50 protein-coding genes, 1 pseudogene and 1 riboswitch (2 of these 52 cut by a window edge) are annotated in these 57,671 nt (G+C 71.6%); of the genes and pseudogenes, 21 read left to right on the top strand and 30 right to left on the bottom strand.

Annotated elements, in window-relative coordinates:
- The 4 genes in view from ligA to ACFYP4_RS20605 are tightly spaced (at most 31 nt apart) and all read right to left on the bottom strand, a layout consistent with a single transcriptional unit that may run on beyond the window.
- Positions 1-541: the 5' end (the start) of an NAD-dependent DNA ligase LigA gene (gene ligA, locus ACFYP4_RS20620; RefSeq protein ID WP_358853639.1), read on the bottom strand. 1,667 nt of this gene lie to the left of the window's left edge; 541 of the gene's 2,208 nt are visible here — the first part of the coding sequence; it begins with the start codon at positions 539-541; its stop codon lies beyond the left edge, outside the window.
- A gap of 15 nt (positions 542-556) precedes the next feature.
- Positions 557-1,564, bottom strand: a complete 1,008-nt coding sequence (locus ACFYP4_RS20615; RefSeq protein ID WP_388786843.1) for a methionine synthase — start codon at positions 1,562-1,564, stop codon at positions 557-559.
- Between the two features lie 31 nt (positions 1,565-1,595).
- Positions 1,596-2,285, bottom strand: coding sequence for an SDR family oxidoreductase (locus ACFYP4_RS20610; RefSeq protein WP_358853637.1), 690 nt, complete (start codon positions 2,283-2,285; stop codon positions 1,596-1,598).
- 16 nt (positions 2,286-2,301) lie between these two features.
- Complete coding sequence (locus ACFYP4_RS20605; RefSeq protein ID WP_358853636.1) at positions 2,302-2,841, bottom strand: TIGR00730 family Rossman fold protein; 540 nt, start codon at positions 2,839-2,841, stop codon at positions 2,302-2,304.
- A gap of 52 nt (positions 2,842-2,893) precedes the next feature.
- Here ACFYP4_RS20605 and ACFYP4_RS20600 point away from each other — a divergent pair, with 52 nt between their 5' ends.
- Positions 2,894-3,217, top strand: coding sequence for a DUF427 domain-containing protein (locus ACFYP4_RS20600; RefSeq protein WP_388786839.1), 324 nt, complete (start codon positions 2,894-2,896; stop codon positions 3,215-3,217).
- A gap of 72 nt (positions 3,218-3,289) precedes the next feature.
- On the opposite strand, the gene mnmA is transcribed toward ACFYP4_RS20600, so the two are convergent.
- A complete protein-coding gene (mnmA, locus tag ACFYP4_RS20595) occupies positions 3,290-4,417 on the bottom strand; it encodes a tRNA 2-thiouridine(34) synthase MnmA (RefSeq protein WP_358853634.1) in 1,128 nt (375 codons plus the stop codon).
- A gap of 60 nt (positions 4,418-4,477) precedes the next feature.
- Between mnmA and ACFYP4_RS20590 the strand changes: the two genes are divergently transcribed.
- The gene (locus tag ACFYP4_RS20590) at positions 4,478-5,158 is read left to right on the top strand and encodes an N-acetylmuramoyl-L-alanine amidase (RefSeq protein WP_388786836.1); all 681 of its coding nucleotides are present in this window, start codon (positions 4,478-4,480) and stop codon (positions 5,156-5,158) included.
- Positions 5,159-5,185: 27 nt separating this feature from the next.
- Here the strand turns inward: ACFYP4_RS20590 and ACFYP4_RS20585 are convergent, their stop codons facing one another.
- The 3 genes from ACFYP4_RS20585 to ACFYP4_RS20575 form a co-directional block, all read right to left on the bottom strand.
- Complete coding sequence (locus ACFYP4_RS20585; RefSeq protein WP_388786833.1) at positions 5,186-6,355, bottom strand: cysteine desulfurase family protein; 1,170 nt, start codon at positions 6,353-6,355, stop codon at positions 5,186-5,188.
- 72 nt (positions 6,356-6,427) lie between these two features.
- Positions 6,428-6,694, bottom strand: a complete 267-nt coding sequence (locus ACFYP4_RS20580; RefSeq protein ID WP_358853631.1) for a DUF4190 domain-containing protein — start codon at positions 6,692-6,694, stop codon at positions 6,428-6,430.
- Between the two features lie 67 nt (positions 6,695-6,761).
- Positions 6,762-6,935: a hypothetical protein gene (locus ACFYP4_RS20575; RefSeq protein WP_358853630.1), complete on the bottom strand. Its 174-nt coding sequence runs from the start codon at positions 6,933-6,935 to the stop codon at positions 6,762-6,764.
- A gap of 151 nt (positions 6,936-7,086) precedes the next feature.
- On the opposite strand from ACFYP4_RS20575, the gene ACFYP4_RS20570 reads away from it, so the two are divergent.
- On the top strand, positions 7,087-7,713 hold the full coding sequence (locus tag ACFYP4_RS20570; RefSeq protein WP_358853629.1) for a TetR family transcriptional regulator: 627 nt from the start codon (positions 7,087-7,089) through the stop codon (positions 7,711-7,713).
- A gap of 136 nt (positions 7,714-7,849) precedes the next feature.
- Here the strand turns inward: ACFYP4_RS20570 and ACFYP4_RS20565 are convergent, their stop codons facing one another.
- On the bottom strand, positions 7,850-8,197 hold the full coding sequence (locus ACFYP4_RS20565; RefSeq protein WP_388786828.1) for a hypothetical protein: 348 nt from the start codon (positions 8,195-8,197) through the stop codon (positions 7,850-7,852).
- Between the two features lie 139 nt (positions 8,198-8,336).
- Complete coding sequence (locus tag ACFYP4_RS20560; RefSeq protein WP_388786825.1) at positions 8,337-9,314, bottom strand: helix-turn-helix transcriptional regulator; 978 nt, start codon at positions 9,312-9,314, stop codon at positions 8,337-8,339.
- A 223-nt stretch (positions 9,315-9,537) separates the two neighbouring features.
- Here ACFYP4_RS20560 and ACFYP4_RS20555 point away from each other — a divergent pair.
- Positions 9,538-10,066, top strand: a pseudogene (locus ACFYP4_RS20555) (TIGR03086 family metal-binding protein).
- Positions 10,067-10,072: 6 nt separating this feature from the next.
- On the opposite strand, the gene ACFYP4_RS20550 reads toward ACFYP4_RS20555, so the two are convergent.
- The 10 genes from ACFYP4_RS20550 to ACFYP4_RS20505 form a co-directional block, all read right to left on the bottom strand.
- Entirely contained in the window at positions 10,073-10,933 is an 861-nt protein-coding gene (locus tag ACFYP4_RS20550) for a thioesterase family protein (protein ID WP_388786822.1), read from the bottom strand.
- 67 nt (positions 10,934-11,000) lie between these two features.
- A complete protein-coding gene (locus ACFYP4_RS20545) occupies positions 11,001-11,663 on the bottom strand; it encodes a trimeric intracellular cation channel family protein (RefSeq protein ID WP_358853624.1) in 663 nt (220 codons plus the stop codon).
- A 73-nt stretch (positions 11,664-11,736) separates the two neighbouring features.
- Entirely contained in the window at positions 11,737-13,416 is a 1,680-nt protein-coding gene (locus tag ACFYP4_RS20540) for a dipeptide ABC transporter ATP-binding protein (protein WP_358853623.1), read from the bottom strand.
- Positions 13,417-13,439: 23 nt separating this feature from the next.
- Entirely contained in the window at positions 13,440-14,537 is a 1,098-nt protein-coding gene (locus ACFYP4_RS20535) for an ABC transporter ATP-binding protein (RefSeq protein WP_358853622.1), read from the bottom strand.
- Entirely contained in the window at positions 14,534-15,532 is a 999-nt protein-coding gene (locus ACFYP4_RS20530) for an ABC transporter permease (RefSeq protein WP_358853621.1), read from the bottom strand. The genes ACFYP4_RS20535 and ACFYP4_RS20530 overlap by 4 nt, the downstream gene beginning before the upstream one ends.
- Before the next feature lie 117 nt (positions 15,533-15,649).
- On the bottom strand, positions 15,650-17,434 hold the full coding sequence (locus ACFYP4_RS20525) for an ABC transporter substrate-binding protein (RefSeq protein WP_358853620.1): 1,785 nt from the start codon (positions 17,432-17,434) through the stop codon (positions 15,650-15,652).
- A gap of 68 nt (positions 17,435-17,502) precedes the next feature.
- The gene (locus ACFYP4_RS20520; RefSeq protein WP_358853619.1) at positions 17,503-18,510 is read right to left on the bottom strand and encodes an ABC transporter permease; all 1,008 of its coding nucleotides are present in this window, start codon (positions 18,508-18,510) and stop codon (positions 17,503-17,505) included.
- A gap of 372 nt (positions 18,511-18,882) precedes the next feature.
- Positions 18,883-19,680: an enhanced serine sensitivity protein SseB C-terminal domain-containing protein gene (locus ACFYP4_RS20515; protein WP_358853618.1), complete on the bottom strand. Its 798-nt coding sequence runs from the start codon at positions 19,678-19,680 to the stop codon at positions 18,883-18,885.
- Between the two features lie 203 nt (positions 19,681-19,883).
- Complete coding sequence (locus ACFYP4_RS20510; RefSeq protein ID WP_358853617.1) at positions 19,884-20,657, bottom strand: enhanced serine sensitivity protein SseB; 774 nt, start codon at positions 20,655-20,657, stop codon at positions 19,884-19,886.
- A 65-nt stretch (positions 20,658-20,722) separates the two neighbouring features.
- Entirely contained in the window at positions 20,723-21,397 is a 675-nt protein-coding gene (locus tag ACFYP4_RS20505) for an AAA family ATPase (RefSeq protein ID WP_358853643.1), read from the bottom strand.
- Positions 21,398-21,589: 192 nt separating this feature from the next.
- Positions 21,590-21,687, top strand: a riboswitch (glycine riboswitch).
- A gap of 147 nt (positions 21,688-21,834) precedes the next feature.
- Between ACFYP4_RS20505 and gcvT the strand changes: the two genes are divergently transcribed.
- The 6 genes from gcvT to ACFYP4_RS20475 all read left to right on the top strand — a co-directional run bounded on the left by gcvT (position 21,835) and on the right by ACFYP4_RS20475 (position 27,589).
- The gene (gene gcvT, locus ACFYP4_RS20500) at positions 21,835-22,953 is read left to right on the top strand and encodes a glycine cleavage system aminomethyltransferase GcvT (RefSeq protein WP_358853616.1); all 1,119 of its coding nucleotides are present in this window, start codon (positions 21,835-21,837) and stop codon (positions 22,951-22,953) included.
- A 221-nt stretch (positions 22,954-23,174) separates the two neighbouring features.
- Positions 23,175-23,552, top strand: a complete 378-nt coding sequence (gene gcvH, locus ACFYP4_RS20495; protein WP_358853615.1) for a glycine cleavage system protein GcvH — start codon at positions 23,175-23,177, stop codon at positions 23,550-23,552.
- A 13-nt stretch (positions 23,553-23,565) separates the two neighbouring features.
- On the top strand, positions 23,566-24,828 hold the full coding sequence (gene glyA, locus ACFYP4_RS20490) for a serine hydroxymethyltransferase (RefSeq protein WP_358853614.1): 1,263 nt from the start codon (positions 23,566-23,568) through the stop codon (positions 24,826-24,828).
- Positions 24,829-24,993: 165 nt separating this feature from the next.
- Positions 24,994-26,361 (top strand): L-serine ammonia-lyase, encoded by a 1,368-nt coding sequence (locus ACFYP4_RS20485; RefSeq protein ID WP_388786815.1) that lies wholly within the window; start codon positions 24,994-24,996, stop codon positions 26,359-26,361.
- A gap of 120 nt (positions 26,362-26,481) precedes the next feature.
- On the top strand, positions 26,482-27,036 hold the full coding sequence (locus ACFYP4_RS20480; protein WP_388786812.1) for a glycoside hydrolase family 25 protein: 555 nt from the start codon (positions 26,482-26,484) through the stop codon (positions 27,034-27,036).
- 10 nt (positions 27,037-27,046) lie between these two features.
- A complete protein-coding gene (locus tag ACFYP4_RS20475; RefSeq protein ID WP_388786809.1) occupies positions 27,047-27,589 on the top strand; it encodes an MOSC domain-containing protein in 543 nt (180 codons plus the stop codon).
- 16 nt (positions 27,590-27,605) lie between these two features.
- Here ACFYP4_RS20475 and ACFYP4_RS20470 read toward each other — a convergent pair whose 3' ends face one another.
- Positions 27,606-28,292: an NADPH-dependent F420 reductase gene (locus tag ACFYP4_RS20470; protein ID WP_388786896.1), complete on the bottom strand. Its 687-nt coding sequence runs from the start codon at positions 28,290-28,292 to the stop codon at positions 27,606-27,608.
- A gap of 127 nt (positions 28,293-28,419) precedes the next feature.
- A complete protein-coding gene (locus ACFYP4_RS20465; RefSeq protein WP_358853641.1) occupies positions 28,420-28,632 on the bottom strand; it encodes an EF-hand domain-containing protein in 213 nt (70 codons plus the stop codon).
- 195 nt (positions 28,633-28,827) lie between these two features.
- On the opposite strand from ACFYP4_RS20465, the gene ACFYP4_RS20460 reads away from it, so the two are divergent.
- Positions 28,828-29,466 (top strand): GNAT family N-acetyltransferase, encoded by a 639-nt coding sequence (locus ACFYP4_RS20460; protein ID WP_358853610.1) that lies wholly within the window; start codon positions 28,828-28,830, stop codon positions 29,464-29,466.
- 28 nt (positions 29,467-29,494) lie between these two features.
- Here the strand turns inward: ACFYP4_RS20460 and ACFYP4_RS20455 are convergent, their stop codons facing one another.
- The 7 genes from ACFYP4_RS20455 to ACFYP4_RS20425 all read right to left on the bottom strand — a co-directional run bounded on the left by ACFYP4_RS20455 (position 29,495) and on the right by ACFYP4_RS20425 (position 36,857).
- Positions 29,495-30,103, bottom strand: a complete 609-nt coding sequence (locus ACFYP4_RS20455) for an ADP-ribosyltransferase (RefSeq protein ID WP_358853609.1) — start codon at positions 30,101-30,103, stop codon at positions 29,495-29,497.
- Between the two features lie 108 nt (positions 30,104-30,211).
- Positions 30,212-31,393 carry a YncE family protein gene (locus ACFYP4_RS20450; protein ID WP_358853608.1) on the bottom strand — a complete coding sequence of 394 codons (1,182 nt, stop codon included), beginning with the start codon at positions 31,391-31,393 and terminating at the stop codon, positions 30,212-30,214.
- The gene (locus ACFYP4_RS20445) at positions 31,393-32,169 is read right to left on the bottom strand and encodes a polysaccharide deacetylase family protein (protein ID WP_388786804.1); all 777 of its coding nucleotides are present in this window, start codon (positions 32,167-32,169) and stop codon (positions 31,393-31,395) included. Before ACFYP4_RS20445 ends, ACFYP4_RS20450 begins: the two co-directional genes overlap by 1 nt.
- A gap of 415 nt (positions 32,170-32,584) precedes the next feature.
- Positions 32,585-33,187, bottom strand: coding sequence for an ATP-binding protein (locus ACFYP4_RS20440; protein WP_358853606.1), 603 nt, complete (start codon positions 33,185-33,187; stop codon positions 32,585-32,587).
- 181 nt (positions 33,188-33,368) lie between these two features.
- On the bottom strand, positions 33,369-34,136 hold the full coding sequence (locus ACFYP4_RS20435; RefSeq protein WP_358853605.1) for an enoyl-CoA hydratase-related protein: 768 nt from the start codon (positions 34,134-34,136) through the stop codon (positions 33,369-33,371).
- Between the two features lie 85 nt (positions 34,137-34,221).
- On the bottom strand, positions 34,222-35,460 hold the full coding sequence (locus ACFYP4_RS20430) for an Ig-like domain-containing protein (protein WP_388786800.1): 1,239 nt from the start codon (positions 35,458-35,460) through the stop codon (positions 34,222-34,224).
- A gap of 179 nt (positions 35,461-35,639) precedes the next feature.
- Positions 35,640-36,857, bottom strand: a complete 1,218-nt coding sequence (locus ACFYP4_RS20425; RefSeq protein ID WP_358853603.1) for an Ig-like domain-containing protein — start codon at positions 36,855-36,857, stop codon at positions 35,640-35,642.
- Positions 36,858-37,011: 154 nt separating this feature from the next.
- Here ACFYP4_RS20425 and glgX point away from each other — a divergent pair, with 154 nt between their 5' ends.
- From glgX to ACFYP4_RS20395, 6 genes are all read left to right on the top strand, one after another.
- Complete coding sequence (gene glgX / locus ACFYP4_RS20420) at positions 37,012-39,276, top strand: glycogen debranching protein GlgX (protein ID WP_388786797.1); 2,265 nt, start codon at positions 37,012-37,014, stop codon at positions 39,274-39,276.
- A 108-nt stretch (positions 39,277-39,384) separates the two neighbouring features.
- Positions 39,385-41,487, top strand: coding sequence for an ABC transporter ATP-binding protein (locus tag ACFYP4_RS20415; RefSeq protein ID WP_388786794.1), 2,103 nt, complete (start codon positions 39,385-39,387; stop codon positions 41,485-41,487).
- Positions 41,484-43,367, top strand: a complete 1,884-nt coding sequence (locus ACFYP4_RS20410; protein ID WP_358853600.1) for an ABC transporter ATP-binding protein — start codon at positions 41,484-41,486, stop codon at positions 43,365-43,367. Before ACFYP4_RS20415 ends, ACFYP4_RS20410 begins: the two co-directional genes overlap by 4 nt.
- 266 nt (positions 43,368-43,633) lie before the next feature.
- Complete coding sequence (locus ACFYP4_RS20405) at positions 43,634-45,676, top strand: M4 family metallopeptidase (RefSeq protein WP_358853599.1); 2,043 nt, start codon at positions 43,634-43,636, stop codon at positions 45,674-45,676.
- Positions 45,677-45,973: 297 nt separating this feature from the next.
- On the top strand, positions 45,974-47,632 hold the full coding sequence (locus tag ACFYP4_RS20400) for a M4 family metallopeptidase (protein WP_388786790.1): 1,659 nt from the start codon (positions 45,974-45,976) through the stop codon (positions 47,630-47,632).
- Positions 47,633-47,710: 78 nt separating this feature from the next.
- Entirely contained in the window at positions 47,711-48,211 is a 501-nt protein-coding gene (locus ACFYP4_RS20395) for a DUF1990 domain-containing protein (RefSeq protein WP_358853597.1), read from the top strand.
- Between the two features lie 122 nt (positions 48,212-48,333).
- Here ACFYP4_RS20395 and glgP read toward each other — a convergent pair whose 3' ends face one another.
- Complete coding sequence (gene glgP / locus ACFYP4_RS20390) at positions 48,334-50,952, bottom strand: alpha-glucan family phosphorylase (protein ID WP_388786785.1); 2,619 nt, start codon at positions 50,950-50,952, stop codon at positions 48,334-48,336.
- 709 nt (positions 50,953-51,661) lie between these two features.
- Between glgP and ACFYP4_RS20385 the strand changes: the two genes are divergently transcribed.
- The 4 genes from ACFYP4_RS20385 to glgB all read left to right on the top strand — a co-directional run.
- Positions 51,662-53,773, top strand: a complete 2,112-nt coding sequence (locus ACFYP4_RS20385; RefSeq protein ID WP_388786782.1) for an alpha-1,4-glucan--maltose-1-phosphate maltosyltransferase — start codon at positions 51,662-51,664, stop codon at positions 53,771-53,773.
- On the top strand, positions 53,770-55,470 hold the full coding sequence (treS, locus tag ACFYP4_RS20380; RefSeq protein WP_388786779.1) for a maltose alpha-D-glucosyltransferase: 1,701 nt from the start codon (positions 53,770-53,772) through the stop codon (positions 55,468-55,470). The genes ACFYP4_RS20385 and treS overlap by 4 nt, the downstream gene beginning before the upstream one ends.
- A gap of 105 nt (positions 55,471-55,575) precedes the next feature.
- On the top strand, positions 55,576-56,982 hold the full coding sequence (locus ACFYP4_RS20375) for a maltokinase (protein WP_358852257.1): 1,407 nt from the start codon (positions 55,576-55,578) through the stop codon (positions 56,980-56,982).
- Between the two features lie 49 nt (positions 56,983-57,031).
- Positions 57,032-57,671, top strand: partial view of a 1,4-alpha-glucan branching enzyme gene (gene glgB / locus ACFYP4_RS20370; protein ID WP_388786775.1) — the 5' portion only. Its footprint extends 2,516 nt past the window's final position; 640 of the gene's 3,156 nt are visible here — the first part of the coding sequence; its start codon is at positions 57,032-57,034; its stop codon lies off the right edge, out of view.

Raw genomic sequence — 57,671 nt, 5'->3', positions numbered from 1 at the left:
GTGGGACGCGGTCGCCCTTCAGCCGGTGCGGGATCTCCGAGATCGTCATCACGTTGGGTGTGATGTCCTCGCCGGTCCGGCCGGTGCCCCGGGTGGCCGCGCGGGTGAGCCGGCCGTCCTCATAGGTGAGGTTCACCGCGAGGCCGTCGACCTTGAGTTCGCACAGCAGGTGGTAGTCGGGCGTACCGACGTCCTTGGCCACCCGCTCGGCCCAGGCCGCGAGCCCCGCGTCGTCGAAGACGTTGTCGAGGGAGAGCATGCGTTCGCGGTGCTCCACCTCGGCCAGTTCGGTCTCGTACTCGACGGCGACCTTCTGGGTCGGGGAGTCCGGGGTCCGCAGCTCCGGATACTCCTCCTCCAGCGCCTCCAGGGACCGCAGCAGCTCGTCGAACTCCGCGTCGCTGACGACGGGAGCGTCCTTCACGTAGTACCGGAAGCGGTGCTCCTCGATCTGCTCGGCGAGCTGCGCGTGCTTCTCCCGTGCCTCGGTGGGCAGGGCTTGCGCGGTCGAGGCGGTCTGTGCGTCCTGGTCGCCGGCCACCGTGTCGTCCTCCCGTTACTCAGGGTTGTCCGCGAGGGATCTCGCCGCCCGGGCGCAGTGGGCGAGCGCCGCGCGCGCGTACTCGGGGGAAGCTCCCGCGAGCCCGCACGACGGAGTGATCGTGACCGTCTCCGTGAGAAGCCCCGGATTCAGTCCCAGCCTGCGCCACAGCGTCCTGACACCCATGACGCTACCGGCAGGGTCCGACAATGGAGCGTCCGTGCCCGGCACGACACCGGCGAAGAGCCGGGTGCCGCCTTCCACCGCTTCCCCGATCGCGTCGTCGTCACGCTCGGTGAGGAGCGAGAGGTCGAAGGAGATCGCCGCGGCGCCCGCCCGCCGCAGGAGCGCGAACGGCACGTCGGGTGCGCACGTGTGGACGACGACCGGGCCCCCGTCGTGCACGCCGATGACGTCACGCAGGGTGGACTCGATGACCTGGCGGTCGACGGCGCGGTGCGTGCGGTACCCGCTGGCGCTCCTGACCCGGCCGCGCAGGACGGCGATGAGGGAGGGCTCGTCGAGCTGGAGGACGACGTCGGCGCCCGGTACGCGCCGCCGGACCTCGGCGAGGTGTGTCCGCAGCCCCTCGGCGAGCGATCCGGCGAGGTCCCGGCAGGCTCCCGGGTCGGAGAGCGCCACCTCGCCGTTGCGCAGTTCCAGCGCGGCGGCCAGGGTCCAGGGCCCGACCGCCTGCACCTTCAGCGGCCCCGTGTAGCCCTGGGTGAACTCCTCGAACGCGTCCAGGTCCTCGCCGAGCCAGGACCTCGCCCGCCTGGTGTCCCGTCCGGGCCGGTCGCCGATGCGCCAGCCGCTGGGCTCCACGCGCGCGTACAGCTCCACGAGCATCCCGGCGGTCCGTCCGATCATGTCGGCGCCGGGGCCCCGCGCGGGCAGTTCGGGCAGGAACGGGAAGTCCTCGAACGACCCGACGACGGTCTTGGCGGCCTCCCGGGAGTCGCCGCCCGGCATGGATCCGACACCGGTCGCCGGCCCGGACCTGAACACGCTGTTTTCGCTCACCCCGGCAGCCTACGGAATCCCTCTGCCGAGGTCAGCGGCCCGGTCGTACCGTCAGGTCGTTGACCTCGGCGTCGCGCGGAAGGTCGAGGGCCATGACGATCGCCGTGGCGACCGACTCCGGGTCGATCCAGCGGGCGGCCTCGTACTCCTTGCCCTCCTGCCGGTGCACCTTGGCCTGCATGGGGCTGGCCGTGCGGCCGGGGTAGACCGAGGTGACGCGGACGCCGTTCGCGTGCTCCTCGTGCCGCAGGGAGTCGGCCAGCGCCTTCAGACCGTGCTTGGAGGCCGCGTACGCGGACCAGTCGGCGTGCGCGCTCAGTCCGGCACCGGAGTTGACGAACACCACGTGCCCCTGGGCGAGCCGCAGCTGGGGCAGGAAGTGGCGGGTCAGCTCGGCGGGGGCGATCAGGTTGACGTTGAGCTGGTGGCGCCAGGACTTGGGGGTCAACTCGCCGACGGGGCCGAGGTCGACCACTCCGGCGATGTGCAGGAGCGAGTCGATCCGGTCGGGGAGCGACTGGTGCGAGAAGGCCCAGGAGAGCTTGTCCGGGTCCGCGAGGTCGCCGACCAGGGTGCGCGACCCCGGGTACTCCCCCGCGAGTTCCTTCGCCCGGCCGGCGTCGCGCGCGTGCAGCACGAGTTCGTCCCCGCGCGCGTGGAGGCGGCGCGCGACGGCCGCGCCGATGCCGGAGCCCGCCCCGGTGATCAGATGTGTAGGCATGTCCGCCATGCTCGCATCACCGCGTGCCGAGGCTCTCCTCGAGGTAGGCGAGCGCGCCCACCGGCTCCTCGGCGAAGAAGACCAGGTCGGTGAGGGGCCGGGGCAGGAAGCCCTCGTCCTCCATGCGCCGGAACTGCTCCTTGAGGCCGTCGTAGAAGCCCGCGGTGTTGAGCAGCACCACCGGCATCTCCGTCATGCCGTGCTTCTTCATCTCCAGGATCTCGGTCGCCTCGTCGAGCGTCCCCGTGCCGCCGACCATGATCACGACGGCGTCCGCCTTCTTCAGGAGCAGCGCCTTGCGTTCGGCGAGGTCACGCGCGACGACCATCTCGTCGGCGCCCTCGCGTGCCTTCGCCGACAGGAAGCCGACGGAGACGCCCAGCAGCCGCCCTCCCGCCTCCTGCACGCCGTCGGCGACCACCTTCATCAGGCCGACGTCGGAGCCGCCCCACACCAGGGTGTGGCCGCCCTTGCCGAGCAGTTCCGCGAACTCGCGCGCGGGGCGGGTGTAGCGGTCGTCGAGGTCGGCGGCGGAGAGGAAGACGCAGATGTTCATGGGTCCACCGTACGAGGGGGAAGAACTCCGGTCCCGCGGGTGCTGTCCAGATATGGCTGAAGGACACACGATCACGATCGAGCAAGGCACGGAACGCGTACGCGTCGTGCACGGCGGCCGGGTCCTGGCGGAGAGCGAACGGCCGCTGCTGCTGCGCGAGACCGGCTGTCCCGTGCGCTACTACCTCCCCCCGGAGGACGTCCGCCTCGACCTGCTGACGCCCTCGCGGAATCACACGCACTGCCCGTTCAAGGGGACGGCGTCGTACTGGTCGCTGCCGGACGCGCCCGATCTGGTGTGGGCGTACCCCGATCCGAAACCGGAGGTGGCGCGGATCAAGGACCACCTCTGCTTCTACGAGGTGGAGGCCGGCTGAGCCGGGAGGGAACGTGACCGGCCGCCCGCGGGTCGGTCCGCGGGCGGCCGGCGATCATGGGAGGGGCGGCCGTCAGACGGCGGCCCTCGTCGCGCGCGTGGTGGTGGCGATCGTCGCCGAGCCGACTACGCGTGTGCCGTCGTACAGGACGATGGCCTGGCCGGGCGCGACGCCCCGGACGGGCTCCGTGAAGCTGACCTCCAGCGTCCCGTCGACCAGTTCGGCCGCCACCTCGGTCTCCCCGCCGTGCGCGCGGAGCTGGGCGGTGTACGTGCCGGGGCCGGCCGGCGCGGCGCCGCACCAGCGGGGCTTTATGGCCGTCAGGGCGGTGACGTCCAGGGCGTCCGCGGGGCCGACCGTCACCGTGTTGTCCACCGGCGAGATGTCCAGGACGTAGCGGGGCTTGCCGTCGGGGGCCGGGGTGCCGATGCGCAGGCCCTTGCGCTGGCCGATGGTGAAGCCGTACGCGCCCTCGTGCGTGCCGAGCCTGGCGCCTGACTCGTCGACGATGTCGCCCTCCGCCCTGCCGAGGCGGGCGGCCAGGAAGCCCTGGGTGTCGCCGTCGGCGATGAAGCAGATGTCGTGCGAGTCCGGCTTCTTGGCCACCGCCAGGCCCCGGCGCTCGGCCTCGGCGCGGATCTCGTCCTTCGTCGTGACGGTGTCGCCGAGCGGGAAGAGCGCGTGCGCCAGCTGGCGGTCGTCGAGCACACCGAGGACGTACGACTGGTCCTTGGCCATGTCGGAGGCGCGGTGCAGCTCGCGGGTGCCGTCCTCGCGGACGATCACCTGGGCGTAGTGGCCGGTGCAGACGGCGTCGAAGCCGAGGGCGAGGGCCTTGTCGAGGAGCGCCGCGAACTTGATCTTCTCGTTGCAGCGCAGGCAGGGGTTCGGGGTGCGCCCGGCCTCGTACTCGGCGACGAAGTCCTCGACGACGTCCTCGCGGAAGCGGTCGGCGAGGTCCCACACGTAGAACGGGATGCCGATGACGTCCGCGGCGCGGCGGGCGTCGCGGGAGTCCTCGATGGTGCAGCAGCCGCGCGCGCCCGTCCGGAAGGACTGGGGGTTCGCCGAGAGGGCGAGGTGCACTCCGGTGACGTCGTGCCCGGCCTCGGCGGCGCGGGCGGCGGCGACGGCGGAGTCCACGCCGCCGGACATGGCGGCGAGTACGCGGAGGGGGCGGGTGCGCGGGGTCTCAGTCATAGCCCCTCCAGGGTACGGGGCGCCGGGAACCGGAGCTCCCGCATATCCGTTGGGCATCGCATGGGGGAGACGAAGGGCGCGCCCGGCGGGGGCCGCGCGGACGGAGACCGGCGCCTCGGGCGCCGGGCGCTGCTCGTCGGCGGCACGGCGGCCGCGGTGGGCAGCCTCGCGCTGGCCCGCGACGAGCTGGCGCATCTGTGGTGGCGGCTGCCCGGAGTGGAGAAGCCGCGCGAAGCGGGCGCGGTCGACTTCGCGGGCGCCCGCTGGGTGGCGGCGTCACCGGCGAACTGGCGGCGCGCCGACCGGCCCGACGACTACGGCATCGACCGGGTGGTCGTGCATGTCACGCAGGGCAGTTTCCGGGACGCGGTGAAGGTCTTCCAGGATCCGGGGCACGGCGCGGCCGCGCACTACGTGGTGCGCGGGGACGGGCATGTCACGCAGATGATCCGCGAACTGGACGTGGCCTTCCACGCGGGCAACCGCGACTACAACGAACGCAGCGTCGGCATCGAGCACGAGGGATTCGTCGACCGCGCGGCGTCCTTCACGGACGCGATGTACGCCGCCTCGGCGCGGCTGGCGGCCGGGATCTGCGAGCGGTACGGGATACCCGTGGACCGGGAGCACCTCGTCGGGCACGTCGAGGTCCCGGGCACGGATCACACGGACCCGGGGCCGCACTGGGACTGGGACCGGTACCTGCGGCTGGTGCGGCGCGCGCGGCCGACGACGGCCTGACGCGCGGCCCTCGCTGCGGGCCGGGGTCTAGCTGAGTCCCGCCGTACGGGCGCGTTCCACCGCCGGGCCGATCGCGCGGGCCACGGCTTGGACGTCCGCCTCCGTCGAGGTGTGGCCGAGGGAGAAGCGCAGGGTGCCGCGGGCCAGGTCGGGATCGGTGCCGGTGGCCAGCAGGACGTGGCTGGGCTGGGCGACGCCCGCGGTGCACGCCGAACCGGTGGAGCACTCGATGCCCTGGGCGTCGAGCAGGAGCAGCAGGGAGTCGCCCTCGCAGCCCGGGAAGGTGAAGTGCGCGTTGGCCGGCAGCCGGCCGGCGGCCGCGGGGTCGCCGCCGAGCAGGGCGTCCGGCACGGCCTTGCGGACGGCGTCCACGAGGTCGTCGCGCAGGGCCCTGATCTCCCGCGCGAACCACTCGCGCCGCTCGGCGGCCAGCCGCCCGGCGACGGCGAAGGAGGCGATCGCGGGCACGTCGAGGGTCCCGGAGCGCACGTGCCGTTCCTGGCCGCCGCCGTGCAGGACGGGTACGGGGGTGTACTCACGGCCCAGCAGCAGCGCGCCGATGCCGTAGGGCCCGCCGATCTTGTGGCCCGACACCGTCATCGCGGCAAGCCCGGAGGCGCCGAAGTCGACGGGGACCTGACCGAAGGCCTGGACGGCGTCCGCGTGCAGCGGGACGTCGAACTCGGCGGCGACGTCGGCCAGTTCACGGACCGGCATGACCGTGCCGATCTCGTTGTTGGCCCACATGACGGTGGCGAGCGCGACGTCGTCGGGATTGCGGGCGACGGCCTCGCGCAGCGCGTCGGGGTGGACGCGGCCGTACGCGTCGACCGGGAGGTACTCCACGGTGGCGCCCTCGTGCTCGCCGAGCCAGTGGACGGCGTCGAGGACGGCGTGGTGCTCGACCGGGCTCGCGAGGACGCGGGTGCGGGCGGGGTCGGCGTCGCGGCGGGCCCAGTACAGGCCCTTGACGGCGAGGTTGTCGGCCTCGGTGCCGCCGGCGGTGAGGACCACCTCGCTGGGGCGTGCGCCTAGGGCGTCCGCCAGGGTCTCGCGGGATTCCTCGACCGTCCGCCGGGCGCGGCGGCCGGCGGCGTGCAGGGAGGAGGCGTTGCCCGTGATGCCGAGCTGGGCGGTCAGGGCCTCTGCCGCCTCGGGAAGCATCGGGGTGGTCGCGGCGTGGTCGAGGTAAGCCATGGTGGGCCCGATTCTACGGGCCCGCCGTCCGGCGCCTCGGCCCGGCGGTGTGCGGCCCTCCCCGGTGGGTGCTCAGAAGCTCCAGGACACCGTGTTGTCGGCGTGCATGAACGCCAGCAGGACGATCAGGTCGGCGGCGCCGAGTCCCAGGCCGAGCAGGGCGCGGCCCTTGCGGGCGGTGCCGCGCCACAGGGCGACGGAGGCGAGGATGATCGCGATCGGGCCGAGGAAGAGGTTCAGGACCAGCAGGCCGACGAGGCCGAGGATGAACGAGGCGACGGCCATGCCGTCGGTGTCCCGGGCTCCGGTGCGGTGGGTGGGTCCGGCGGTGAGTTCCATGAGGTGGGTCAGCTCCCAGCGGTCGGTGGGCGGGGACGGGGCGCGGCCGGTCGTAAGGGCGCGCCCCTCAGTGGGCGGAGGCGGACGTGCCGCGCCGGCGGGAGTGCCGCTCGCGGGCCGCGAAGACGGCGAGCCAGAGGGCGATGACGGCGGCGGCGACGAGGGTCACGGTCAGCGGGGCGTGGGCCACGGTGCCCATGACGACGCCGAACAGCAGCAGAGCGGCGACGAGGATCAGCATGACGTTCCTCTCGTTGAGCGGGGCAACACCGCGGATGTTTCGCGGACTTGGCGGTCCAGTGAACAGTTGTTGTTACAGTTGTTCACTGACTTATGAGTCTAGCGCGTCCGGCGGCTTTCCAATTCCAGAGAACAGTTGTTAACTGCATGGCATGAGTCACACCCTCGGCATCCGGCAGGCGCAGAAGCAGAAGACCCGGCAGGCGCTCCTGGACGCGGCGCTCGGCCTGCTGGAGGAGCAGAGCCTGAGCAGCCTCGGACTGCGCGAGGTCACGCGCGCGGTGGGCGTCGCCCCGACCGCGTTCTACCGGCACTTCCGCTCGACCGCGGATCTCGGGGTGGCACTGGTCGAGGAGGCGCTGGGCAGCCTGCACCCGATGATCGGGCACACGGTGTCCGCGGCCGACGACAGCGACGAACGCATAGCGCGCGCGGTCGGCCTGATCGCCCGTCACGTGGAGACGTTCCCGGCGCACGTCCGCTTCATCGCGCGGGAGCGGCACGGCGGCGTGCAGCCCGTGCGCGAGGCCATCAGCAGTCAACTGGCCCGCTTCTCGGAGGAAGTGCGGACAGAGCTGGCCAAACACGCCGAGTCCGCGGGGTGGAGCGACGACGACCTGCTGATGCTCGCGGCGCTGTACGTGGACCAGATGCTGATGACGGCCTCGCTCTTCCTGGAGGCGCTGGAGGCGTCCGAGGAGGAGCGGGACCGGGTGGCGCGCGTCGCGAGCCGTCAGATGCGGCTGATCAGCATCGGCCGCCGGCACTGGCTGGGCTGACCGCCACGGGCGGCGCACCCCGGCACGCCGCCCGCTGCTCGCCGCCACCGCCGGTCCCGCGTCCGGTCCCGCGTCCGGGCCGGGCACGGCTACGGCTACGGCTACGGCTACGGCTACGGCTACGGCTACGGGAGGGTCAGCCCTGTCCCGCCTGGCCGTTCCGCCCCTGCTGCCCGCCGCCGCCCGGGCCCCCGCAGCCGCCGCCGGGGCCGCCGCTCGGGGCACCGGACGGCACGCCCGACGGGGCACCGGAGGGGGCCTTGCCGGTGGGGGTGCCGGTGGGCGCCCCGGACGAGGCACCCGAGGGCGCCCTGCCGGTCGGCGCCCCGGACGGTCCCCCGCCCGGCATGCCGGAAGGCCGACCGCAGCTCTGCTGACCGGAGTCGTCCTTCGTGGAGGACGACGAGTCGTCCGAGCCGCAGGCCGCCGGCAGGGGCGACAGCACGAGCAGGGTGACGGCGGGGACGAGGCGCAGGCGCTTCATGTGGAGCAACTCCCGGAAGACGAGGGGTTTCTGCGAGGCGTATGCAAGCAACCGCCCATGGGCCCGGGATGGGTTCGCGCTGTGCCGGGCCTGCGGTTCGGGCAAAGCCGGTCCCAACAAGCCCGGTCGGCCCGCCCCTTCACGACCCCGTCCCGCCCTCCGTCCGGTACAGCTCCGTGACGGCGGCCGCCGCGCCCGCCAGCTCCGCACGTACCTCGGGCGGTGACAGCACCTCGACCCGGTCGGCGAAGGCGAGCAGGGAACGGGCCTCCTGGACGACGCCGTACGACAGCCCGGCGGTCACCCACTCGCTCTCGCCGTCGTCCTCGGGCAGCTCCCTGAGGGCCGCCGCGTTGAGCCGCAGGAACATGTCGAGGCGGGACCGCAGCACCCGGACCGTGACGTCGACGCCGCCCGGCCGCTCCTCCACCTGGCGGCGCACCACGTCCCAGGCGTCGGCGAGTTCCACGCCGGGCCGGCGCCTGACCGGATCGGCCAGGAGCGTGGCCGAGCGCACCCGGTCCGCGCGGAACAGCTGCGGCTCTCCGCGCCGGTCGGCGACGAGGTACCAGACGCCCGCCTTGGACACGAGCCCGTAGGGATCGACGGTGTACCGGCTCGGCTCGGTCCGCCCGCTGTGCCGGTAGCGCAGCCGCAGCCGGCGGTCGGCGAACACCGCGTCCTGCAGCACGTCCAGGTCGACGGCCGGCTGCGGTCCGCCCTTCCAGCGGGTCGCGTCCACCAGCACGCGCCGGCTGGTGGCCTCGGCGGCCGGCCGGTGCGGGGCGGGCAGCGCGGCCATCACCTTGCGCAGGGCCGAGCCGAGCGCGGCGTCCAGCCCGAGCGCCGCGTGCGCTCCCTGGGCGGCCAGGATGAACAGCGCGCGGGACTCGTCGGCCGTCAGCCCGGTGACGTCCGTACGGAATCCGGCGAGCAGTTCGATGCCCCCGTGCCGGCCCCGCTCGGCGTACACCGGGACGCCGGAGGCCGACAGCGCCTCGATGTCCCGGTAGATCGTGCGTACCGACACCTCCAGCCGGCCGGCGAGTTCGCGCGCGGGGACCCGGCCGCGGGTCTGCAGCAGCAGAAGGATGGAGAGCAGGCGCTCGGACTTCACCGGCCCAGGATTCCGCGCCGGTCCGGTCCACCGCAAATGCTGACGGAAACTGTCAGGTTGGGCGAGGAGAGTCGGCGCATCGGCTCCCGGAGCCGGTACTTCGGGCCCGGTGATGTCCGGACGATCCCGGCGGCAGCCGCGGCACGCCGAACGGCGCCCGCGGAGCCCGGCGGGACCAGACCGGCCCGATGTCATCCGAACGCGACACGACGAGAGGTGCGCCATGAACGACGCGGCCGACCCCCGCCCCCTGTACGCCCGCGCCGCGGAGCAGATCGCCGCGCTGATCGGGACGGTCGGCGCGGACCGGCTGACCGGACCGACGCCGTGCGCCGAGTACGACGTGCGGCGGCTGCTGTCGCACATGGTCGGCGGCACCCGCCGGATCGCCCTGATCGGTGAGGGCGGCGACGGACTCGCGCTGAGCCCGACGGCGGGCCTGGGCCGAGGACGCCCGTCTGGACGCCGTGGTGCGGGTGCCCTGGGGCGAGGCCCCGGGGCGTGCCGCCCTGTCGGGTTACGTGATGGAGGCCGTCACCCACGCCTGGGATCTCTCGGAGTCCCTCGGCCGTCCGCTCGAACTCGACCCGGGACTTGCCGAGTTCGCCCTCGCCGTGGCCCGCCGGGTGCTGTCCGAGGGGCAGCGTGCGGACCGCGAGCACTTCGGGCCGGCCGTACCGGTCCCCGAAGAAGCCGATGCTTACGGGCAGTTGGCGGCCTGGCTGGGCCGCCGTCCCCTGGTCACCGCGTGAACGTGCTCAGCCGAGCCTGACGCGTGCGAGCTGACGGGACTGCGCGACCAGCCGGTCCGCGCTGTCCCACACCTCGGCGTCCTCCTCCAGGTAACCGCCGGCGAGGTTGCGGGTGGTGATGGAGACCCGCAGGGGCCCCGGCGCCGGAAGGCACCGCACGTGCGCCGTCAGCTCGACCGTCGGCACCCATCCGGACAGGCCCAGCTCGAAGGCGGTCGGCGGCAGCGCGTCGACCGCGAGGAGCAGCGAGAAGGGGTCGGCGTCGCGGCCGTCGGCGAGACCGAACCAGGCCCGCATCTCGCCCTTGCCGGACGGCGATCCGAGGGCCCAGCCCAGCGTCGAGGGGTCGAGCTTGAGCATCAGGCGGTCGGTGATGGCGGAGCTGCCGGGCACGGGCGCGGGACCGTCCTCGGGCCCGAAGCACTGCTCCATGGGCGGGATGGCGGGCGGTCGCGCCGTCGTGCGGACGTCCTCGGGCAGCGCGCCCAGGTCCCCGTACGAGGCGAGCACGCGGATCCGCTCGACCTCGCGCCCCTCGTCGTCGCGCTGGAAGAGGGAGGCCTGGCCGGTCGACAGGGTGCGGCCGGTCCGTACGACGTCCGTGCGGACGACCGCCGGGCCCGGCTGGGACGCGGTCAGGTAGTGCGCGGAGATCGTGAACGGGTGGGGGTGCGGCAGGGCGTCCCCGAGCGCGCGGCCGAGGACTGCCAGCAGATAACCGCCGTTGACGGCGTTGATGATCGTCCACCCGGCGGACAGGTCGACGTCGTAGACGCCGGGTTCGCGCAGGGTCACCGCGGTGTCGCGGTCGAACTCGCTGTCGCCGACCGTGGCTCGCGTGGCCTGTACGGAAGCTGCATCTGACATACCCGAACCGTACAACAGGTGATTACTAAGCAGTAGCTTTTTTCTTGAGATCCCCTGGAACGCGCACTCAGTCGTCCGTCTCCTGCACGGTCGAGCGCCGGTTCCAGGCGCGCGGCGCCCGCCAGTGGAACCGCATCGCGAGCAGCCGCAGCACGAACGCGGTCACCACGGCCAGCCCGCTGGTGAACGGCGACAGCGCGTCGTAGCGGATGCACAGGGCCACCATCGTGGCGCCCACGATGGCCGGCACCGCGTACAGGTCGCGGTCCCAGCGGAGCAGCGAGGGCACCTCGTTGGCCAGGACGTCGCGCAGCACGCCGCCGCCGACTGCCGTGGCCAGCCCCAGCGCCGCGGACGGCGTGAGACCGAGGCCGTAGGTGTACGCCTTCGTCGTGCCGGCGACGCAGAAGAGGCCGAGTCCGGCCGCGTCGAAGACGTTCACCCCGGCCTGGATCCGCTCCACCTGCGGATGGAGGAAGAAGACGAGCAGGGCGGCGAGCAGCGGGGTGATGAAGTACCCCAGGTCCGTGAAGGCGGCCGGTGGCACGGCCCCGATGATCAGGTCGCGGAACAGGCCGCCGCCCAGCGCGGTGACCTCGGCGAGTACGGCTATGCCGAAGACGTCGAAGTTCTTGCGGACGGCCAGCAGGGCGCCGGAGATGGCGAAGACGAAGATGCCGACCAGGTCGAGCGTGTGCTGGACGGAGGGGCTGAACAGTTGCTGAAGCACCCGACATTCTTACGCACGGAGAAAGGGGCGGGAGAGCGCGCCCGCGCTCTCCCGCCCCTGCGCACGCGCGGGACTACTCCTTGACGGGAGCGTCCTTGCCGTCGTCCGCGCCCGTGGCGGCCGCGGGCTTCGCACCGTCCGGCTTCGTGCTCGCGGGCTTCGCCGTTCCCGGCTCCGTGGCGTCCGGCTCGGCGGCGGGCACCGTGGCGGCGGGCTCCGGCTCCGTGCCGGGCACCGTCACGGCGGGCTTCGCCGTTCCCGGCTCAGCGACGTCCGGCTCTACCGCGGGCACCGTGGGGGCGGCCTCCGACTCCGTGGCGGGCACCGTGACCGCCGGCTCCGGCTTCACGGCAGCGTCCGGCTCCACCGCGGGCGGCGTGGCGGCGGGCGTCACGGCCGGCTCCGCGGTCGCGGGCTCCACCGTCTCCGCGTCCGACGCCGTGACCGCGGGCTCCGCGTCCGCCGCGGCCTTCGCCGTCACGGGCTCCGCCGTGGCGGACGGCGCCTCGGAGGCCACCGGGCCCTCGGCCACCGGGTCGCCGGCGGCCGGGGTGGCCTCGGACGGCTTCGCGGCCTCGCCGGTCGCCGACGCGGAGTCGGCGCCCTTGAGGGAGGCCTGCACCGCGACCGACGACGTCTCCGCCAGCACCGCGTCCGGCACCAGCTCGACCGCCTCCCGCGCCACCGACAGCAGCACCGTGTCCTGCGGCGCCTGGTCCTCGGCGTTCTCCGGGTGGTGGCAGGCGACCTGCTGGCCGACCTTGAGCTCCAGGAGCGGCGGCTCGGTCGTCTTGCAGATCTCCGTCGCCTTCCAGCACCGCGTGTGGAAGCGGCAGCCGCTCGGCGGCGAGATCGGCGAGGGCACGTCGCCCTTGAGCAGGATGCGCTCGCTCTTGGCGTTGCGCCGCGCCGGGTCGGGGATCGGCACGGCCGACATCAGCGCCTTGGTGTACGGGTGCATCGGCGCCTTGTAGAGCGACTCGCGGTCCGCCAGCTCGACGATCTTGCCGAGGTACATCACCGCGATCCGGTCCGAGACGTGCCGCACCACCGAGAGGTCGTGCGCGATGATCACGTACGTCAGGCCCAGCTCCTGCTGGAGGTCGTCCAGGAGGTTGACGACCTGCGCCTGGATCGACACGTCGAGCGCCGAGACCGGCTCGTCCGCCACGACCAGCTTCGGGTTGAGCGCGAGCGCGCGGGCGATGCCGATGCGCTGGCGCTGGCCGCCGGAGAACTCGTGCGGATAGCGGTTGTAGTGCTCGGGGTTGAGACCCACGACCGACAGCAGCCGCTGGACTTCCTTCTTGATGCCGCCCTCGGGCGTGACGCCCTGGAGCTTGAAGGGAGCGCCGACGATCGTGCCGATGGTGTGGCGCGGGTTCAGCGACGAGTACGGGTCCTGGAAGATCATCTGGACGTCACGGCGCATCGGGCGCATGCCGGCCACACCCAGGTGCGTGATGTCCTTGCCCTGGAACTCGACCTTGCCCGCGGTCGGTTCGAGCAGCCGCGTGATCAGCCGGCCCATCGTCGACTTGCCGCAGCCCGACTCGCCCACCACGCCCAGGGTCTCCCCCGCGCGCACCTCGAAGTCGATGCCGTCGACGGCCCGCACCGCACCGACCTGGCGCTGCAGAAGGCCCTTCCGGATGGGGAAGTGCTTCTTGAGGCCGGTCACCTTGAGCAGGGTCTCGCCGGGCGCGGCACCCTTCGTGAGGGTCGCGCCGCCGCTCTGTGCAGGGATGCTCACTGCCTTGTCCTCTGCGTTCTCACTCACAGCTTGGGCGCAATCTCTTCGGTCCAGATCCGCTCCCGCTGCTCCTGCGTCATGTGGCAGGCGGCCCAGTGCCTGCTGCCCACCTCGGACAGCTCGGGGCGGACCGTGCGGGTGACGTTGTCCTTGGGGACGTCCGCGTACGGGCAGCGCGGGTTGAAGGCGCAGCCGGACGGGATGTTGATGAGCGAGGGCGGGGAGCCCTTGACCGGGATGAGGCGCTCCGTCTGTTCGCGGTCCAGCCGCGGCATCGAGCCGAGCAGCCCCCAGGTGTAGGGGTGCCGGGGCTCGTAGAACACCTTCTCCGCCGGACCGCGCTCGACGCAGCGGCCGCCGTACATCACCAGGAGGTCGTCGGACAGCTCGGCGACGACGCCCAGGTCGTGGGTGATCACGATGACCGCGGAGCCGAACTCCTTCTGCAGATCCCGGATGAGGTCGAGGATCTGCGCCTGGACGGTGACGTCCAGAGCGGTCGTCGGCTCGTCCGCGATGAGCAGTTCGGGGTTGTTGACCAGCGACATCGCGATCATCGCGCGCTGGCGCATACCGCCGGAGAACTCGTGCGGGTAGCTGTCGACGCGCTTGTCCGGCTGCGGGATGCCGACGCGGTCGAGCATCTCGACGGCGCGGCGCTTCGCGGTCTTCTTGTCGACGTCGTGGTGGATGCGGTACGCCTCCACGATCTGCTGGCCGATCGTGTAGTACGGGTGCAGCGCCGACAGCGGGTCCTGGAAGATCATCGCCATCTCGCGGCCACGCAGCTTGCGCACGTAGTCCGGGTCGGCCGACAGCAGTTCCGTGCCGTTCAGCCAGATCTCGCCGGAGATCTGGGCCTTGCGCTTGCCGTACTGGCCGGCGGTGTGCAGGCCCATGATGCCGAGCGAGGTCACCGACTTGCCGGAGCCGGACTCACCCACGATGCCGAGGGTCTTGCCCTTCTCCAGCGTGAAGCTGAGTCCGTCGACGGACTTGACCAGGCCGTCGTCGGTCGGGAAGTGGACCTTCAGGTCGCGGACTTCGAGGAAGGCGGACGGTGCGGGCGAGTTCGTGACGGGCTCGCCGACCGCTGCTCCGCTCTTGCTGAGTTCGGTCATGCGAGCCTCACTCGGGGGTCGATCACGGCGTACAGGATGTCCACGACGAGGTTGGCGACGATCACCGCGAGAGAGGTGATCAGGGTGACCCCGAGGATGACGGGCAGGTCCTTGTCGCTGATCGCCTTCAGCACCGCCTGCCCGAGGCCGGGGAGGCTGAACGTGGTCTCGGTGAGGATCGCGCCGCCGATGAGGGCGCCGAGGTCCATGCCGAGCATGGTCAGGATGGGCGTCATCGTGGAGCGCATGGCGTGCTTGCCGATGACGGTCGGCTCGGCCAGCCCCTTGGCACGGGCGGTGCGGATGTAGTCCTCGCCCATGACCTCGAGCATCGTGGCCCGGGTGATCCGGGCGTACATCGCCGCGTAGAGGAAGGCCAGCGTGATCCAGGGCAGGAGCATGCCGCCGAACCAGCCGCCGAAGCCGTCCGCGATCGGGACGTACTGGGCGTCGAGCCAGCCGAGCCCGTAGCTGAAGATCGCCAGGGACAGCAGACCGGTGAAGTAGATGGGGAGCGAGACGCCGGCGAGGGCGACGATCATCGCGCCGCGGTCCCAGAAGGAGCCGCGCTTGAGCGCGGAGAGCACACCCGCCGCGACACCGAAGATCAGCCACAGAACGGCGGCACCGAGCGCGAGAGCCAGGGTCACTGGGAAGCGGTCGGTGATCTGCGGCCAGATGGCCTGCTCGCTGCGGAAGGAGTAGCCGAAGCACGGCGCGGCACAGTTCGTGACGTCACCGCCGGACGCGTACGTGCGTCCCGCGAAGATGCCCTTGAAGAACTCCCACACCTGGACGAAGATCGGGTCGCCCAGACCGAGCTTCTCCCGGACGCCTTCGATGGCCGCGGGGTCGGCCTGCTTGCCCACGAACATCGTGGCCGGGTCGACGCCCGCCCACCGTGGGACGAGGAAGAAGATGCCGAAGACCACCAGAATGATGACCACCAGCATCACTGCGGCGGCGAAGAGCCGCCTGATGAGGTAAGCGAGCACTGCTCTCGGCCCGACGGCGGGGCCGTGGGCCACCGGAGGTCTTCCGGTGGCCCACGGTTCACGCCGCTCCGGCCTTCACCTGCCTTTCGTGCCTTATGGCGGGTGCGCCGGTCGGGATTACTTCACGCCGAGGTTGACGAAGTCGAACTGACCGCTGTAGTTGTCCGTCGTGTAGACGTTGGTCAGCCGGTTCGAGCGCCAGTTGATGAACTTCTCGAAGACGAAGGGCAGGTAGTAACCGCCCTCCATGACCTTGTGGTTGATCTCCGTGGCCAGCTCGGTCTTCTTGCCCTCGTCGAGCTCGTTCACGTAGTCGTCGAAGAGACCGTTGATGGTCTTGTCGTCGATCATCGCGAAGTTGTTGTTGCCGCTCTCCAGGATGTACTTGCCGGACCACAGCGGGAGACCGAAGCCCTGGACGGTCGGGAAGTCCGGACCCCAGCCCATGATGATGATGCCGAAGCCCTTCTTCTTCACGTTGGAGGGGCTTCCGATGATGCCGGTGGTCTGCGCGCCGTCGAACTGCTCGATGTCGACGGTGATGCCGATCTTCTTCAGCGACGCCTGGAGGGACTCGGCGGTCGCGACCTCGACGGGCTTGTTGTTGCGGACCGCGATCGTGGTCTTGAAGCCGTTCGGCTTGCCGCAGGCCTTGAGCTCTTCCTTGGCCTTGGTGATGTCCGCGGCGCCGTCGTTCTTGGTGGCGCCGTACGGGTCGTACTTCTGGCCCTCGGAGCCCGGGACGGACGGCGGGAGCATGTTGGTGCCGATGTCACCGCCGGCGACCGGGCCACCGCGCGCGGTCTGCAGCGACTTGTGGTCGGCGCCGTAGATCACGGCCTTGCGGCAGTGCTCGTTGTCGAACGGCTTGACCGTCTGCGGGAAGACCGCGTAGCGGATGTAGCCGGAGACCGGGTTGTCCAGGTTGCCCTTGTGCTGCTTCAGGGCGGTGGTGCGGCCCTGCGGCGACAGTCCGGTCTGGGCGAGGTCCAGGTCGTAGTCGCCGGCGATCAGGCGCTGGTCCAGGTCGTTGGCGTTGGTGAAGAACTTGATCGAGATCTTGTCCGGCAGCGCCTTGCGGACCGGGTCCGAGGACTGCTTCCACTCGGTGTTGCGGACCAGCGTCAGGTTCTTGTTCGGGGTGTAGCCCTGGAACTTGTAGGGGCCCGACGAGAACGGGTGCAGGCCGTACTTGGACTTGGTGTCCTTGTCCTGGCGCACCGGCGCGGCCGAGGCCAGCGCGAGCATGTCCTCGAAGTCCGAGTTCGCCTTCGGCAGCTTGAAGATGATCGTCTTGGCGTCGGGCGTCTCGATCGCCTTCAGGCCGAGCTTGTCCTTGGACTTGTCCTTGTAGGGGCCCTTGTACGCGCCCTTCGGGTCCAGGACGTCCTTCAGGTAGACCGGACCGCCGGACAGCACGTCCTGCGCCCACTGGCGCTCGATGCCGTACTTGATGTCCTGGGCGGTGACGGGCTTGCCGTCCTCCCAGGTCGCACCGTCGCGGAGGGTGTACGTGTAGGTCTTGCCGCCGTCCGTGACCTTGGCGAGACCCGTGGCGAGGTCCGGGGTGAGCTCGGCACCCGCGGCGCCGGGCTCGGCCTTGCCCGTGACGAGCGTGCGGCTGTAGTAGCGCATGAAGTTCCACGCCATGCCGTAGTAGCCACGCGTGGTGTCCCACGAGTCGGCGTCCTGGGCGCTGGCGAACTTCAGCTCGCCGCCCTTCTTCGACGAGGCGTTGGCGACCTTGTTGTTACCGGCGTTGAAGCCGGCCGCGCCGCCGCTCTTGCCGTCGCCCTTGCTGTCGTCGCCGCCGCCGCACGCGGCCGTGCTCAGCAGTGCTGCGACCACGGCAGCTGCGGCCACGGCCTGCTTGCGCCGCCCTGAAGTGCGTTGGGTAGTCACGATCTCGGATCCTCCGAAATGATGTAGGCGGCCTGTGAATGAGTCACAGGCCCCGGGGGTACGGCTGTTCAGCGGGAAGCCTTCGGGTCCAGCGCGTCACGCACGCCGTCGCCGAAGAGATTGAAGGCGAGCACGGTGATGAAGATCGCCACACCGGGGATCACCATGTACATGGGATCCGAGTCGTAGTAGTCGATCGCCGAGGAGAGCATCTGTCCCCACGAGGCGGTCGGCGGCTTGACGCCGACGCCCAGGAAGCTGAGCGCCGCCTCGGTGAGGATGTTGGTCGGGATCATCATCGTCGTGTACACGATGATGGGCGCGATGAGGTTGGGCAGCAGCTCCTTGAACAGGATGTAGAACCGCCCGGCGCCCAGGCTCCGCGCCGCCTCCACGTACTCGCGCTCGCGCAGCGAGAGCGTCTGGCCGCGCACGACACGTCCGACGTAGGGCCAGCCGAAGAAGCCGATCACCAGGATCATGACGAACAGGCGCACGCCGGTACCCGTCAGGCCCAGCATCTCGTTCGGCATGACCGAGACGAGGGCGATGATGAACAGCAGCTGCGGGAAGGCCAGGAGACCGTCCATCACGCGGCTGATGGCCGCGTCCACCCAGCCTCCGAAGAAGCCCGCCAGGATGCCGAGGACGGTCCCGAGGACCACGGCGACCAGGGCGGACAGGAAGCCGACGAGGAGCGAGATGCGGGCTCCGTAGATGATGCGGGCGAAGATGTCGCGGCCGCTCACCGGTTCGACGCCGAAGAGGTGGTCGCCGCTGATGCCGCCCAGCGAGCCGGTCGGCGTGGAGAACAGCGGGTCGATCAGGTCCTCGTGGTGGGACTCGGGATCCTGGCCGATCAGGTTGGCGATCACGGGGGCGAGGATCGCGACCGCGATGAGCAGAAGGACGACGACACCGCCCGTGAGTGCGAGCTTGTCCCGCTTGAGGCGCTCCCAGGCGATCCGGCCGAGGGAGCGTCCTTGAACCGCCTTCGGATCGGCGCTGACCACCGCCGCTTCCTCGGCCGCGCTCGGGGCCGCTTCAGCGGTCGGCTCGTGCAATGGTGCCGTCATCTGGCAGGGACCCCTCTCAACCGGCGGTAGCCGGCCCACACGTGCCGCTGTAGCGGCATGATCAGTCCGTCGTACAAAGGGGCGAACACCCCTGGACCGGGAGTCTTTAACGCCTCGGCGATCTGTTGCCAGACTTGACGGCGAATGGATGCCTAAACGTGATGCGGGCTGGGGGGTTCCGTTATCCGGACGGCGGGTAACGGGGGCCGGACACGGGGCAATCGGGCCGCAAGGGTCCACGGGAGCCGTAATCCCAACACCTCGTCCGCAACACGGACATCACGCCCTTTCACCTTCGGGCACGCTGGTCAGCGCCCGGCGGCACGTCGAAGGGACGCGGCCGGGCGCCGTTCTCGCGACGGCTCTTCGGGGTCAGTACGGCCGCGGCTGCGGGTAGCCGTACCCGCCGGCCGCCGGCGCCTGGGCGGGCGCCGCGTGCGCCTCACGGTCGTAGAAGGGCCGCGCCTTGGCGCGCAGCCACATCGCCACCGGGTCGTACTCGTCGGACATGGCGACGGTCGACACGGGCAGCCCGTCGGGGACCGCGCCGATCGACTGCTGCATCATCGCCCGCACCGAGTCGACGGCGGACGGGGAGGTGTCGTAGACGTCGAGACCGATGGCCAGGTAGGGCGCGCCGAGGGCGGGCTGCACCCAGGCGCGGCGCAGCGAGCGCACGGCGGAGGTGCGGTGCGCGTTCTGCGTGAGGAGGGCGTAGAACTGCGGGATCTCGATGCCCGGTTCGGACAGCCGCAGCGGTCCCGTCGGCTGGCGCTCGAGACCGGTGGCGATGCGCCGCAGGTCCAGCCAGGGGATGCCGACGCCGCCGCCGGGTGCGTGCGGGTTCAGCCAGAGACCGAAGTGGTCGGGGTAGAGGGTGCGGGCCACGTCGAGGCCGTCGACGACCTCGTACGAGCGGTTCCAGCCGCTGGCGGACAGCTCCCGGGCCGAGGTCACGCAGGGGGCGTAGCCGTAGCCGCCCACCTCCATGTTCCCGTACTGGGCGTCCGGCGAGCCTGCCTGGCCGTGCCAGAGCAGCATCCAGATCTGGCCGTTCGACGGGTTCGCGAGCGCGCGGAGGAGCGCCTCGTAGGCGTCGTAACGCCCGGGCGTCACCTGGCGCAGCATGTGCTCGACCTGCCCGGCCGCGGCCGTGCCCGACGCGCTCACCCTCCACCGCCCCTTCGCGAACAGATCATCATGAACTCCCCCATCGCCCCCGGGGCGTTCGCACGGCATCCCGTCCGGGAGCGCGTCATCACCTCGACCGAGCCATGAAACCAGCTTAAGCGGCGTTTCTGACAGGAACTTGACGCACGGCTCCGCCGGTCCGCGTGGCGCCGGGTGCCCGGCCCGGCGCGGGTCCCGCCCGCTCAGTACTCCCGCCGGTAGAAGGGCCGCACCCGGGCGCGCATCCAGTCGCCCACCGGGTCCTGGGCGACATCGAGGAGGAGCAGGTTCACCGGCCGGTCCACCGGGACCCGGCCGAGCGCCCGGCCGAGCGCGTCCAGCGGGTACGTCCTTGCCGGGCCCTCCCATTCGGACAGTTCGACACCGACGAACATGACCGGGTCGCCGCCCTCGATGCTGGCCAGGCAGCGGCGGGCGGTCAGCACCACGCCGGTGGCGGCGAACTCGGCCGAGGCCGCGGACAGGAAGTCGACCGGGTCGTCCTGCCAGTCGGGTTCGAACAGCCGGACCCGGCCGCCGCTCGCGGGTCCGTCCAGCGGGGTCCGCCCGGTGCGGCACAGTTCGGCGACGGCGGGCGGCGGGAGCGGCACGCCGACCACGCCGTCCGGGTTGACCGCGAGACCGACCTGCGGGGGCAGTCCGCGCGCGAACTCGACGGCCGGCGCGATCGTGTACGCCATGTGGGCGCCGACGACCTGGCGGAACTGCTCCTCCGAGCTGAAGACCGGGACGTACGCCTGCCCCTCGATCTCCAGCATGGGCAGGTCGAGCGGGCCGCTGTGCGGGCCGCCGCCGTTCGGCAGCGGGATCCACAGGAAGCTGCGGCCGAGGACCTCGACGATCCGGGCACCGGCCGACGGCACTCCGAGGGACGCGGAGAGGACCTCCTCCAGTTCGTTGCCTGGCCATCCGCCGTGCGGATGGGGGTGCGGGTACGCCTGTGCCGGGAAGTCCATCTGTCTACCGCCTGCTGTGAACCGCTGTTCCGGCTGGAACCCTAACCGGTGGGCGCGTACGCGGGTCAGTCGCCGAAGTCGATCCGGCGCAGCACGTCCGCCGCCGCCCGGTCGATCAGGACCGCCGAGCCGCAGCCCTTCGGCAGGTCCCCCTTCTCGACGGACCGCAGCAGCAGCCCGGCCGCCCGGCGGTGGCGGAGGAACGCGTAGCGCGAGACGCCGCGGCCGCGCTCGCGCTGGCCGTCCAGGGCGGTGTCCGGCGTCACGTCGAGGAGCAGCAGGTGCAGCGTGCCGCCCCGGCGGCGTGCCTCGCGGGCGAGCCAGCGGCGCACCCAGACCTGGGTGCCGCAGTCGTGCACGACGACGCCGGCGCCCGAGCGCAGTGTGCGGTGCAGCCCGGTGTAGTGCGTGAGCCGGACGACGGGGCGGTAGAGCGCGTACGGCAGGAAGCGGGACAGCCGGGTGTCCCAGCGGTCGCGGGTGTCCTGGGAGTCGACGCGCGCGCCGCGCACGGCCCGGCGCATCAGCGTGGACTTGCCGCTGCCGGGCAGACCGGTCACCACGACGACGTCGGACGCGCCGAAGGACAGGCCGTGCGGGCTGTGTCCCGCGCGCTCGCGCAGATCGCGGACGACGGGTCCCGGCGCGGGTCCGCACGCCTCCCGGGCCGGGACACCGGGTTGTTCGGGCACCGCGAGTCCCGAACCCGTCGCGTACGCCGTGGTCCTGTTCACCCTGATCGTCCTCCCCCTCGGATCCGGAGTCCCATCCCATTCGAGTGTAAAGAGAAGGTAATGCGGGACGCCTCTGGTTTCCGTCCTCGTCCTGCCACAGACCCGTCACAGGTCCTGTGCCGCCTGCCGGACAGGGCGCCCCTGCCGGGTTTCACGGATGCGTGCAATGATGTGCCCGCCAACTGCATACCGGCCGCTTGAATCCGCGCGGGAGAGTCCCGGGGCATCGGTCCCCGGGCGCCGAAGGAGCAAGTCCCTCCCTTGAATCTCTCAGGCCCCGTTACCGCGCGGGCGAGGCACATCTGAAAAGCGGGCCGCTCACCAGTGGCTCCACCCAAGGTGCAAGTCACGACCACCGGTTCGCCGGGTCGTGATGAACCTCTCAGGTTCCGATGACAGATGGGGAGGAACGACCTCGCCGTCATGCCTTGGGAGCCCCACCGATGAGCAGTAACGCCCCCCGTCACACCGCGCTCGACGCCCTGCACCGCTCGCTCGGCGCGACGATGACCGACTTCGCCGGCTGGGACATGCCCCTGCGCTACGGCTCCGAGCGCGACGAGCACCTCGCCGTGCGCACCCGGGCCGGTCTCTTCGACCTCTCCCACATGGGCGAGATCACGGTCACCGGACCGCAGGCCGCCGCCTTCCTGAACTTCGCCCTCGTCGGCAACATCGCCTCGGTCGGGGTCGGCCGCGCCCGGTACACCATGATCGTCCGCGCGGACGGCGGCATCCTCGACGACCTGATCGTGTACCGGCTCGGGGAGCAGGAGTACATGGTGGTCGCGAACGCCTCCAACGCCCAGGTGGTGCTGGACGCGCTGACGGAGCGGGCCGCCGGTTTCGACGCCGAGGTGCGCGACGACCGTGACGCGTACGCGCTGATCGCGGTCCAGGGCCCGGAGTCCCCCGGCATCCTCAAGTCCCTCACCGACGCCGACCTCGACGGCCTCAAGTACTACGCGGGTCTGCCCGGCACGGTCGCGGGCGTCCCGGCGCTGATCGCGCGCACCGGCTACACCGGCGAGGACGGCTTCGAGCTGTTCGTGGCGCCGGCCGACGCCGAGAAGCTGTGGCAGGCGCTGACCGAGGCGGGCGCTCCGGCCGGGCTCGTCCCCTGCGGGCTGTCCTGCCGCGACACGCTCCGCCTGGAGGCGGGCATGCCGCTGTACGGGCACGAGCTGACGACGTCGCTCACCCCCTTCGACGCGGGCCTCGGACGGGTCGTGAAGTTCGAGAAGGAGGGCGACTTCGTGGGCCGGGAGGCCCTGTCCGCGGCCGCCGCCCGCGCGCAGGACGACCCGCCGCGCGTGCTCGTCGGGCTCGTCGCCGAGGGCCGCCGCGTGCCGCGCGCCGGCTACTCCGTCGTCGCCGGCGGTGAGGTGATCGGCGAGGTCACCTCCGGCGCGCCCTCCCCGACGCTCGGCAAGCCGGTCGCCATGGCGTACGTCGACGCCACGCACGCCGCTCCCGGCACGGCCGGTGTGGGTGTGGACATCCGGGGCAGCCACGAACCGTACGAGGTCGTGGCGCTGCCGTTCTACAAGCGCCAGAAGTGACACTGGTCCCCGCGCGCCGCACGTGACACCGGCCCGGACGCCGGACGCGACACCGGCCCGGGTACCGGACACGACACCGGCCACGTGCCGGAAGTGACACCGGCCCGGGTACCGGCCGGACACCTGCCCCCGGGCGCCGGAAGCGGCGCCGGGCGCGTCCGTCCGGCTCAGCTACGTCCCCGCTTCATCAGCACTCCCCCGCGTACAGGAGAATTCAGGCCATGAGCAACCCCCAGCAGCTGCGTTACAGCAAGGAACACGAGTGGCTGTCGGCCGCCGAGGACGGCGTCTCGACGGTCGGCATCACGGAGCACGCGGCCAACGCGCTCGGCGATGTCGTGTTCGTCCAGCTCCCGGAGGTCGGTGACACCGTGACCGCCGGCGAGACCTGCGGCGAGCTGGAGTCGACCAAGTCGGTCAGCGACCTGTACGCCCCGGTCACCGGCGAGATCGTCGAGGCCAACCAGGACGTCGTGGACGACCCGTCCCTGGTGAACTCGGCTCCCTTCGAGGGTGGCTGGCTGTTCAAGGTGCGCGTCGCGGACGAGCCGGCCGACCTGCTCTCCGCGGACGAGTACACCGAATTCACCGCAGGCTAAGGACTCCCGACTGATGTCGCTTCTGAACACGCCCCTTCATGAACTCGACCCGGACGTCGCCGCCGCGGTCGACGCCGAGCTGGACCGCCAGCAGTCCACCCTGGAGATGATCGCCTCGGAGAACTTCGCTCCGGTCGCGGTCATGGAGGCCCAGGGCTCGGTCCTCACCAACAAGTACGCCGAGGGCTACCCGGGCCGCCGCTACTACGGCGGCTGCGAGCACGTCGACGTGGTCGAGCAGATCGCCATCGACCGTGTGAAGGCGCTCTTCGGCGCCGAGCACGCCAACGTCCAGCCGCACTCGGGCGCCCAGGCCAACGCGGCCGCCATGTTCGCGCTGCTCAAGCCGGGCGACACGATCATGGGCCTGAACCTCGCGCACGGCGGGCACCTGACCCACGGCATGAAGATCAACTTCTCCGGCAAGCTCTACAACGTGGTCGCGTACCACGTCGACGACGCCACCGGTCGGGTCGACATGGCCGAGGTCGAGAAGCTGGCCAAGGAGTCCCGGCCGAAGCTGATCGTGGCCGGCTGGTCCGCGTACCCGCGTCAGCTCGACTTCGCCGCGTTCCGCCGGATCGCGGACGAGGTCGGCGCCTACCTGATGGTCGACATGGCGCACTTCGCCGGCCTGGTGGCGGCGGGGCTGCACCCGAACCCGGTGCCGCACGCGCACGTGGTCACCACCACCACGCACAAGACGCTGGGCGGCCCGCGCGGTGGCGTGATCCTGTCCACCGCCGAGCTGGCGAAGAAGATCAACTCTGCTGTCTTCCCCGGTCAGCAGGGCGGTCCGCTGGAGCACGTGATCGCCGCCAAGGCGGTCTCCTTCAAGGTCGCCGCCACGGACGACTTCAAGGAGCGCCAGCAGCGCACCCTGGACGGCGCCCGGATCCTGGCCGAGCGGCTGGTCCGGGACGACGTCAAGGCCGTCGGCGTCGACGTCCTCTCCGGCGGCACGGACGTCCACCTGGTCCTCGTCGACCTGCGCAACAGCGAGCTGGACGGGCAGCAGGCCGAGGACCGGCTCCACGAGGTCGGCATCACGGTCAACCGCAACGCCGTCCCGAACGACCCGCGCCCGCCCATGGTCACCTCCGGCCTGCGCATCGGCACGCCCGCCCTCGCCACCCGCGGCTTCCGGGCCGAGGACTTCGCCGAGGTCGCGGACATCATCGCCGAGGCGCTCAAGCCGTCGTACGAGGCGGACTCGCTCAAGGCCCGGGTGTCCGCTCTGGCCGCCAAGCACCCGCTGTACCCCGGCCTGAAGTAGTTCGTACGCTTTTTTGCCGTACGGGTCTTTTCGTGACACCGTCTTCATTCGTACGAACGTCCGGGGCACCGCGCACACTGGAAACGGAGCGCGGTGCCCCGCCGCATGCACCGCCCCGCACGACCGGCTGACAACGGCGTCCGCCGAAACCCCTAGGAGTCCTCCGTGGCCATCTCGGTCTTCGACCTGTTCTCGATCGGCATCGGCCCGTCCAGTTCCCACACGGTCGGCCCGATGCGCGCGGCCCGCATGTTCGCCCACCGGCTGCGCAACGAGGAGCTGCTGACCCCGACGGCCTCGATACGCGCCGAGCTGTACGGCTCCCTCGGCGCGACCGGTCACGGCCACGGCACTCTTAAGGCGGTGCTGCTCGGCCTCGAGGGCGCCTCCCCGCGGACGGTGGACGTGGAGGGCGCCGACGAGCGCGTCGAGGCGATCCGCACCGGCGGCCGTCTCGTGCTGCTCGGCGAGCACGAGATCGCCTTCTCCTTCGACGACGACCTGGTCCTGCACCGCCGCAAGGCCCTGCCGTACCACGCGAACGGCATGACGCTGTGGGCGTACGACGCCGAAGGCAAAGAGCTGCTGTCGAAGACCTACTACTCCGTCGGCGGCGGTTTCGTGGTCGACGAGGACGCGGTGGGCGAGGACCGCATCAAGCTGGACGACACGGTTCTCAAGTACCCCTTCCGCACGGGCGACGAGCTGCTGCGCCTGACGAAGGAGACCGGTCTGTCGATCTCCGCGCTGATGCTGGAGAACGAGCGGGCCTGGCGCACGGAGGAGGAGATCCGCGAGGGGCTCCTGGAGATCTGGCGGGTGATGCAGGCGTGCGTGTCGCGCGGCATGTCCCGCGAGGGCATCCTGCCCGGCGGCCTGAAGGTCCGCCGCAGGGCGGCGGTCTCGGCCCGGCAGCTGCGCGCCGAGGGCGACGCGCCCGCGTACGCCATGGAGTGGATCACCCTCTACGCGATGGCCGTGAACGAGGAGAACGCGGCCGGGGGCCGGGTCGTCACCGCGCCCACCAACGGCGCCGCCGGCATCATCCCGGCCGTCCTGCACTACTACGTCAACTTCGTGCCGGGCGCCGACGAGGAGGGAGTCGTGCGCTTCCTGCTCGCGGCCGGCGCCATCGGCATGCTGTTCAAGGAGAACGCCTCCATCTCCGGCGCCGAGGTCGGCTGCCAGGGCGAGGTCGGCTCCGCCTGCTCCATGGCCGCCGGCGCGTTCGCGGAAGTCCTCGGCGGCAGCCCCGAACAGGTCGAGAACGCCGCCGAGATCGGCATGGAGCACAACCTGGGCCTGACCTGCGACCCCGTCGGCGGCCTGGTCCAGATCCCGTGCATCGAGCGCAACGGCATGGCCGCGGTCAAGGCCGTGACCGCGGCGAAGATGGCCATGCGCGGCGACGGCTCCCACAAGGTCTCCCTCGACAAGGTCATCAAGACCATGAAGGAGACGGGCGCGGACATGTCCGTCAAGTACAAGGAGACGGCCCGCGGCGGGCTCGCGGTGAACATCATCGAGTGCTGAGCCCCCGCCGGTGCGTATAGGGGTGGGCCCACGGAAGTAAGGGAAAAAACAAGGGGAGTCGGCGCTTGTTCCGCCGCTCCCCCTGCTCCCCCTTCCTCCCCCCACGCACCAGGAGTCGCCATGCTGCGCGGCATCGACGTGAGCGCCTATCAGTCGTCCTCCTACTCCACCGACGGTCTGTCCTTCGTCTTCGTGAAGGCCACGGAAGGCCGTTCGTACGTCAATCCGAGGCTGAACGCCCAGGCGAAGCGGGCCCGGGACGCCGGCTGCGTCGTCGGGTTCTATCACTTCCTGTGGCCGGGCAACCTCACCGCGCAGGCCGAGTACTTCCTCGACCGGGCTCCGGAACGGGCGGGCGACATCCTCGCCGTCGACTGGGAGACCACGGGCGAGGGGACCCACGCGAGCAACGCCGAGAAGGACCGCTTCCTGCGCATCCTGAAGGAACTGCGTCCCGGTCACCGCGTCGTCCTCTACTGCAACCGCAATTTCTGGCTCGACGTGGACACCACCTCGTACGCGGGCGACGGTCTGTGGATCGCCGACTACGTGACGGCGGGAAAGCCGCGGATCCGGGCCGACTGGACGTTCCACCAGTACACCGACCACCCCCTGGACAAGGACGTGGCGGACTTCACCAGCGCGGCCGACCTGCGGGAATGGGCCAGCCCGTAGGCTTCCCGGCATGGGTGGGACAGTGACCGCGGTCAGCAGCAACGGGACGTATTCCTTCACCAAGCCGAACCGGGAGAGCATCACGCTGCTCGACGGGCTCGGGGTCGAGGGGGACGTGCACGCGGGCGTGACCGTCAAGCACCGGTTCCGGATGCGGAAGGACCCCTCGCAGCCCAATCTGCGACAGGTGCACCTCATCCACGAGGAACTGTTCGAGGAGCTCCGCGCGGCGGGTTTCGCCGTCGCACCCGGGCAGCTCGGGGAGAACGTCACCACCCGCGGGATCGATCTGCTGGGCCTGCCGACCGGGGCGCTGCTGCGGCTCGGGGACGAGGCCGTGGTCGAGATCACCGGGCTGCGCAATCCGTGCGCGCAGATCGACGGCTTCCAGAAGGGCCTGCTCAAGCAGGTCGCCGGGCGGGGCGAGGACGGTGCGGCCGTCGTCAGGTCCGGCGTCATGAGCGTCGTACGGGCCGGGGGCGTGGTGCGGCCCGGGGACCCGGTAGCAATCGAGCTGCCGGACGGGCCGCACCGGCCGTTGCGGATCGTCTGAACGGGCGCGGGCGCGGTCAGCCGCGGTGGTCCGCCGGGCGTTCCGCCGGCGCATCCGCGAGCGCCTTCGTCACCTCGTCGACGCCCGCACGCAGGCCGTAGACCGGGGTGCCCGGCTGCTGGCGCCAGGAGTCGTCCAGGCCGCCGGCGTCGACGCTGTCGAAGCCGAGTTCGTCGACGAGGGTACGGACGACCCGCTTGGCGGCCTCGTCGTCCCCGGCCACCGGGAGGGCGATGCGGTCGGGGTCGCCCGCCGGGCGGCCGCGGTCCAGGATGTCCTGCGCGTAGGTGCCGTTGAAGGCCTTGACGACGGTGTGGCCGAGCTGCTGGGCGGTCCAGCGGCTCTCGGTCAGGCCCTCGTCCTCGATCGCGGCGATCCGGCCGTCGCGCTGCTGCGGGTAGTAGTTGCCGGTGTCGATCACGGCGACGCCCTCGGCCGCGCCGTCGAGGACTCCGGACGGCAGGTCGGGCACCGCCTTGAGGGGGATGGTGACGACGACGACTTCGGCGCCGCGCGCCGCCTCCTCGACCGGTACGGGCGTCGCCCCGGTCTCCTCGGCGAGGGCGGTGAGGGTGTGCGGACCGCGGGAGTTCGCGACGGAGACCTCGTGTCCGAGGGCGGTGAGCCGACGCGTGAGGTTGCCGCCGATGTTGCCCGCTCCGATGATGCCGATCTTCATGGCTCGCCCTTCCGGGGGTCGGATGTGTGCTGACGCGCAGCAGTAACCCCCGGACGCGGGGCAGCTATTCCGAGGGACGGGCGGACGGGTGACGGGAACAACCGGAAGGGGCGCCCCCGCGGTCGCGGCGGGCGCCCCTTCTCCGGCCGGCTCACTTGTTCAGGTGGGCCCAGAACTCGTCGAACGAGAGGAGCTTGTCTCCGTCGATGTCACGGGAGGCGATCACGGCCTCCGCGACCGACTCGGTGACGTTCCAGTCCCCGCCCTGGGCGAGAGCGGTTTTGAACTCGGCGGCCGTGATGAACCCGTCGCCGTCCGCGTCGATCCGCTCGAACGCCTTGCGTGCTTCCTCGATGTCCGCCACCGGATCCGCCCCTTCTTGGTGCTTCATGCGGGCCCATCGGCCCAACTGACGGAGGTCAGGTTAACGGTCCGCCCGCGGACGCGGCGCGGCGCCCACCCGGGCCGGTGCCGGGGCGCGCCGGGCCGTGCCCGATCATGAGTGCGGGCCGGCCGTCGTGGCGGCCGGGGACCCGGTACGAGCGGAAGGGGTGGCGGCATGGCCGGCACACTGCGGGACATCCTGGACGCGGCGGCCCGCGGGGTCTTCCCGCCGGCCGACGGCCGCACCACCGTCGTACCGCAGCACTCCGCCCGCGACGCGGGCGTCCTCGCCTTCACCGCACACTCCGTCGTGTTCACCGACGAGGACCCGGCGTGGGTGCACGAGACCCTGCGCGCCCTGGACTGCGATCCGCTGGCGGCGACCATGAACCCGCGGTTCCTCGCCGCCTTCATGGACCGCACCGGGCGCTCCACGGACACGGTCGATCTGCTGACCGTGGCCGCGCCGCTGCCCGGGGAGCCGCCGCTCGCGCTGACGGAGATCGACGACCCCGGTCACCCCCGGGTGGTCCGGGCGCGCAAGCGACGGGACGACGTGCGGGTCTGGGCGGCGGGCGGGGCCGTACTCGTGCTGGGGCGCGGGGTCGCGGGGCGGCTGGAGGCCGCGGTCGAGGTGCCGGAGTCCGTACGGCACCAGGGGCTGGGGCGGGCCCTCGCGGCGGCGGCGCGGCAGCTGAGCGCGGGCGAGCCGGTGTGGGCCCAGCAGGCGGCCGGGAACGCCCGTAGTGTGCGGGCGTTCCAGGCGGCCGGTTACCGTCCGGTCGGGGCGGAGGCTCTCTTCGCCGGCCGGTGAAGCGCGCCTCCGGCCCGACCGGGCGGGCTCAGTGCCAGGGTTCGTAGTGCGGGTTGCTCTCGCAGTCGCTCATGATCTCGGTCCTGGTCTTCTTGTCGACCGGGCAGACGCCGATGACGTACTGCCGCGCGATGCCGCCGGGAAACGCGACCTCGGCCTGGTCGGCCCATCGGTGGGTGTCACCGATGGTCTTGTTGACGTCGATGCCGCCGGGGGCGTCGATGTAGTAGTTGTAGGCGCTCTTCCACGTCTTGTAGAGGTCGTGGTCGTAGCTCGTCGAGACGTACGGCGAGGGCTGGTTGACCAGGACGTACTGCTCGATGTCGTACTGTCCGCCGACGGTGTCCTTCGGGTGGAAGCCCTGCTCGAAGACCGTCGCGGGGCCGCGGCCGTCACTGCGGTAGAGGGTGCCGCAGGTCGTGCGCCACACCGGCTCGGGAGTGATGCGCCCGACGTCGACGCGGCGGTCGGCCGCGGCGGTGACCGGGTCGAAGAACTGCGGGCAGGAGGGCGCGGCGGCCTTGGCGGGCGGGGCGGCCGGGGCGGCCGGGGAAGACGTCGCGGCGGACGTGGCGAGGACGGCCGACAGGGACAGGACGACGGCGGCGGCCCGTCGCCGCAGGCGAGTTGTGATCATGCGGAGCACGATCTCGGCTCAGCGGCGACGGGTCCGGGACCGTCACTCGTACGGAGGCGTGTCACTGCGCCCGGTCGACGGGGCCGCCCGTCGCACCGGGGCCGCCCGTCAGCGGAAGATGCCGGTGTGCCCCAGCGAGTAGCGGCCGGGCTGCGGGTACACCGCGAGGCCGTGCGGGCCGCTGCCGACCTTGATGCGGGCGAGCTGGACGCCGGTGCGGGTGTCGATGGCGTACACCTCGGAGTCGTAGCGGCCGGACAGCCACAGCACCTTGCCGTCGGCGGAGACGCCGCCCATGTCGGGGCTGCCGCCGTCGGGCAGGTGCCACTTCTTGGTCAGCTTGTCCTGGGCGAAGTCGAAGACGGAGACGGTGCCCTCGCCGCGGTTGGAGATGTACATCTCGCGCGAGTCGCGGCTGACGTAGAGGCCGTGGCAGCCCTTGCCGGTGGGCAGCAGGGTCGGTTCGGTGAACTTGTCGCCGTCCAGGACCCACATGCCGTGGGCCATCATGTCGGCGATGTAGAACTTCTTGCCGTCCGGGGAGATCTTGACGTCCTGCGGCATGGCGCCCTCGAACGGCAGTTTCCGCTGGGCGACGACCTTCATCTTCTCGGTGTCGACCTTGAGCAGCTCGCCGCTGAACTCGCAGGAGACGATGAAGTAGCGGCCGTCGGAGGAGAAGTCGGCGTGGTTGACGCCGTAGCAGCTGACCGGTTCGGTCCTGACGCGCTTCATGGTGTGCGCGTCCCGGAAGACCAGCTCGCGGTCGAGCGAGGCCATCACGATCGCGTACTTGCCGTGGGGCGTGAAGTAGAGGTTGTACGGGTCGTGCACGTCGACGGTCCGGCCCGCCCTGCCGGTCTTCGGGTCGATGGGCGTGAGGGTGTTGCCCTTGTCGTTGTTGACCCACAGCGTCTTCATGTCCCAGGACGGGACGACGTGCTGCGGCTGGGAGCCGACCGGGATCGTCTCGATGACCTCGTACGTGGCCGGGTCGATGACCGACACCGTGTTGGAGTTGGTGTTGGGGACGTAGACCCGGGAGGGGAAGTCCTTGACCACCGGGGAGAGCTTGTTCGGGCGGTCGGCGGCGTAGACGTCCGCCGGGTCCAGCACGGGCGGCATGCCGGGCAGCCCCCGGCTCTGCGGGGGCTGAGCGGGTTTGACGGGCGCCTTGGTGCCCAGGGCCTCGTCGGCGTGGTCCTTCGCCCCGCTCGCGCAGCCGGCGAGGGCGGTGAGTACGGCGCCCGCGATCAGGGCGCGCCTGGTGAGGTTCCGGTTGCGGTGCATCAGCTCAGCAGCTCCGTGGTGGTCACCGCGCGCAGTTGGCGGCGGGCGAGTTCTTCCAGGACGGCGGGGAGCGCGGCGACCGTGTCCGCGTACCCGAAGTGCAGGCTCACCACGGATCCGGCGCGGACCTCGCCGAGGACCTTGCGGGTCACGGTGGCGGCGCCCGGCGAGGTGAAGTCCAGTGAGTCGACGTCGTACGAGAGGACGTGCGGGTAGCCCGCGCGGCGGGCCAGCCGCTCCACCAGCGGTGAGGCGCGCGGGGTGCGCGAGGGCCGGAACCAGGTGCCGGCGGACCCGGTGAGCCGACGCAGCCGGTCCGCGCAGCCGCGGATCTCGGCGTACGCGTCCGGCTCGGACATCGCGTTGATGTCGAGGTGGCGCAGGGTGTGGTTGCCGAGGTCGTGACCGCCGTCGAGGATGCGGCGGGCCATCTCCGGGTGCGCGTCCAGCCAGCTGCCGACGGCGAGCACGGTGACGCGGGCGCCGCGCCGCTCCGCCTCGCCCAGCAGGGAGCGGGCGATCGCGGGGTCCCCCTGTCCGTGGAAGGTGAGGGCGACCCGGGGCCGGGTGCGGGGGCCGTGCCCGATCTGCACGGGCTGTCCCGGGAAGCGGCGGGCCGCGGGCGCCGGGTGGGGCGAGGCGGGCGGGTGCGGGGTGCCCGGGGCGCGGGCCGGGTCTGCGGCGGCCCCCCTCGGGGAGCACGCGGCGGCGAGGGCCCCGGCTGCGGCGAGCCCGGCACCCGCACGCAGCGCCGAGCGGCGGTCTGTCGTGGTCATCTGCCCCATTTAAGGGGGATTGCGCCGGAAATGAGCCGATTGACGACGGGAACGACGAACGCGGGTCGCGAGAAACCGTCCCCTCCGGCACCCGAGAAGCGGGCCCGGGGGCGGAGCCTCGCGGCGGGGGCCGGGGACGGAACCCCCATGGCGGGCCCGGGGACGGAACCTCGCGGCGGGGGCCGGAGGCGGAGCCCCACGGCGGGGGCCGGAAGCGGAGCCCCATGGCGGGGGCCCATGGCGCAGCCCCATGGCGGGTCCGGGGGCGCAGCCTCGCAGCGCGTCCCTGGGGCAGACCCCGGGGTGGCGCGGGGGCCCGGGGTGACCCGGGGAGGTCCGAGGGGGCGGGCCCCCGGGGCGGGCGCTGAGGGCGTGGGCCGGGGAGAGGGGGCGCGGCCGCCGGGTCGGGGGGACGTCAGCGGTCGGCGACCCGCATCTCGAACCACGTCGTCTTGCCGCGCGGCAGCAGGTCGACGCCCCAGCGGTCGGAGAGCTTGTCGACGAGGAAGAGCCCCCGGCCGCTCAGGTCCGTCTCCTGGACCGGCAGCAGGCAGGGCAGCCCCCGGGAGGGGTCGCGCACCTCGACGCGGATCCAGCCGCGCCGGCGCCGCATCCGGAGGCCGAAGACCCGGGCGCCGGTGTGCCGCACGGCGTTGCCGACGAGTTCGGAGACGAGTAACACCGCGTCCTCGGTCATCTTCGGCGAGAGCCCCCAGTGGCGCAGCACCACCACCTGGACGAGCCGTCGGGCGGTGGCCGCGGACTCCGGACGCGACGGCAGGGGCACCTCGCCCTCCGTGGGATTGCCGAACAACTCCAGCGCCTTCAGCGCCCGTTCGTCCTCCATCGCCGGCGACCAGCGCGCCGCGGTCGCGTGCCGCCGCGGCTGCTCGACACCCTCCAGCCCCGCCATGGCACCATCATGGCCGCCCGCCGGGCCCTCCGGGGCGGTTCCGAGGGAATACGCCCCCCGGAATCGCTCGTTCCGCAGTGGCCGTCCGGCATATGCCACAGGCAATTCAAGAGTGGTGACAGCACGTCCGACCTGCGACGCGGTCCCCCTCGCAGGCAGGTGCGGCAGGGCCTCGTTCAGTCGTCCTTAAGGTTGTCTTAAGGCGGACATAAACCAGCCCTACGGGGGACGCGGGGCGGGAGGCCGCGTCAACCGCGAGGCGGACGCGGCGTCAAGTGTGGTGCGATCAGAGGAACTTCGCCTTGCCGGGACCCTCGTCCACGAAGCTGCGCATGCCCCGCTCGCGGTCCTCCGTCGCGAACAGCCCGGCGAACCAGTTCCGCTCGATGGCCAGTCCGGTCTCCAGGTCGGTCTCCAGGCCGGCGTCGACCGACTCCTTGGCGGCCCGCAGCGCGAGGGCGGGGCCCTGCGCCAGCTTCGCCGCCCACGCGTGCGCCTGGGCGTACACCTCGTCCGCGGGGACGACCCGGTCGACGAGCCCGAGGGTCAGGGCCTCGTCCGCCTTGACCATGCGGCCCGTGAAGATGAGGTCCTTGGCCCTGGAGGGGCCGATCAGCCGGGCGAGGCGCTGGGTGCCGCCGGCTCCGGGGATCAGGCCGAGCAGGATCTCCGGCTGGCCGAGCTTCGCGTTGTCCGCGGCGATGCGGTAGTCGGCGCAGAGCGCCAACTCGCAGCCGCCGCCCAGCGCGTAGCCGGTGACCGCGGCGACGACCGGCTTGGGGATGCGGGTGACAGCGGTGAAGGAGTCCTGCAGGCCCCGGGACCGCACGATCATCGCCGCGTGGTCCATGGCCTGCATCTCCTTGATGTCCGCGCCGGCCGCGAACACCTTCTCGCCGCCGTACAGCACCACCGCGCGCACGTCGGTGCGGCGCGTGGCCTCCTCGGCGAGTTCCTTGAGGCGGTCCTGGGTGGCGATGTCCAGCGCGTTCATCGGCGGACGGTCGAGGCGGATGGTGCCGACGCCTTCGGCGACTTCGAGATGCACAGTCATGGGAGCAGGTTAGTGGGCGTTAACGACAACGGGCCCGGTGTGCTCGGTCACAGCGGCACACCGGGCCCGGAGGCGTTTCGGGGACTCAGGCGGTCCACTTCTCCCAGGACATGTTCCAGCCGTTGAGCCCGTTGTCCGGGGCCACGGTCCTGTCGTGGGAGTTCTTCACGACGACCACGTCACCGACCATCGAGTGGTCGAAGAACCACGCGGCGGGCACGCTCCGGTCGCCGCCGCCGCGCACGTCGCGCAGACCGACGCAGCCGTGGCTGGCGTTGTAGTTGCCGAAGGCGTCGCCGCCCCAGTAGTTGCCGTGGATGAACGTGCCCGAGTTGGTCAGGCGCATCGCGTCCGGCACGTCCTTGATGTCGTACTCGCCGCCGTAGCCGACGGTCTCGCCGTTCATCCGGGTCACCCGCAGGCGCTCGCTGATGACCATCTGGCCGTTCCAGGTCTCGTAGCCGGGCTTGCCGGTGGTGACCGGGATGGTCTTGAGGGTTTTGCCGTCGCGCCTGACGGTCATCTTCTTCGTCTTGACGTCGACGGTGGAGACCTGGCTGCGGCCGATCGTGAACTTCACGGTCCTGGCCTGCTTGCCGTAGACCCCGGGCCGGCCCTCGACGCCGTCGAGGTTGAACTCGACGGTGACCTTCGTGCCGGCCTTCCAGTACTCCTCGGGACGGAAGTCGAGGCGGTCGTTGCCGAACCAGTGCCCCTGGACGTCGACGGCGGGCTCCGTCTTGACCGTGATCGCCTTCTCGACGTCCTCCGGGTGCGTGATGCCCCGCGTGAAGTGGACCGAGAAGGGCATGCCGACGCCCACCTCGGCGCCGTCCTCGGGCGTGTAGCTGCCGACGAAGGTGTTCTTCGGGGTCAGCGTGGTGAACGCGGACTCCTCGGCGGACTCACGGCCGTCGGCGTCCTCGGCCACCGCGTGGACCTTGTACTTGGTGGCCGCGGCCAGATGCGTGGAGGGCGTCCAGGTGGCGCCGCCGTCGGTCACCTTGCCCTCGACCTCGTTGCCCTCGCCGTCCTGGACCTTCACCTCGGTCAGCCTGCCCTTGGCCGCGGTCACCTTGAGTGCGCCGCTGGTCCGCACGCCGTCGGCGCCGTCCTTGGGCGCGACCGTCACGACGGCCGCCGACGCGCCGGTGTCCGCCGTGCCCGGCTCGCCCTTGCTCTTCCCTGACCCGGAGTCCGTGTCCCCGCCCCCGCCGCACGCGGTCACCGCGCACAACAGGGCACCCAGCAGCAGTGCCAGGGCCCTCTTGTTCCGCGGTGTCCGCGCGCCAACCGACGCCCCCGATATCGGTCGCCCGTTCACAGTCGATCTCCCCTCGCACGGCCTGATCAGGCCCGCACCCCGGCGCGTCCCACGCGCGTATCGCGCTAATTAATCACACCGCCAGGAGGGATGGATCCCCGTGATTGTCACCGTTCAGTCCCAAGTTCAACTGTCCGGAGGCGAGTCGGGGGCCGCTCGGTACGTGCCCCTATGTCGGGCTACTTCACCGCCGTGCCCGCTTTCCACCGCTTCCAGCCCATGTTCCATCCGCCGAGGCCGTTGTCGGGGGCGACCTCCTTGTCCTTGCTGTGGACGACCTCGACGACGTCACCGATGAGACTGCGGTCGAAGAACCAGCCCGCGGGAGTCCGTGAACTGCCGCCCTTGACGTCCCGCAGGCCTACGCAGCCGTGGCTGACGTTGGTGTTGCCGAAGGAGTCCGGCGCCCAGTAGTTGCCGTGCAGGAAGGTGCCGGAGGCGGTGAGGCGCATCGCGTGGGGGACGTCGGGGATGTCGTACTCGCCGCCGAAGCCGACCGTGCGGCTGTTCATCCGGGTCACCTCGAGCATCTCCGTGACGACCATTTTGCCGTTGTACGTCGTCGTCTTCGGCGCTCCCGCGGTGATCGGCACGGTGGCGAGGAGGTCACCGTCGCGGCGTACCTCCATGGTGTGCTCGGCGGCGTCGACGAGGCTCACCTGGCTGCGTCCGACGGTGAAGGTGAACGTCTTGTACTGCAGCCCGTAGACACCCGGCGCCCCTTCCACGTCCCGCAGCCGCAGCGCCACCGTCACCCGGGTCCCCGGCTTCCAGTACCTCTGCGGCCGGAAGTCGAGCCGGTCCCGGCCGAACCAGTGCGGGCGGATGTCCACCGCGGGCACGGCGCTCACCCGGATCGCCCGCTCGACGGCGGCCCGGTGCTCGATCTCCCGGTTGAACTCCAGGGAGACGATCATCCCGGTGCCGACCGTGGAGCGGTTCTCCGGCGTCACGTACCCGATGAACCGCTCGTCCGGTACCGCCGTCCGGAACGTCGTGTGCCGGGCGGAGCGGCGTCCGTGGCCGTCCAGCGCCACCACGTCCACGGTGTACGTGGCGGCGAGGGCCAGCCTCCGGTCCGCGGGGCGCCAGGACAGGCCGTCGTCCGCGATGCGGCCGGGTACCTCGTACTCCTGTGCGTCCTGGGACTTGACGACCTTCACCGACTCCAGACGCCCGCTCGGCACCCGTACCCTCAGCTCCTCCCCCGGCCGCACCCCCTTGCGGCCGTCGTCCGGCGAGATCCGGATCACGTCCTCGGGTGAACGGGGTTTGCCGAGCACCTCGTCCATCCCGTTCGAGGTGCAGCCGGTGGCGGCGGCCAGCAGGGCCGCCCAGGTCAGTACGGCGGCCAGCACGGCCCCGGCGCGTCGCGCGCGTGTCTGTACGTGCATCACGACGACCCAACGACCATGCCCCTCCGGGGGAAACGTGAGTGCGACCCGAGCTGTGGGCAGAACAGGGGGGAGGACGACGCGACGGGGAACCGCGGCCGGGACGCCACGGGCCCCTTTTCTTGTCGCTCCCCATCGAGCCGCAGGAGGCTGACCGGTGTCGAGCGCACCCGAGCAGGAGGCAGTCCAGGAAGGACATGCCGCGGGCGGCGGGCTGCCCACGCAGTCCGCCCCTCCGAGGAACGGCACACCGCGCTCGGCGCCCGTCGTGCCCGTGTGGCCGGGTACCCCGACACCGCTCGGGGCACGCTTCAGGGTCGGCCCCGACGGCGTGCCGGGCACCAACTTCGCGCTGTGGGCGGGCGGCGCGGAGGCCGTGGACCTGTGCCTCTTCGACGAGCCGGGCGGCGGGGCGGCCGAGACCCGCGTCAAGCTCACCGAACTGACGCACGAGATCTGGCACGGCTTCGTCCCCGGCGTGTTCCCCGGCCGCCGGTACGGCTACCGGGTGCACGGCCGCTGGGACCCGTGGACCGGCGCCCGCTGGAACCCGGCGAAACTGCTCCTCGACCCGTACGCGCGCGCCGTGGACGGCGACTTCAGCCTGCCGCCCGAGGTGTACGGGCACGTCCGCGACTGGCCCCAGCAGCATGTCGCGGACACGGTGCGCGACGACCGCGACTCGGCCCCGTACGTCCCCAAGGGGGTCGTCGTGCACGACGACGACGACTGGGCGGACGACCACCGTCCCAAGACGCCGTGGTCGGACTCGGTGATCTACGAGCTGCACGTACGGGGCTTCACCCGGCTGCACCCCGACATCCCGGAGGACCTGCGCGGCACGTACGCGGGCCTGGCGCACCCGGCGGCGATCGCACACCTGACGGCGCTCGGGGTGACGGCGGTGGAGCTGCTGCCCGTGCACCAGTTCGCGCACGAGGACCATCTGCTGCGCCGGGGTCTGCGCAACCACTGGGGCTACAACTCCATCGGCTACTTCGCCCCGCACGCGGCCTACTCCGCGACCGGGACCAGGGGCGAGCAGGTCGGCGAGTTCAAGCGGATGGTGCGGGCGCTGCACGCGGCCGGCATCGAGGTCATCCTCGACGTGGTCTACAACCACACGGCGGAGGCGGGTGAGCTCGGCCCGATGCTGTCGCTGCGCGGCATCGACAACCGGGGCTACTACCGGCTCCAGTCCGACGCCCGGCGGTACGCGGACTACACGGGCTGCGGCAACACCCTGCACGTGGTGCAGCCGCACGTCCTGCGGCTGATCACCGACTCGCTCCGCTACTGGGTGACGGAGATGGGGGTGGACGGCTTCCGCTTCGACCTGGCGGCGGCTCTGGCCCGCTCCATGCACGACGTCGACATGCTGTCCCCGTTCCTCGCCGTCATCGCGCAGGACCCGGTGCTGCGGCGGGTGAAGCTGATCGCGGAGCCGTGGGACGTCGGCTCGGGGGGATATCAGGTGGGTTCCTTCCCGCCGCTGTGGACGGAGTGGAACGACCGGTACCGCAACGCGGTGCGGGACTTCTGGCGCGGGGCCCTGCCGGACGTGCGGGACCTGGGGTACCGGCTTTCGGGTTCGAGCGACCTGTACGCGTGGGGCGGCCGGCGCCCGTACGCGTCCGTGAACTTCGTGACGGCCCACGACGGTTTCACCCTCCGGGACCTGGTCTCGTACGAGCGCAAGCACAACGAGGCCAACGGGGAGGGCAACCGGGACGGCACCGACGACAACCGCGCCTGGAACTGCGGCGTCGAGGGCGAGACGGACGAGGAGCGCGTCCTGGCCCTGCGGCGCCGCCAGCTGCGCAACCTCCTGACGACGCTGCTGCTGTCCACCGGAGTGCCGATGCTGGTCGCGGGCGACGAGTTCGGGCGGACGCAGCGGGGCAACAACAACGCGTACTGCCAGGACAACGAGATCAGCTGGGTCGACTGGTCACAGCTGGCGGACCCCGGGTGGCGGGCTCTGTTCGACCTGACGTCCCGGCTGATCGCCCTGCGGCACGCGCATCCGGTGCTGCGGACGCGGGCCTTCTTCTCCGGGCGGGCCCACTCCGCCGACGGGCTGCGGGATCTGGCCTGGTTCACCGCACGCGGCACCGAGATGACGGAGCGGGACTGGTACGCGCCGGCGGCGACGCTCGGGATGTACCTGTCCGGGCGGGACATACCCGGGCGGGACGCCCGGGGAGCGCCCGTCGTCGACGACAGCTTCCTGGCGGTGCTGCACGCCGGGGACCGGCCGGCGGCCTTCGTCCTGCCGGGGCCGCCGTGGGCCGCGGAGTACGAGGTCGTCGTGGACACCTCCCGGGAGGAGCAGCAGGAGGCACCGGGAGTGGTGCACCCGGCCGGGACGACCGTCACGGTGCCGGCCCGTACGGTGCTGCTGCTGCGCGTCGCGGGGTGAGCGGCGGGGCGGGGCGCCGGAGGGTCTCCGTCCGGGACCGCGGGACCGTCCCGGGTCCGGCCAAAACTCGGTGGGCGGTGTCAGTGGCGATCCGTAGGCTCGCCCCTGATGGCCACGACAGATGCGACGACCGAGGATCACCATGACCCCGTCTCGGGGCCCGGGCGGGCCGGCGCCCGGGACGGCGGTGACACGAGCGACCACCCGGGCCGCGGCGGCGGCTCCACCGTGCGCAGTCTGCTGCGCCTGTGGCCGTACGTCCGGCCCGTGCGGGCGCGGCTGTTCGGCGCGGCGGGCGTCGCGGTCGTCGCCTCCTGCACGGGGCTGGTGTTTCCGCTCGTCCTGAAGTGGCTCGTGGACGGGCCGGTCGCCGACCGGGATCCGCGCGGGGTGTGGCTCGGGGCGCTGTACCTGCTGCTGCTCGGGTTCGCGGAGGCGCTGCTGTTCGGGTTGCGCCGCTGGATGGTGGCGCGGCCGCTGGCGGGCGTCGAGGCGGCGATGCGGGCGGATCTCTACCGGCATCTCCAGCGGCTTCCGGTCGCCTTCCACGACCGCTGGGCCTCGGGGCAGCTGCTGTCCCGCGGCACCACGGATCTGATGCTGGTGCGCATGTTCCTGGCGTTCCCGCTGACCTTCCTGCTGGTCAACGGCGTGACCATCCTCGCCGGCATGACCATCATGCTGCTCCAGCAGTGGAGTCTCGGGCTGGTGCTGCTGGGCCCGGTCCTGCCGGTGGTGGTGGTCTGCTGGTTCTTCGAGCGGCGGTACTCGGAGGTGGCCCGGCGGGCCCAGGACCAGGTGGGCGACCTGACGACGGTCGTCGAGGAGAGCGTCCTCGGCATCCGCATCATCAAGGGCTTCGGGCGCCATCGCAGCCAGGCCCGCGCGTTCCGGGAGCTGTCGCAGACCCTGCGCGGCACGGAACTGGCCAAGGCCCGGCTGCTGGCCGCGATCTGGGCCGTCATCGTCACCCTGCCCGAACTCGCCATCGGCGCCGCCCTGGTGCTCGGCACGGTCCAGGTCGCCGACGGGGAGCTCTCCGCCGGCACGCTGGTCGCCTTCCTGTCGACGGCTCTCGCCCTGCGCTGGCCCGTCGACTCGATCGGCTTCCTGCTGGCGATGAGCCAGGAGGCGGCGACGGCGACCCAGCGGTACTTCGAGGTGATGGACTCCCCGCCGGAGTCGGCCGACCCGGTCCCCGGGGACGCGGGTGCCGCTCCCGGCGCGGGCGCCGACGCGGGTGCCGCTCCCGGCGCAGGTGCCGACGCCGGTGCCGCTCCCGGCGCAGGTGCCGACGCCGGTGTCGCTCCCGGCGCAGGTGCCGACGCCGGTGTCGCTCCCGGCGCGGGTGCCGTCCGAGCCGGGGCCGCCGTCGGCGCGCGTGCCGCCGGCGGACTGCGGTTCCACGGCGTGCGGTTCCGCTACCCGGACGCCCCGGCGGACGCGGCCCCCGTCCTCGACCGCGTCGACCTGCACATCCGCCCGGGCGAGACGATGGCCCTCGTCGGCGCGACCGGGTCGGGCAAGACCACCCTCACGGCTCTCATCCCCCGGCTGCACGAGGTGACGTCGGGCCGCATCACGCTGGACGGCGAGGACATCACGCGGATGCCGCGGGCGACGCTGCGCGAACTCGTCGCCGTTGCCTTCGAGGAGCCCACCCTCTTCTCGGCCGGCGTCGGCGAGAACGTCCTGATGGGCGCCGGGGACAGCGCGGGCGGGGTGGAGCTGGACCGCGCCCTGGCCGTCGCGCAGGCCGACTTCGTCCACGCCCTCCCGCAGGGCACCGGCACCCAGGTCGGCGAGCAGGGCCTGAGTCTGTCCGGTGGCCAGCGCCAGCGGCTCGCCCTGGCGCGTGCGGTCGTCGGCAACCCCCGCTTCCTCGTCCTGGACGACCCGCTGTCGGCGCTGGACGTCCACACGGAGGCCGCGGTCGAGGCGGCCCTGCGCCGCGTGCTGGCCCGCACGACGGCGCTGGTCGTCGCGCACCGCCCGTCCACGGTGCTGCTCGCCGACCGGGTGGCCCTGCTCTCCGGCGGCCGGATCGCCGCCGTCGGCACCCACCACGAACTGCTGCGCTCGAACGCCGAGTACGCCTGGCTGATGTCGGGCGCCGAGAACACCGACGCCGCTGCCGGGGCGGCACACGGCACCCACGCCTCAGCCGTGGCCGGCCACGGCGGCGCCCGCACCGAGGAGGACCACCGATGACGGCGCCCACGACCACCGCGCCGGACAAGGACCCGGACCGGGAGCCGGCCGGGGAGCAGAGGCCACCGGGCCGGGAACCCGCCGGGCCCGGCGATCCCTTCGACCGCGACGTCCTGCCCACTCCCCCGGGCGCGACCGCCGCGCTGCTGCGCTCGCTCCTCGCCCCGCTGAAGGCCCGGGTCGTCGTGGCGACGGTCCTGCTGCTGGTCCAGCAGGCGGCGGTGCAGCTGGGTCCGCTGCTCGTCGCGTACGCCATCGACCGTGCCGTACCGGCGCTCCGGCGCGACGACCACGGACCGCTGATCGCCGTGGCGGTCGCGTACCTGCTGTGCTCGGTCGTCTCCGGTGCGCTGCAGTACGCGTTCATCTCGGCGTCCGCCCGGGTCAACCAGGATGTGCTGCTGGACCTGCGCGGCCGCATCTTCCGGCACGCGCAGGCCCTCAGCATCGACTTCCACGAGCGCTACACGTCGGGCCGGCTGATCTCCCGCTCCACGACGGACGTGGAGTCCCTGCGGGAGCTGCTCAGCGAGGGCCTGCAGGAACTCGTGATGGTCGTCCTGTCCTTCGTCTACATCTCGGCGATGCTGCTCTGGCTCGACCTCGGTCTCGGCGCGCTGGCCGTGGCCTCCTTCATGCCGCTGTACCTCCTGGTACGGCTCTATCAGCGCCGCGCGGGCCGGGTGTACCGCGTGCGGTCGACCGCGATCGCCGCCGTCATCGTGAAGTTCGCGGAGACGATGAACGGAATCCGGCCAGTGCGTGCCTTCCGGCGCGAGGCGGCCAACGACGCGGAGTTCCGCGTCCTGAACGAGCGCCACGAGCGGACGAACGGCGACGCCCTGCTGGAGATGGCCCGCTATGTCACCGGCTCGCGCCTGATCGCCAACACGGCGGTCGCGGGGATGGTGCTGTGGGGCGCGTACCGGGTGGCGTCCGGCTCCCTGGAGCTCGGCGTGCTGGCCGCGGCGGTGCTCTACCTGCGTCGCCTGTACGACCCCATCGACCGGCTCGGCATGTTCCTCAACTCCTACCAGTCGGCCGCGGCCTCGCTGGAGAAGATCGCGGGTCTGCTCGCCCAGACGCCCGCCGTGCCGGAGCCCTCGACGCCCCGGTACCTGCCGGAGTCCGCGTCGGAGCACCCGGGCCGCGAGGTCGTCTTCGAGGGCGTCCGCTTCGCCTACCGCACCGGCGGCGAGGTGCTGCCCCGTTTCGACCTCACGCTGCCGGCCGGGCAGACGGTGGCCGTGGTCGGTTCCACCGGCGCCGGCAAGTCCACCCTGGCCAAGCTGCTGGCCCGCTTCTACGACCCGACCGAGGGGCGGGTCCTGCTGGACGGCGTCGACCTGCGCGACCTGCCGAACGCCGAACTGCGGCGCGGGGTGGTGATGGTGACCCAGGAGGCGTTCCTGTTCTCCGGCACGGTCGCCGAGAACATCGCCATCGGCCGCCCGGACGCTCCCCGTGAGGAGATCGAGCGGGCCGCGAAGGCGATCGGCGCGCACGACTTCATCAGCGCGCTGCCCGACGGCTACGACACGGACGTACGCAAGCGGGGCGGTCGCATCTCGGCCGGCCAGCGCCAACTGGTGGCGTTCGCGCGGGCGCTGCTCGCCGACCCGGCCGTACTGATCCTGGACGAGGCGACCAGCTCGCTGGACATCCCCGGCGAACGGGCGGTGCAGCGTGCGATGTCGACCGTCCTGCACGGCCGCACGGCCGTCGTCATCGCGCACCGCCTCTCCACGGTGGAGATCGCCGACCGGGTCCTGGTGATGGAGCACGGCCGGGTCGTCGAGGACGGCACACCGGGTCAGCTCATCGTGGACACCGGCAGGTTCGCCGACCTCCACCGGGCATGGCAGGACAGTCTGGCCTGACCGAACAGCCAGTTCGTATACCGAACATGACCACCCGGACAACGAACGGTTTCCAGCCAACTTCTTGATGCGCCCCTGACAGACAGGGCATTCTGCTGCCACTCTTCCCACGGCCGCTCCACAGCAACCTCACAGCAACCCGGCTGTGCGGCGGCGCAACCTCCTTGCACCTGGTTCCGCGTACCGCCCTGTTCTGCCCGGACGGGTCATCCATCGTCCGGTCTCCCCTGGCCGTGCGACCCGCGGCCATGCAGAAGGAGTCAGTGTTGAGAAGCAGCACCTCCCACAGACGCACCTCCCACACCGCGCGCCGCAGGGCCACCGCCGCCGCACTCGTCGGCGTCACCGCCCTGCTCACGGCGGCCGTCCAGTCGGGCGCCGCGAGCGCCGCCCCCGAGAAGGCACCGGCCGGGAAGATCAACCCCGGTTCCGTCGCCGTGCAGCTCACGCCCTCGCAGCGCGCCGAGCTGATTCGCGACGCCAACGCCGCCAAGGCGGACACCGCCGAGGACCTGGGCCTCGGGGCGAAGGAGAAGCTCGTCGCCCGTGACGTCGTCAAGGACAAGGACGGCACGCTCCACACCCGCTACGAGCGCACCTACGACGGGCTCCCGGTACTCGGCGGCGACCTCGTGGTCGACACGGCCAAGTCCGGGAAGACCGAGGGAGTCGTCAGGGCGACGAAGGCCACGATCAAGGTCGCCACGCTCACCCCGGCCGTCACCGCCTCCAGGGCCGAGAAGCAGGCCGTGAAGGCCGCGCAGAGCGCGGGCTCCGAGAGGACCGAGGCCGACCGGGCGCCCCGCAAGGTGATCTGGGCGGCGAACGGCAAGCCGGCTCTGGCGTACGAGACGGTCGTCGGCGGCATCCAGGAGGACGGGACGCCGAACGAGCTGCACGTCATCACCGACGCGGCCACCGGCAAGAAGCTGTACGAGTACCAGGGCATCCACAACGGCACCGGCAACACCCAGTACAGCGGTACGGTGCCGCTGACCACCACGCTCTCGGGCTCCACGTACACGCTGAACGACGGCGCCCGCGGCAACCACAAGACGTACAACCTGAACCGCGGCACGTCCGGCACCGGCACGCTGTTCTCGCAGACCACCGACGTCTGGGGCAACGGCACCACGTCGAACGCCGCCACCGCGGGTGCCGACGCGCACTACGGCGCCGCCGTCACGTGGGACTTCTACAAGAACTCCTTCAACCGCAGCGGCATCAAGAACAACGGCGTCGGCGCCTACTCCCGCGTCCACTACGGCAACGCGTACGTCAACGCGTTCTGGGACGACAGCTGCTTCTGCATGACCTACGGCGACGGCTCGGGCAACGCCAAGCCCCTGACCTCCATCGACGTGGCCGCCCACGAGATGAGCCACGGCGTCACCTCCAACACCGCGGGACTCAACTACTCGGGCGAGTCCGGCGGCCTGAACGAGGCGACCTCCGACATCTTCGGCACCGGCGTCGAGTTCTACGCGAACAACTCCTCCGACGTGGGCGACTACCTCATCGGCGAGAAGATCGACATCAACGGCAACGGCACGCCGCTGCGCTACCAGGACAAGCCGAGCAGGGACGGCGCGTCCAAGGACAACTGGTACTCGGGGATCGGCTCGGTCGACGTGCACTACTCGTCGGGCCCCGCGAACCACTTCTTCTACCTGCTGTCCGAGGGCAGCGGCGCCAAGGTGATCAACGGCGTCAGCTACAACTCGCCGACCGCCGACGGCCTCCCGGTCACCGGGATCGGCCGGGAGAAGGCGCTGCAGATCTGGTACCGGGCGCTCACCACCAAGTTCACCTCGACCACGAACTACGCGGCGGCCCGCACCGGCACGCTCGCGGCGACGGGTGAGCTGTACGGCACCACGGGCGCCGAGTACAAGGCGGTGCAGGACGCGTGGGCGGCCGTGGCCGTCGGTGCGCGGTCCGGTGGCGGTGGCGGTGGCGGTACGTCGTTCGAGAACACGGCCGACGTATCGATTCCGGACAACGGCGCGGCCGTGACGTCCTCGGTCACCGTCTCCGGGCGGGCGGGCAACGCCCCGTCGAACCTGGCGGTCGCCGTGGACATCGTGCACACCTGGCGCGGTGACCTCGTCGTCGACCTGGTGGCCCCGGACGGCACCGCGTACCGCCTGAAGAACTTCAGCTCCTCCGACTCGGCGGACAACGTGAACACCACGTACACGGTCGACGCGTCCTCCGAAGTCGCCAACGGGGTCTGGAAGTTGAAGGTCCAGGACCAGGCGGCGCAGGACACCGGCTACATCAACAGCTGGAAGCTCACCTTCCCGTAGACCGCCCCGCGGTCACGCACGGAACACGGCGCCGTCCCGGTGGTTCGACACCCCCGGGGCGGCGCCCTCTTTTACCCTGCCCTGACCCGGGCTTGGTTGCCTCTTGAACATGATCGATTCCGCATTGCGTACAGCGATATTCACTCAACGGACGCTTTCCGGCCAAGCTTTGCCTGCCCTCATGACATGTACGCGCCCCAGGTGACACGCTTCCACCGCACGGCACTCCCGCACCGCACCTTCCCCTCCGCACGGCTACCCCAGACCGTGCGGTCGGCCCCCACACAAGGAGCTTGCGTGACCCCCCTCTACGCGCGTCACAAGCGGACCACTCTCGCCATCGCGACCGCCGTCGCGGCCGGAGCCCTCCTCACCACCGGTATGACCACCGGTGCGTCCGCCCAGACGCCCGCCTCATCCACCGGCGCGTCCGACCCGGCCGCCGCCCCGGTCCAGCTGTCCCCGGCGGCCCGTACGACCCTGATCAGGGACGCCCAGGCCGACGTCACCGGGACGGCCGACGAGATAGGTCTCGGCGCCAAGGAGAAGCTCGTCGTCAGAGACGTCGTCAAGGACGCGGACGGCACGCTCCACACCCGCTACGAGCGCACCTACGAAGGACTCCCGGTCCTCGGCGGCGACCTCGTCGTCCACGAGACGAAGGCCGGCAAGACCCAGGGCGTCACCAAGGCGACCAGGGCGGCCATCAAGGTGGCCTCCCTGAAGCCCGCCGTGACCGCACTGAAGGCCGAGAAGCAGGCCGTGAAGGCCGCGCAGAGCGCGGGCTCCGAGAAGACCGAGGCCGACCGCGCGCCCCGCAAGGTGATCTGGGCGGCGAACGGCAAGCCGGTCCTCGCCTACGAGACGGTCGTCGGCGGCCTCCAGGACGACGGCACCCCGAACGAGCTGCACGTCGTCACCGACGCGGCCACCGGCAAGAAGCTCTACGAGTACCAGGGCATCGAGACCGGCACCGGCAAGAGCCTGTACGCCGGCACCGTCCCGCTCACCACCACCAAGTCGGGCACGACGTACCAGCTGTACGACACCACCCGCGGCGGCCACAAGACGTACAACCTCAAGCACGGCACGTCCGGCACCGGCACGCTCTTCACCGACGCCGACGACGTCTGGGGCACGGGCGCCGCCTCCAGCTCCACCGCCGACCAGACCGCCGCCGTCGACGCCGCCTACGGCGCCCAGGTGACCTGGGACTTCTACAAGAACACCTTCAACCGCAGCGGCATCAAGAACAACGGCGTCGCCGCGTACTCCCGCGTCCACTACGGCAACGCGTACGTCAACGCGTTCTGGGACGACAGCTGCTTCTGCATGACCTACGGCGACGGCTCGGGCAACACCCACCCGCTGACGTCCCTGGACGTGGCCGGCCACGAGATGAGCCACGGCGTCACCTCCAACACCGCGGGCCTGAACTACTCGGGCGAGTCCGGCGGCCTGAACGAGGCGACCTCCGACATCTTCGGCACCGGCGTCGAGTTCTACGCGGCCAACTCCGCCGACGTGGGCGACTACCTCATCGGCGAAGAGATCAACATCAACGGCGACGGCACGCCGCTGCGCTACATGGACAAGCCCAGCAAGGACGGCGGCTCCGCCGACAACTGGTCCTCCACGGTCGGCAGCAAGGACGTCCACTACTCGTCCGGCGTCGCCAACCACTTCTTCTACCTGCTGTCCGAGGGCAGCGGCGCGAAGACGATCAACGGGGTGTCCTACAACTCCCCGACGTACAACGGCTCCACGGTCACCGGCATCGGCCGCGCCAAGGCCCTGCAGATCTGGTACAAGGCGCTGACGACCTACATGACGTCGACGACCAAGTACGCGGGCGCCCGCACCGCCACCCTGTCGGCGGCCTCGGCCCTGTACGGGTCCACCAGCACGGAGTACGCGGCCGTGAAGGCCGCCTGGACCGCGGTGAACGTCAACTAGTCCGCTGGTCCGCGTCCGACCCCACGGGGTGGCCCCCGGAGAGAAGGTTTCTCCGGGGGCCGCCCTACGCTGTCCCCCATGCCCTTCACCTACGAGGACGTGGGCGCGACCCGCGAGGACCGTTGCCCACCGGGCTTCCACCGACTGCATGTCCGAAACCGGATCGGCGAGGGCGAGGACGTCTTCCGCAGGGCGTGCCAGGCGCTGCTGACCTGGGAACTGCACCGTGCGGTCGGCGTCGCCATCACCACCGACGCACCGACGGCGGCGCCCGGCGTCGACGTCACCGTCGGCCTCGGCCCGATCAGGGCCCCCTGCCGTGTCGTCTGGACGACCCAGGAACCCCGCCGGGCCGGCTGGGCCTACGGCACCCTGCCCGGTCACCCGGAGTGCGGCGAGGAGGCCTTCGTGGTGGACCGCACCGGCGACGGCACCGTCTGGCTGACGGTGACCGCCTTCAGCCGCCCCGCCAAGTGGTACGCCCGGGCGGGCGGCCCGGCGACCCGCGGCCTCCAGCACGCCTACGCACAGCGCTGCGGGGTCGTCCTGCGCCGGCTGTGCGCGGGGCTGGAGGACTAGGGCCCGTCGTTCGGATCAGGCCGGCGTCGCGGGGTCGGGCCTGTCCGGCGGGGTGCCGTGGCCGGGGCTGCCCCTGCGAGGCCGGTCCGTGCCCCGCCGGTGCCGGCGGGGCACGGTCCCGGTCACCGCAGCAGGACGCCCGCCCCCTCGCCGGTCTCCTCCGACGGGACTGCCACCAGGCCCATTTCCGCGCCCGACGCCAGCAGACGGTGCGCCGGCAGGATGCGCACCGTGTAGCCGAACGGCCCGGTGCGGTCCAGGGACAGCGGGCCCTCGTAGACCCAGCGGCCGTCCATGTCCGGGCCGCCCGCCGGTTTGAGGGGGACCGCCGCCGCGTCCGCGATGCGGTCCTGCGCGTCCACCCGCCCGGCTACCGCCTGCACCTCCACGTCGTCGGGGGCGAGGTCGGCGAGGTCGACGCGGACCCGCAGGCTGAGCGTCGTGTTGAGTTCGGCGGTGGTGGTCTCGGCCGAGGCCTCCACATGGTCCACCGCGACCCGCGGCCAGGCCGCCCGTACCCGGGACTTCCAGCCCGCCAGTTCCCGCGCGGCCTCCGGCGTCGCCGCGCGGTGGGCGCGGGCCGCCGGGGTGTACAGGCGCTCCACGTACTCGCGGACCATGCGGCCCGCCAGCACCTTGGGGCCCAGGTGGGTCAGGGTCTGGCGGACCATCTCGATCCAGCGGTCGGGCAGGTTGCCCTCGCCCCGGTCGTAGAAGCGCGGTGCCACCCGCTGTTCGAGAAGGTCGTAGAGCGCGGAGGCCTCCAGTTCGTCGCGGCGGTCGTCGTCCGTCGCCGTGCCGTCCGCCGTCGGGATCGCCCAGCCGAAGTCCGGCTGGAACCACTCGTCCCACCAGCCGTCCAGCACCGACAGGTTGAGGCAGCCGTTCAGCGCGGCCTTCATGCCGCTCGTGCCGCAGGCCTCCAGCGGGCGCAGCGGGTTGTTCAGCCAGATGTCGCAGCCCGGGTAGAGCTTCTGCGCCATCCCCATGCCGTAGTCGGGCAGGAACACGATGCGGTGGCGCACCCGCGGATCGTCGGCGAAGCGCACCAGCTCCTGGATCAGCCGCTTGCCGCCGTCGTCCGCCGGGTGCGCCTTGCCCGCGACGACGATCTGGATCGGGCGCTCGGGATGCAGGAGCAGGTCCAGGAGCCGGTCCCGGTCCCGCAGCATCAGCGTCAGACGCTTGTAGGAGGGGACGCGGCGGGCGAAGCCGATCGTCAGGACGTCGGGGTCGAGCACGCCGTCGATCCAGCCGAGTTCGGCCGTGGCCGCGCCGCGCTGCCGCCAGGAGGCGTACAGGCGCTCCCGCACCTCCGTGACGAGTTGCTCGCGCAGGACGCGGCGCAGGTCCCAGATCTCCTGGTCGGCGATGTCGGCGACCGAGTCCCAGCGGTCCGAGGCGCCGACCGTGAGCGCTTCCTCGGTGCGCTGCGCGCCGATCTGGCGGGCGCCGAGCCTCAGGACCTCGGGGGCCACCCAGGTCGGTGCGTGCACCCCGTTGGTCACCGAGGTGATCGGGACCTCCTCCGGGTCGAAGCCGGGCCACAAGCCGGAGAACATCTCCCGGCTGACCTGACCGTGCAGCAGGGACACGCCGTTGGCACGCTGGCCGAGCCGCAGTCCCATCACGGCCATGTTGAAGAGGTTCGCCTCGCCGCCCGGGTAGGTCTCCATGCCGAGGGCGAGGATCCGCTGCACGTCGATGCGCGGCAGCTCGGCGTCGGGGCCGAAGTGGCGGGCCACCAGCTCCCGGTCGAAGCGGTCTATGCCGGCCGGGACGGGGGTGTGGGTGGTGAACACGGTGCCCGCGCGGACGGCTTCGAGGCCGGAGTCGAAATCGAGCCCGGTGTCGCACAGTTCGGCGATGCGCTCCAGGCCGAGGAAGCCGGCGTGGCCCTCGTTCGTGTGGAAGACCTCGGGCTCGGCGTGGCCGGTGAGCCGGCAGTACGTCCGTACCGCGCGCACCCCTCCTATGCCGAGCAGCATCTCCTGCAGCAGGCGGTGCTCGCTGCCGCCGCCGTAGAGGCGGTCGGTCACGGCCCGTTCGCCGAGGTCGTTCTCCTCGACGTCCGAGTCCAGCATGAGCAGCGGGACACGGCCGACCTGGGCCAGCCAGACGCGGGCCCGCAGCCGCCGGCCCCCGGGGAGGGCGAGGGACACCTGTGCCGGGGTGCCGTCGCTCTCGCGCAGCAGCACCAGCGGCAGCTCGTTGGGGTCCAGGACGGGGTAGTGCTCCTGCTGCCAGCCGTCCCGCGACAGGGACTGGCGGAAGTAGCCGTGCCGGTACAGCAGCCCCACCCCGATGAGCGGCACGCCGAGGTCGCTCGCGGCCTTCAGGTGGTCGCCGGCGAGGATGCCGAGACCGCCGGAGTACTGGGGCAGGGCGGCCGTGATGCCGAACTCGGGCGAGAAATAGGCCACGGCTGCGGGCAGTTCGGCCGACTGCGCCTGGTACCAGCGGTCGCCGGTCGCATAGGCGCGCAGGTCGTCGGCGACCGCGGCCAGTCTGCTCAGAAAGGGGCGGTCCTCGGCGAGCTCGGCGAGGCGCGCGGCCGACACGCACCCCAGCAGCCGCACGGGGTCGTTGCCCGACGCGGCCCATTGCGCGGGGTCCACGGACCGGAAGAGGTCACGGGTCTCCGCATGCCATGACCAGCGCAGGTTGCGCGCCAGGTCGAGGAGCGGGTGAAGGGCTTCGGGGAGTACGGGTCGGACGGTGAACCTGCGGATTGCCTTCACGAATTCCACCTTCACGGGGGACGTACGCGGCAGAGGGACGCACGTCGCTGTGCGCCCTTCGTCACCCACGACGGTAACGGCGCGGGCGCCCTCGCAACTACGGCGCACGGCGGGACACGCGCCGGACCCCCGCACCCACCGGCCGACTTCGGCGTGAATTCGCCGCAACCGTCGCGCGCGGCCGACTTGCGCCCTTGGGCCGGATCCGCCCGCCTGTGCACCCTTGTGGCACCGGGCACCCCACGAGAGGCTGTGCCCTGTGACGCACCGGACGGAAGCGCCCCCGACGTGGCGACGGGAGCCATCTCGTCACGCTCGACGGGGGCATCCCGGCGTCGTCGGCGGCCGGCCGGGACGTCGCCGAGACGTGCGGGGCGAAAATCAGCCACACATATCGCACTGCTCTCAATGGGTAGGCGGTACGGGCCGCCGACGCGTTGGGGGCCGGTCCACCGGACGGACCGCTCAGGACGAGCCGTTCGCAGGGGGCGCACGGAAGCACGCCCGGGACCGGGCGCACCGGGGTCCGGCCGGCCCCGACCCGGTGCGGACAAGGTCTGACTTTTGTGCAGACATGGGCGCGAGGAGTTAACAACGCGCCGGATTGCACACCCGAATAGGGTGGGAAGGCTCCTCCGGGTAGGTCCGGAGGAGCCACCTCCCCCACACTCTCATCCGCCCACCCACGTTGACGCGGACAGGAGCGGTCATGCCCGCCAAGCACCACACGTCGCCATCCCCGAAGCCCAGCACCGTCGCACGCTCCATGAGCAGGGTCGATTCCGGTCCCCCCACGGCGGAGACACCCTCCGCGGACCGCGCTGCCGGTGTGGGGCGCATCCCCGTCCTGGACGTCCGGCCACGGGTCCTGGAAGGACGGCGCCCCGCGAAGGCGGTGGTGCGCGAGCCGTTCGAGATATCGGCCACGGTCTTCCGTGAGGGCCACGACGCGGTCGCCGCGAATGTCGTCCTCACCAGTGCGGAGGGCCGCGAGGGCCCCTGGACCCCGATGCGCGAACTGGCCCCCGGCTCCGACCGCTGGGGCGCCACCGTCTCCGTCCCGGCCGAGGGCCGCTGGACCTACGCCGTCGAGGCATGGAGCGATCCGGTGGCCACCTGGCGCCACCACGCGGGGATCAAGATCCCCGCGGGAATGGACACCGAGCTGGTCCTGGAGGAGGGGGCCCGCCTGTACGAACGGGCGGCCGCCGGCGTGCCGAAGAAGGCGGGCCGACGGGCCGTCCTCGCCGCGGCGGACGCGCTGCGGGACGGCGGGCGGCCCGCCGCGGCCCGGCTCGCCGCCGCTCTCACCCCCGAGGTGGACGAGGTGCTCGCCCGCCACCCGCTGCGGGAACTCGTCACGTCCTCCGAACCGCTGCCCCTCGTCGTGGAGCGCGAACGGGCGCTGTACGGCGCCTGGTACGAGTTCTTCCCGCGCTCCGAGGGCGCCGTGGTCCGTGCGGGCCGGCCGCCGGTGAGCGGGACCTTCCGCACCGCGGCGGAGCGGCTGCCCGCGATCGCGGAGATGGGCTTCGACGTCGTCTACCTCCCGCCGGTCCACCCCATCGGCAGCACCTTCCGCAAGGGCCCGGACAACACGCTCTCGGCGGGCCCGTACGACGTCGGGGTGCCCTGGGCGATCGGCTCGCCGGAGGGCGGCCACGACGCGGTGCACCCGGACCTGGGCACCATCGACGACTTCGACGCCTTCGTACGGCGGGCCGCGGCCCTCGGCCTGGAAGTGGCCCTGGACTTCGCGCTCCAGTGCTCTCCCGATCACCCGTGGGTGGAGAAGCACCCGGAGTGGTTCCACCACCGCCCGGACGGCACGATCGCGTACGCGGAGAACCCGCCGAAGAAGTACCAGGACATCTACCCCATCGCCTTCGACGAGGACATGCCGGGGCTGATCGAGGAGACCCTGCGCGTCCTGCGGCACTGGATGGCGCACGGTGTGCGGATCTTCCGGGTGGACAACCCGCACACGAAGCCGGTGGTGTTCTGGGAGCGGGTCATCGCGGACGTCAACCGCACCGACCCTGACGTGATCTTCCTGGCCGAGGCGTTCACCCGGCCCGCGATGATGCACACGCTCGGAGCGATCGGCTTCCAGCAGTCGTACACGTACTTCACCTGGCGCAACACCAAGGAGGAGCTGACCGACTACCTGACCGAGCTGTCGGGCGAGGCCGCCGCGTACATGCGGCCCAACTTCTTCGTGAACACCCCGGACATCCTGCACGAGTTCCTCCAGCGGGGCGGGCGTCCGGCCTTCGAGCTGCGGGCGGTGCTCGCGGCGACGCTCTCCCCGACGTGGGGCGTGTACAGCGGGTTCGAGCTGTGCGAGAACGTGCCCGTGCGCGAGGGCAGCGAGGAGTACCTGCACTCCGAGAAGTACGAACTGCGACCGCGGGACTGGGCGGCGGCGGAACGCGAGGGCCGCAGCATCGCGCCCCTGCTGGGCGCGCTGAACGCGATCAGGCGCCGCAGTCCGGCACTACGGCAACTGCGCGACCTGCACTTCCACTCCACGGACAAGGAGGCCGTGATCGCCTACTCGAAACGCAGTGGTTCGAACACGGTTCTGGTGGTGGCGAACCTGGACCCGCACCACACCCAGGAGGCCACGGTCTCGTTGGACATGCCGCAACTCGGCCTGGACTGGCACGAGTCCGTGCCGGTGCGCGACGAGCTCACCGGTGAGACCTACCACTGGGGCAGGGCCAACTATGTGCGTCTGGAGCCGGGCCGTCGGCCGGCGCACGTCTTCACCGTCCTGCGACCGTCCTCACCGCAGATCGGAGGGTCACCCGCCATATGATCGTCAACGAGCCCGTCCCGGACACCTTCGAGGACACCCCCGCCAAGGACCGCGACCCGGAATGGTTCAAACGAGCCGTCTTCTACGAAGTCCTGGTCCGCTCCTTCCAGGACAGCAACGGCGACGGCGTCGGCGACCTCAAGGGCCTGACCGCCAAACTCGACTACCTGCAATGGCTCGGCGTCGACTGCCTGTGGCTGCCCCCCTTCTTCAAGTCCCCGCTGCGCGACGGCGGCTACGACGTCTCCGACTACACCGCAGTCCTGCCCGAGTTCGGCGACCTCGCCGACTTCGTCGAGTTCGTCGACGCCGCCCACCAGCGCGGCATGCGCGTCATCATCGACTTCGTCATGAACCACACCAGCGACCAGCACCCGTGGTTCCAGGAGTCCCGCGCCAACCCCGAGGGACCCTACGGCGACTACTACGTCTGGGCCGACGACGACAAGCAGTACCAGGACGCCCGCATCATCTTCGTCGACACCGAAGCCTCCAACTGGACCTTCGACCCCGTCCGCAAGCAGTACTTCTGGCACCGCTTCTTCTCCCACCAGCCCGACCTCAACTACGAGAACCCGGCCGTGCAGGAGGAGATCATCTCCGCGCTGCGGTTCTGGCTGGACCTGGGGATCGACGGCTTCCGGCTGGACGCGGTGCCGTACCTGTACCAGGTCGAGGGCACGAACTGCGAAAACCTTCCGGCAACGCACGAGTTCCTCAAGCGGGTCCGCAAGGAGATCGACGCCCAGTACCCGGACACGGTGCTGCTGGCGGAGGCCAACCAGTGGCCCGAGGACGTCGTCGACTACTTCGGGGACTACACGGCCGGCGGCGACGAGTGCCACATGGCGTTCCACTTCCCCGTCATGCCGCGCATCTTCATGGCGGTCCGGCGTGAGTCGCGCTATCCGGTCTCGGAGATCCTGGCCAAGACCCCGGCGATCCCGGCGAACTGCCAGTGGGGCATCTTCCTGCGCAACCACGACGAGCTGACCCTGGAGATGGTCACCGACGAGGAGCGCGACTACATGTACGCGGAGTACGCCAAGGACCCGCGGATGCGCGCCAACATCGGCATCCGGCGCCGGCTCGCCCCGCTGCTGGACAACGACCGCAACCAGATCGAACTGTTCACCGCGCTGCTGCTGTCACTGCCCGGTTCGCCGATCCTCTACTACGGCGACGAGATCGGCATGGGCGACAACATCTGGCTCGGCGACCGCGACGCCGTCCGCACGCCGATGCAGTGGACACCGGACCGCAACGCGGGATTCTCCTCCTGCGACCCGGGCCGGCTGTTCCTGCCGACCATCATGGACCCGGTCTACGGCTACCAGGTCGCCAACGTCGAGGCCTCCATGAGCAGCCCCTCCAGCCTGCTCCACTGGACCCGGCGGATGATCGAGATCCGCAAGCAGAACCTGGCGTTCGGCCTCGGCTCGTACACCGAACTGCCCTCCACCAACCCCGCCGTCATCGCGTTCCTGCGGGAGTACAAGGACGACCTCGTCCTGTGCGTCCACAACTTCTCCCGTTTCGCCCAGCCGACCGAGCTGGACCTGAGCGCGTTCAGCGGCCGGCATCCGGTGGAGCTGATCGGCGGCGTGCGCTTCCCGGCCATCGGCGAGCTGCCGTACCTGCTGACACTGGCCGGACACGGCTTCTACTGGTTCCGGCTCCGCAAGGACGCCGCGTAGAAGCCGGACAGATGCCGCGCAGAACCCGGTCGGGCCGGTTTCCACCGGCCCGACCGGGGCACGCAGTAGTAACACCCCGACCCCCCGGGGAAAGGACGCGCCGCCATGTCGGAAGCCGCAATACGCCCAGTCACGGCCCCGGTCGCACGCCCTGATCTGCTCGCGTCGCTCGACCCACTGCTGCGGGAGTGGCTGCCGCGGCAGCGTTGGTTCGCGGGCAAGGGGCGACCGGTGACCGGTTTCACCCTGGTGGCAGCCACCGAGCTGCTGCCGCCCACTGCCACGACCGGCCTTTTCCATCTCCTCGTACGCGCACACCAGCCCCTCACCCCGGCGGCCGGCGCCCCCTCGCATCCCGGGGACTGCTACCAGCTGCTGATAGGCGTGCGTGAGGCGCTGCCCCCACGGCTGGCGCCCGCGCTGATCGGTCGTCCGGAGCAGGGTCCGCTGGCCGGACGGACGGCGTACGAGGCCCTCTACGACCCACGCTGCGCCGACGTACTGCTCGAGGCGCTGCGGACCCGGGCCCGCGTCGGGGACCTGCGGTTCGAGCGCGACCGGCGCCAGAAGATCCCGGAGGACCTGGTGCCGCGGGTGGTGACCGCGGAGCAGTCCAACTCCTCGGTCGTCTATGGAGATACGTTCATCCTGAAGCTGCTGCGCCGGATCGTGCCCGGGGTCAACCCCGATCTGGAGTTGCCGCTGATGCTGGCCCGCGAAGGCTGCCCGCGGGTGCCCGCGCCCACCGCGTGGATGCTCGCGGACCTGGCCGACGAGACGTACGTCCTCGGCGTCATGCAGCCCTTCGTGCAGGGCGCGGCCGACGGCTGGGAGCTGGCCCTGCGTGAGCTGGCCGAGGGCGAGGACTTCACCGGCGAGGCCCGGGCACTCGGGCGGGCCACGGCCGAGGTGCACACGGCCCTGGCCCGCGCGCTCCCCACCCTCACCGTCGGCCTCCCCCAGCTGGAACTGATCGTCGACGGCATGACCGAGCGCCTGGAGGCCGCCGCGCAGGCGGTGCCCGCGCTGCGGCCGTACGCCCCCGGGCTGCGCTCGGCCTTCCAGGCCCTGTCCGACCTGGCCGCCGAGGGCCACACGTGGACGGCCCAGCGCATCCACGGCGACCTGCATCTCGGCCAGTGCCTGCGGTCCGCTTCCGGTGAGTGGTCGCTGATCGACTTCGAGGGCGAACCGTCGAAGCCGCTCGCGGAACGCCGGATGCCGCAGCCGGCCGTGCGGGACGTGGCGGGGATGCTGCGGTCCTTCGACTACGCGGCCCACTCCGCCGGAGCCCGGGTGCCCGGCTGGGCCGACGCGTGCCGGGCCGCGTACTGCAGCGGGTACGCGGAGGTCACCGGGCGCGATCCGCGCACCGAACCGGTCCTGCTGCGCGCCTACGAGACGGACAAGGCGATCTACGAAGTCCTGTACGAGGCCCGGCACCGGCCCGACTGGCTGCCGGTGCCGATGGCCGCGGTGCGCCGGCTCGCCGCGGACGACGGCTCGCCGTGACCCGCGCCCCGACCCGCCCCAGCTCATCCCTGCCGAGGAGGCTCTGCCCGTGACCCCCCGTCCCCCGTTCGAGGACAGTCCGAAGAAGACCGGCGCGAGCGCGAGGAAGTCGGCCGCCGCCGAGAAGGCGGCCGACGGTACGAAGACGGCCGCCGCGAGGAAGGCGGCCGGGAAGAAGGCGACGGCGGCCGCGAAGCGGTCCGCCGAGGAGAAGGCGGCGGTCAAGAAGGCCGCCGAAGGCGCGCCGGCGGCGAAGGACGCGGCGGGAAGGAAGGCCGCCGCGAAGCGGTCCGCGGTGGTGAAGAGCGCGGTGACCAAGGGCAGCACCGCGAAGGCGACGGCCCGGAGGACCGCTGGGAAGAAGGCCGCGGACAAGAAGGCCCCCGCCCGGAAGCGGGCCGGTGTCTCGGCCGCCGAACGGCGGTCCGGACCGGTGGTCACCGGGGTCACCGGGCCCCGGACGCCGGAACCGGCACAGGCCCCGGAGCCCGCGCCGGCTGCCGCCCCGGCCCCCGTCCCGCCGCCGGCCACCCCACGGGAGGGGCTCGTCCCGCAGGAGTCGGCGCCCCAGCAGGAGCAGTCGGCCCGACAGAAGCCCACCGCCCCGCAGGAGCAGGCCGCCCCCGAGGAGCCGCCCGCCCCGCAGGAGCAGGCCGCCCCCGAGGAGCCGCCCGCCCCGCAGGAGTCGG

The sequence above is a fragment of the Streptomyces sp. NPDC005551 genome (assembly GCF_042871785.1).
Classification (GTDB): Bacteria; Actinomycetota; Actinomycetes; order Streptomycetales; family Streptomycetaceae; genus Streptomyces.
This window is presented reverse-complemented; position numbering and strand designations above follow the sequence as displayed.

Coding starts and splice junctions, on each gene's coding strand:
- ACFYP4_RS20435 (WP_358853605.1), bottom strand. CDS start 34,136: ATGACTGTGCATCTCGAAGTCGCCGAAGGCGTCGGCACCATCCGCCTC.
- ACFYP4_RS20570 (WP_358853629.1), top strand. CDS start 7,087: ATGAGTCACACCCTCGGCATCCGGCAGGCGCAGAAGCAGAAGACCCGG.
- ACFYP4_RS20475 (WP_388786809.1), top strand. CDS start 27,047: ATGGGTGGGACAGTGACCGCGGTCAGCAGCAACGGGACGTATTCCTTC.
- ACFYP4_RS20445 (WP_388786804.1), bottom strand. CDS start 32,169: ATGACCACGACAGACCGCCGCTCGGCGCTGCGTGCGGGTGCCGGGCTC.
- ACFYP4_RS20590 (WP_388786836.1), top strand. CDS start 4,478: ATGGGGGAGACGAAGGGCGCGCCCGGCGGGGGCCGCGCGGACGGAGAC.
- glyA (WP_358853614.1), top strand. CDS start 23,566: ATGTCGCTTCTGAACACGCCCCTTCATGAACTCGACCCGGACGTCGCC.
- gcvT (WP_358853616.1), top strand. CDS start 21,835: ATGAGCAGTAACGCCCCCCGTCACACCGCGCTCGACGCCCTGCACCGC.
- ACFYP4_RS20550 (WP_388786822.1), bottom strand. CDS start 10,933: ATGTCAGATGCAGCTTCCGTACAGGCCACGCGAGCCACGGTCGGCGAC.
- ACFYP4_RS20580 (WP_358853631.1), bottom strand. CDS start 6,694: ATGGAACTCACCGCCGGACCCACCCACCGCACCGGAGCCCGGGACACC.
- ACFYP4_RS20395 (WP_358853597.1), top strand. CDS start 47,711: ATGCCCTTCACCTACGAGGACGTGGGCGCGACCCGCGAGGACCGTTGC.
- ACFYP4_RS20535 (WP_358853622.1), bottom strand. CDS start 14,537: ATGACCGAACTCAGCAAGAGCGGAGCAGCGGTCGGCGAGCCCGTCACG.
- ACFYP4_RS20520 (WP_358853619.1), bottom strand. CDS start 18,510: ATGACGGCACCATTGCACGAGCCGACCGCTGAAGCGGCCCCGAGCGCG.
- ACFYP4_RS20600 (WP_388786839.1), top strand. CDS start 2,894: ATGGCTGAAGGACACACGATCACGATCGAGCAAGGCACGGAACGCGTA.
- treS (WP_388786779.1), top strand. CDS start 53,770: ATGATCGTCAACGAGCCCGTCCCGGACACCTTCGAGGACACCCCCGCC.
- ACFYP4_RS20610 (WP_358853637.1), bottom strand. CDS start 2,285: ATGCCTACACATCTGATCACCGGGGCGGGCTCCGGCATCGGCGCGGCC.
- ACFYP4_RS20410 (WP_358853600.1), top strand. CDS start 41,484: ATGACGGCGCCCACGACCACCGCGCCGGACAAGGACCCGGACCGGGAG.
- ACFYP4_RS20585 (WP_388786833.1), bottom strand. CDS start 6,355: ATGGCTTACCTCGACCACGCCGCGACCACCCCGATGCTTCCCGAGGCG.
- ACFYP4_RS20460 (WP_358853610.1), top strand. CDS start 28,828: ATGGCCGGCACACTGCGGGACATCCTGGACGCGGCGGCCCGCGGGGTC.
- gcvH (WP_358853615.1), top strand. CDS start 23,175: ATGAGCAACCCCCAGCAGCTGCGTTACAGCAAGGAACACGAGTGGCTG.
- ACFYP4_RS20565 (WP_388786828.1), bottom strand. CDS start 8,197: ATGAAGCGCCTGCGCCTCGTCCCCGCCGTCACCCTGCTCGTGCTGTCG.
- ACFYP4_RS20415 (WP_388786794.1), top strand. CDS start 39,385: ATGGCCACGACAGATGCGACGACCGAGGATCACCATGACCCCGTCTCG.
- ACFYP4_RS20455 (WP_358853609.1), bottom strand. CDS start 30,103: ATGATCACAACTCGCCTGCGGCGACGGGCCGCCGCCGTCGTCCTGTCC.
- ACFYP4_RS20605 (WP_358853636.1), bottom strand. CDS start 2,841: ATGAACATCTGCGTCTTCCTCTCCGCCGCCGACCTCGACGACCGCTAC.
- ACFYP4_RS20450 (WP_358853608.1), bottom strand. CDS start 31,393: ATGCACCGCAACCGGAACCTCACCAGGCGCGCCCTGATCGCGGGCGCC.
- ACFYP4_RS20375 (WP_358852257.1), top strand. CDS start 55,576: ATGTCGGAAGCCGCAATACGCCCAGTCACGGCCCCGGTCGCACGCCCT.
- ACFYP4_RS20480 (WP_388786812.1), top strand. CDS start 26,482: ATGCTGCGCGGCATCGACGTGAGCGCCTATCAGTCGTCCTCCTACTCC.
- ACFYP4_RS20575 (WP_358853630.1), bottom strand. CDS start 6,935: ATGCTGATCCTCGTCGCCGCTCTGCTGCTGTTCGGCGTCGTCATGGGC.
- ACFYP4_RS20385 (WP_388786782.1), top strand. CDS start 51,662: ATGCCCGCCAAGCACCACACGTCGCCATCCCCGAAGCCCAGCACCGTC.
- mnmA (WP_358853634.1), bottom strand. CDS start 4,417: ATGACTGAGACCCCGCGCACCCGCCCCCTCCGCGTACTCGCCGCCATG.
- ACFYP4_RS20510 (WP_358853617.1), bottom strand. CDS start 20,657: ATGGACTTCCCGGCACAGGCGTACCCGCACCCCCATCCGCACGGCGGA.